The organism is Mycobacterium sp. D16R24, assembly GCF_002013385.1.
Lineage (GTDB): Bacteria > Actinomycetota > Actinomycetes > Mycobacteriales > Mycobacteriaceae > Mycobacterium.
In genome coordinates this window covers 55831-113501 of sequence record NZ_MAEV01000020.1, presented here as the reverse complement: position 1 = coordinate 113501, position 57671 = coordinate 55831, and the positions used below count along the sequence as shown (strand labels likewise).

58 protein-coding genes and 1 riboswitch (2 of these 59 only partly in view) are annotated in these 57671 nt (G+C 64.3%); of the genes, 36 read left to right on the top strand and 22 right to left on the bottom strand.

Going from position 1 to position 57671, the window contains the following annotated elements; genetic code table 11:
• Positions 1–279, bottom strand: partial view of an ammonium transporter gene (locus tag B4383_RS18195; protein WP_176138408.1) — the 5' end (the start) only. 1137 nt of this gene lie to the left of the window's left edge; the window shows 279 of its 1416 coding nt (coding positions 1–279); the start codon lies at positions 277–279; its stop codon lies beyond the left edge, outside the window.
• Positions 280–556: 277 nt separating this feature from the next.
• On the opposite strand from B4383_RS18195, the gene B4383_RS18190 reads away from it, so the two are divergent.
• Positions 557–2731, top strand: coding sequence for a glutamine synthetase III (locus B4383_RS18190; RefSeq protein WP_078292480.1), 2175 nt, complete (start codon positions 557–559; stop codon positions 2729–2731).
• Here B4383_RS18190 and B4383_RS18185 read toward each other — a convergent pair.
• On the bottom strand, positions 2719–2901 hold the full coding sequence (locus B4383_RS18185) for a hypothetical protein (RefSeq protein WP_078292479.1): 183 nt from the start codon (positions 2899–2901) through the stop codon (positions 2719–2721). The two genes, B4383_RS18190 and B4383_RS18185, sit on opposite strands and share 13 nt — an antisense overlap.
• Positions 2902–3223: 322 nt before the next feature.
• Here B4383_RS18185 and B4383_RS18180 point away from each other — a divergent pair, with 322 nt between their 5' ends.
• The 9 genes from B4383_RS18180 to B4383_RS18140 all read left to right on the top strand — a co-directional run bounded on the left by B4383_RS18180 (position 3224) and on the right by B4383_RS18140 (position 10327).
• The gene (locus B4383_RS18180; RefSeq protein WP_078292477.1) at positions 3224–3799 is read left to right on the top strand and encodes a hypothetical protein; all 576 of its coding nucleotides are present in this window, start codon (positions 3224–3226) and stop codon (positions 3797–3799) included.
• On the top strand, positions 3784–4560 hold the full coding sequence (locus B4383_RS18175; RefSeq protein ID WP_078292476.1) for an APH(3'') family aminoglycoside O-phosphotransferase: 777 nt from the start codon (positions 3784–3786) through the stop codon (positions 4558–4560). Before B4383_RS18180 ends, B4383_RS18175 begins: the two co-directional genes overlap by 16 nt.
• Before the next feature lie 46 nt (positions 4561–4606).
• Positions 4607–4963: a metalloregulator ArsR/SmtB family transcription factor gene (locus B4383_RS18170; protein ID WP_078292475.1), complete on the top strand. Its 357-nt coding sequence runs from the start codon at positions 4607–4609 to the stop codon at positions 4961–4963.
• Positions 4960–5598 (top strand): SRPBCC family protein, encoded by a 639-nt coding sequence (locus B4383_RS18165; RefSeq protein WP_078292474.1) that lies wholly within the window; start codon positions 4960–4962, stop codon positions 5596–5598. Before B4383_RS18170 ends, B4383_RS18165 begins: the two co-directional genes overlap by 4 nt.
• Before the next feature lie 36 nt (positions 5599–5634).
• Entirely contained in the window at positions 5635–6150 is a 516-nt protein-coding gene (locus B4383_RS18160; RefSeq protein WP_078292473.1) for a VOC family protein, read from the top strand.
• On the top strand, positions 6147–7610 hold the full coding sequence (locus tag B4383_RS18155) for an FAD-binding protein (protein ID WP_078292472.1): 1464 nt from the start codon (positions 6147–6149) through the stop codon (positions 7608–7610). Before B4383_RS18160 ends, B4383_RS18155 begins: the two co-directional genes overlap by 4 nt.
• Before the next feature lie 123 nt (positions 7611–7733).
• The gene (locus tag B4383_RS18150) at positions 7734–8132 is read left to right on the top strand and encodes a hypothetical protein (protein ID WP_078292471.1); all 399 of its coding nucleotides are present in this window, start codon (positions 7734–7736) and stop codon (positions 8130–8132) included.
• A gap of 114 nt (positions 8133–8246) precedes the next feature.
• The gene (locus tag B4383_RS18145; protein ID WP_078292510.1) at positions 8247–9614 is read left to right on the top strand and encodes an AarF/UbiB family protein; all 1368 of its coding nucleotides are present in this window, start codon (positions 8247–8249) and stop codon (positions 9612–9614) included.
• An 83-nt stretch (positions 9615–9697) separates the two neighbouring features.
• A complete protein-coding gene (locus tag B4383_RS18140; protein ID WP_078292470.1) occupies positions 9698–10327 on the top strand; it encodes a TetR/AcrR family transcriptional regulator in 630 nt (209 codons plus the stop codon).
• Between the two features lies 1 nt (position 10328).
• On the opposite strand, the gene B4383_RS18135 is transcribed toward B4383_RS18140, so the two are convergent.
• Positions 10329–11840, bottom strand: a complete 1512-nt coding sequence (locus B4383_RS18135; protein ID WP_078292469.1) for an AarF/UbiB family protein — start codon at positions 11838–11840, stop codon at positions 10329–10331.
• 247 nt (positions 11841–12087) lie between these two features.
• Between B4383_RS18135 and B4383_RS18130 the strand changes: the two genes are divergently transcribed.
• Both B4383_RS18130 and B4383_RS18125 read left to right on the top strand, forming a co-directional pair.
• A complete protein-coding gene (locus B4383_RS18130; protein WP_078292468.1) occupies positions 12088–12564 on the top strand; it encodes an SRPBCC family protein in 477 nt (158 codons plus the stop codon).
• Positions 12565–12622: 58 nt separating this feature from the next.
• Positions 12623–13897: an acyl-CoA dehydrogenase family protein gene (locus B4383_RS18125; protein WP_078292467.1), complete on the top strand. Its 1275-nt coding sequence runs from the start codon at positions 12623–12625 to the stop codon at positions 13895–13897.
• 84 nt (positions 13898–13981) lie between these two features.
• Here the strand turns inward: B4383_RS18125 and B4383_RS18120 are convergent, their stop codons facing one another.
• Positions 13982–14185: a hypothetical protein gene (locus B4383_RS18120; RefSeq protein ID WP_078292466.1), complete on the bottom strand. Its 204-nt coding sequence runs from the start codon at positions 14183–14185 to the stop codon at positions 13982–13984.
• Here B4383_RS18120 and secA2 point away from each other — a divergent pair.
• The 11 genes from secA2 (at position 14180) to gcvP (ending at position 25778) form a co-directional block, all read left to right on the top strand.
• Entirely contained in the window at positions 14180–16504 is a 2325-nt protein-coding gene (gene secA2, locus B4383_RS18115; protein ID WP_176126665.1) for an accessory Sec system translocase SecA2, read from the top strand. The genes B4383_RS18120 and secA2 overlap by 6 nt on opposite strands.
• Positions 16505–16560: 56 nt before the next feature.
• Entirely contained in the window at positions 16561–17190 is a 630-nt protein-coding gene (locus B4383_RS18110) for a CDP-alcohol phosphatidyltransferase family protein (protein ID WP_078292464.1), read from the top strand.
• 1 nt (position 17191) lies between these two features.
• Entirely contained in the window at positions 17192–18136 is a 945-nt protein-coding gene (locus tag B4383_RS18105; RefSeq protein WP_078292463.1) for a DUF881 domain-containing protein, read from the top strand.
• A 36-nt stretch (positions 18137–18172) separates the two neighbouring features.
• Complete coding sequence (locus tag B4383_RS18100) at positions 18173–18505, top strand: DUF1290 domain-containing protein (RefSeq protein ID WP_078292462.1); 333 nt, start codon at positions 18173–18175, stop codon at positions 18503–18505.
• Positions 18506–18509: 4 nt separating this feature from the next.
• Complete coding sequence (locus B4383_RS18095) at positions 18510–19268, top strand: DUF881 domain-containing protein (RefSeq protein WP_078292461.1); 759 nt, start codon at positions 18510–18512, stop codon at positions 19266–19268.
• A gap of 55 nt (positions 19269–19323) precedes the next feature.
• On the top strand, positions 19324–19719 hold the full coding sequence (gcvH, locus tag B4383_RS18090) for a glycine cleavage system protein GcvH (protein WP_078292460.1): 396 nt from the start codon (positions 19324–19326) through the stop codon (positions 19717–19719).
• Between the two features lie 227 nt (positions 19720–19946).
• The gene (gene garA, locus B4383_RS18085; RefSeq protein WP_078292459.1) at positions 19947–20420 is read left to right on the top strand and encodes a glycogen accumulation regulator GarA; all 474 of its coding nucleotides are present in this window, start codon (positions 19947–19949) and stop codon (positions 20418–20420) included.
• The gene (locus B4383_RS18080) at positions 20417–21160 is read left to right on the top strand and encodes a MerR family transcriptional regulator (protein ID WP_078292458.1); all 744 of its coding nucleotides are present in this window, start codon (positions 20417–20419) and stop codon (positions 21158–21160) included. Before garA ends, B4383_RS18080 begins: the two co-directional genes overlap by 4 nt.
• 46 nt (positions 21161–21206) lie before the next feature.
• On the top strand, positions 21207–21710 hold the full coding sequence (locus B4383_RS18075; protein ID WP_030097968.1) for a bifunctional nuclease family protein: 504 nt from the start codon (positions 21207–21209) through the stop codon (positions 21708–21710).
• Between the two features lie 256 nt (positions 21711–21966).
• Complete coding sequence (locus B4383_RS18070; protein ID WP_078292457.1) at positions 21967–22593, top strand: MerR family transcriptional regulator; 627 nt, start codon at positions 21967–21969, stop codon at positions 22591–22593.
• Between the two features lie 62 nt (positions 22594–22655).
• Positions 22656–22753: riboswitch (glycine riboswitch) on the top strand.
• A 187-nt stretch (positions 22754–22940) separates the two neighbouring features.
• Complete coding sequence (gene gcvP, locus B4383_RS18065; protein WP_078292456.1) at positions 22941–25778, top strand: aminomethyl-transferring glycine dehydrogenase; 2838 nt, start codon at positions 22941–22943, stop codon at positions 25776–25778.
• A gap of 45 nt (positions 25779–25823) precedes the next feature.
• Here the strand turns inward: gcvP and B4383_RS18060 are convergent, their stop codons facing one another.
• From B4383_RS18060 to B4383_RS18025, 8 genes are all read right to left on the bottom strand, one after another.
• Positions 25824–27662 carry a substrate-binding domain-containing protein gene (locus B4383_RS18060; RefSeq protein WP_078292455.1) on the bottom strand — a complete coding sequence of 613 codons (1839 nt, stop codon included), beginning with the start codon at positions 27660–27662 and terminating at the stop codon, positions 25824–25826.
• A gap of 189 nt (positions 27663–27851) precedes the next feature.
• Complete coding sequence (locus B4383_RS18055; protein ID WP_078292454.1) at positions 27852–30059, bottom strand: malate synthase G; 2208 nt, start codon at positions 30057–30059, stop codon at positions 27852–27854.
• Between the two features lie 100 nt (positions 30060–30159).
• Complete coding sequence (locus B4383_RS18050) at positions 30160–31227, bottom strand: hemolysin family protein (protein ID WP_078292509.1); 1068 nt, start codon at positions 31225–31227, stop codon at positions 30160–30162.
• The gene (locus tag B4383_RS18045; protein WP_078292453.1) at positions 31220–32581 is read right to left on the bottom strand and encodes a hemolysin family protein; all 1362 of its coding nucleotides are present in this window, start codon (positions 32579–32581) and stop codon (positions 31220–31222) included. The genes B4383_RS18050 and B4383_RS18045 overlap by 8 nt, the downstream gene beginning before the upstream one ends.
• A 105-nt stretch (positions 32582–32686) precedes the next feature.
• On the bottom strand, positions 32687–34123 hold the full coding sequence (locus B4383_RS18040; RefSeq protein WP_078292452.1) for a GuaB1 family IMP dehydrogenase-related protein: 1437 nt from the start codon (positions 34121–34123) through the stop codon (positions 32687–32689).
• Positions 34124–34159: 36 nt separating this feature from the next.
• A complete protein-coding gene (gene gndA, locus B4383_RS18035) occupies positions 34160–35614 on the bottom strand; it encodes an NADP-dependent phosphogluconate dehydrogenase (RefSeq protein WP_078292508.1) in 1455 nt (484 codons plus the stop codon).
• A 153-nt stretch (positions 35615–35767) separates the two neighbouring features.
• Positions 35768–36733 (bottom strand): M56 family metallopeptidase, encoded by a 966-nt coding sequence (locus B4383_RS18030; RefSeq protein WP_078292451.1) that lies wholly within the window; start codon positions 36731–36733, stop codon positions 35768–35770.
• Between the two features lie 14 nt (positions 36734–36747).
• Positions 36748–37155, bottom strand: a complete 408-nt coding sequence (locus B4383_RS18025; RefSeq protein ID WP_078292450.1) for a BlaI/MecI/CopY family transcriptional regulator — start codon at positions 37153–37155, stop codon at positions 36748–36750.
• A gap of 243 nt (positions 37156–37398) precedes the next feature.
• Between B4383_RS18025 and B4383_RS18020 the strand changes: the two genes are divergently transcribed.
• Together B4383_RS18020 and B4383_RS18015 are read left to right on the top strand one after the other, a co-directional pair.
• Positions 37399–38157, top strand: a complete 759-nt coding sequence (locus B4383_RS18020; RefSeq protein ID WP_078292449.1) for an iron reductase — start codon at positions 37399–37401, stop codon at positions 38155–38157.
• Between the two features lie 177 nt (positions 38158–38334).
• On the top strand, positions 38335–38745 hold the full coding sequence (locus tag B4383_RS18015) for a PaaI family thioesterase (protein WP_078292448.1): 411 nt from the start codon (positions 38335–38337) through the stop codon (positions 38743–38745).
• Positions 38746–38878: 133 nt separating this feature from the next.
• Here B4383_RS18015 and B4383_RS18010 read toward each other — a convergent pair whose 3' ends face one another.
• The 4 genes from B4383_RS18010 to B4383_RS17995 form a co-directional block, all read right to left on the bottom strand.
• Positions 38879–39658: a sensor domain-containing protein gene (locus B4383_RS18010; protein ID WP_286143948.1), complete on the bottom strand. Its 780-nt coding sequence runs from the start codon at positions 39656–39658 to the stop codon at positions 38879–38881.
• Positions 39659–39687: 29 nt separating this feature from the next.
• A complete protein-coding gene (locus B4383_RS18005) occupies positions 39688–40455 on the bottom strand; it encodes a sensor domain-containing protein (RefSeq protein WP_078292447.1) in 768 nt (255 codons plus the stop codon).
• A gap of 99 nt (positions 40456–40554) precedes the next feature.
• Positions 40555–41283, bottom strand: a complete 729-nt coding sequence (locus B4383_RS18000; protein ID WP_176126663.1) for a sensor domain-containing protein — start codon at positions 41281–41283, stop codon at positions 40555–40557.
• An 11-nt stretch (positions 41284–41294) separates the two neighbouring features.
• Positions 41295–42050 carry a sensor domain-containing protein gene (locus B4383_RS17995; RefSeq protein ID WP_078292445.1) on the bottom strand — a complete coding sequence of 252 codons (756 nt, stop codon included), beginning with the start codon at positions 42048–42050 and terminating at the stop codon, positions 41295–41297.
• Positions 42051–42196: 146 nt separating this feature from the next.
• Between B4383_RS17995 and B4383_RS17990 the strand changes: the two genes are divergently transcribed.
• From B4383_RS17990 to B4383_RS17965, 6 genes are read left to right on the top strand one after another with little or no spacing between them, the layout of a single operon-like run.
• Positions 42197–42499, top strand: a complete 303-nt coding sequence (locus tag B4383_RS17990) for an urease subunit gamma (RefSeq protein WP_030097951.1) — start codon at positions 42197–42199, stop codon at positions 42497–42499.
• A 5-nt stretch (positions 42500–42504) separates the two neighbouring features.
• Positions 42505–42828, top strand: a complete 324-nt coding sequence (locus tag B4383_RS17985) for an urease subunit beta (RefSeq protein WP_078292444.1) — start codon at positions 42505–42507, stop codon at positions 42826–42828.
• Positions 42825–44558, top strand: a complete 1734-nt coding sequence (locus tag B4383_RS17980) for an urease subunit alpha (protein ID WP_078292443.1) — start codon at positions 42825–42827, stop codon at positions 44556–44558. The genes B4383_RS17985 and B4383_RS17980 overlap by 4 nt, the downstream gene beginning before the upstream one ends.
• The gene (locus B4383_RS17975) at positions 44558–45223 is read left to right on the top strand and encodes an urease accessory UreF family protein (RefSeq protein WP_078292442.1); all 666 of its coding nucleotides are present in this window, start codon (positions 44558–44560) and stop codon (positions 45221–45223) included. The genes B4383_RS17980 and B4383_RS17975 overlap by 1 nt, the downstream gene beginning before the upstream one ends.
• 36 nt (positions 45224–45259) lie before the next feature.
• The gene (ureG, locus tag B4383_RS17970; RefSeq protein ID WP_078292441.1) at positions 45260–45934 is read left to right on the top strand and encodes an urease accessory protein UreG; all 675 of its coding nucleotides are present in this window, start codon (positions 45260–45262) and stop codon (positions 45932–45934) included.
• A complete protein-coding gene (locus tag B4383_RS17965; RefSeq protein ID WP_078292440.1) occupies positions 45924–46571 on the top strand; it encodes an urease accessory protein UreD in 648 nt (215 codons plus the stop codon). The genes ureG and B4383_RS17965 overlap by 11 nt, the downstream gene beginning before the upstream one ends.
• A gap of 6 nt (positions 46572–46577) precedes the next feature.
• Here B4383_RS17965 and B4383_RS17960 read toward each other — a convergent pair whose 3' ends face one another.
• The 4 genes from B4383_RS17960 to B4383_RS17945 all read right to left on the bottom strand — a co-directional run bounded on the left by B4383_RS17960 (position 46578) and on the right by B4383_RS17945 (position 50565).
• On the bottom strand, positions 46578–48032 hold the full coding sequence (locus B4383_RS17960; protein WP_139360861.1) for an NAD(P)/FAD-dependent oxidoreductase: 1455 nt from the start codon (positions 48030–48032) through the stop codon (positions 46578–46580).
• A gap of 123 nt (positions 48033–48155) precedes the next feature.
• A complete protein-coding gene (locus tag B4383_RS17955; RefSeq protein WP_078292439.1) occupies positions 48156–48752 on the bottom strand; it encodes a TIGR03086 family metal-binding protein in 597 nt (198 codons plus the stop codon).
• 49 nt (positions 48753–48801) lie between these two features.
• Positions 48802–49785 carry an LLM class F420-dependent oxidoreductase gene (locus B4383_RS17950; RefSeq protein ID WP_078292438.1) on the bottom strand — a complete coding sequence of 328 codons (984 nt, stop codon included), beginning with the start codon at positions 49783–49785 and terminating at the stop codon, positions 48802–48804.
• A 96-nt stretch (positions 49786–49881) separates the two neighbouring features.
• Positions 49882–50565, bottom strand: coding sequence for an SDR family oxidoreductase (locus tag B4383_RS17945; protein ID WP_078292437.1), 684 nt, complete (start codon positions 50563–50565; stop codon positions 49882–49884).
• A gap of 258 nt (positions 50566–50823) precedes the next feature.
• Here B4383_RS17945 and modA point away from each other — a divergent pair, with 258 nt between their 5' ends.
• The 4 genes from modA to B4383_RS17925 all read left to right on the top strand — a co-directional run bounded on the left by modA (position 50824) and on the right by B4383_RS17925 (position 54622).
• Positions 50824–51567 (top strand): molybdate ABC transporter substrate-binding protein, encoded by a 744-nt coding sequence (gene modA / locus B4383_RS17940; protein WP_217697276.1) that lies wholly within the window; start codon positions 50824–50826, stop codon positions 51565–51567.
• The gene (locus tag B4383_RS17935; protein ID WP_078292435.1) at positions 51564–52361 is read left to right on the top strand and encodes an ABC transporter permease; all 798 of its coding nucleotides are present in this window, start codon (positions 51564–51566) and stop codon (positions 52359–52361) included. The genes modA and B4383_RS17935 overlap by 4 nt, the downstream gene beginning before the upstream one ends.
• The gene (locus B4383_RS17930) at positions 52358–53425 is read left to right on the top strand and encodes an ABC transporter ATP-binding protein (protein ID WP_078292505.1); all 1068 of its coding nucleotides are present in this window, start codon (positions 52358–52360) and stop codon (positions 53423–53425) included. The genes B4383_RS17935 and B4383_RS17930 overlap by 4 nt, the downstream gene beginning before the upstream one ends.
• A 180-nt stretch (positions 53426–53605) precedes the next feature.
• Positions 53606–54622: an APA family fibronectin-binding glycoprotein gene (locus B4383_RS17925; RefSeq protein ID WP_078292504.1), complete on the top strand. Its 1017-nt coding sequence runs from the start codon at positions 53606–53608 to the stop codon at positions 54620–54622.
• Here B4383_RS17925 and B4383_RS27190 read toward each other — a convergent pair.
• Both B4383_RS27190 and B4383_RS17920 read right to left on the bottom strand, forming a co-directional pair.
• Positions 54619–54747 carry a hypothetical protein gene (locus B4383_RS27190; protein WP_286150661.1) on the bottom strand — a complete coding sequence of 43 codons (129 nt, stop codon included), beginning with the start codon at positions 54745–54747 and terminating at the stop codon, positions 54619–54621. The genes B4383_RS17925 and B4383_RS27190 overlap by 4 nt on opposite strands.
• A 76-nt stretch (positions 54748–54823) precedes the next feature.
• Positions 54824–55099 carry a GlsB/YeaQ/YmgE family stress response membrane protein gene (locus B4383_RS17920; RefSeq protein WP_030097937.1) on the bottom strand — a complete coding sequence of 92 codons (276 nt, stop codon included), beginning with the start codon at positions 55097–55099 and terminating at the stop codon, positions 54824–54826.
• A 283-nt stretch (positions 55100–55382) separates the two neighbouring features.
• Here B4383_RS17920 and B4383_RS17915 point away from each other — a divergent pair, with 283 nt between their 5' ends.
• On the top strand, positions 55383–57671 hold the 5' portion of the coding sequence (locus tag B4383_RS17915; RefSeq protein WP_286150667.1) for a bifunctional nitrate reductase/sulfite reductase flavoprotein subunit alpha. It continues 1485 nt past the right edge of the window; only the first 2289 of its 3774 coding nucleotides appear in the window; its start codon is at positions 55383–55385; its stop codon lies off the right edge, out of view.

The following is a 57671-nucleotide window of genomic DNA, read 5'->3' as shown; positions in this document are numbered from 1 at the left end:
GATCAAACCCTTGAGCCCAAAGAACTGCGCCGGATCACCGAACAAGCCCGACACGTCATTGCCGAACGCCAGCGAGTACCCGTAAAGCACCCACAGCACCGTCACCAAACCCATCGCACTGATGCTCATCATGATCATGTTGAGCACGTTCTTCGCGCGGACCATGCCGCCATAGAAAAAAGCCAGACCGGGCGTCATCAATAACACCAACGCGGCACTGGCCAGCATCCACGCAGTATCCCCAGTATTCGGGACACCCATTGTTGGGAAACCATCCACTAGCGGCATTCCTCCTTGGCGGCTCTGAAAGGTGCACGGCCTAAGAGCCGCGGCCAGAAGAATGCGCAGCAGATATGTCAAATGCAGCTCCCACATGTTGCGTCTGCGTGAAGTACTCGGCACGAGCCGAAAACGGCACGGCATGCGCGGAGGAAACCCACAGCCCGGCATTCTGCTGTTGATGTACGGGAAACATGCCGGTTATCGATTGTCCCTAACGTAGCCACGTTGGTCGCCCGCGAATCGGATGCGGGCACGTCACAGCGATAGGAAGTCAATGAGCGGAAATGCTGTCCGGCTGCAGGCGATCAATAATGTCGAGGCCTACGTGCCCCCGGCAATCAGCTTCGTGGTCGGTGAAGAGCCGGGTGAGGTGTTCGGCGCGAACGTCTTTAGCAAGGCCGTGATGCAACAGAGGCTTCCCAAGTCGGTCTACAAGTCCGTGACCGCCACGATCGAGCAGGGAGCCAAGCTGGACCCGGCCGTCGCCGATGCCGTCGCTTCGGCGATGAAGGACTGGGCACTTGAGAAGGGTGCGACGCACTATGCGCACGTCTTCTACCCGTTGACCGGTCTGACCGCGGAGAAGCACGACAGCTTCCTCGAACCCGTCAGCGACGGTGCGACCCTGGCCGAGTTCGCGGGCAAGACCCTGATCCAGGGCGAGCCGGATGCCTCCAGTTTTCCCAGCGGCGGCCTGCGCAACACCTTCGAGGCGCGGGGATACACCGGCTGGGATGTCACCAGCCCCGCGTACATCCTCGAAAACCCCAACGGCAACACCTTGTGCATCCCGACCGTGTTCGTGTCGATGACCGGTGAGGCTCTCGACCACAAGACCCCGCTGCTGCGCAGTCAGCAGGCGATGGGTGAGCACGCCGAGCGCATCCTGAAACTTTTCGGCCACAGCAGCTTTGATCACGTCGTGTCGTTCTGCGGTCCGGAGCAGGAGTACTTCCTGGTGGACCGTCACTTCTTCCTGGCTCGCCCCGACCTGATCAACGCCGGTCGCACGTTGTTCGGCGCCAAGCCGCCGAAGGGTCAGGAGTTCGACGACCACTACTTCGGCGCGGTGCCCGAGCGTGTCCTCGGTTTCATGATGGATACAGAGCGTGAACTGTTCAAACTTGGCATCCCGGCCAAGACCCGGCACAACGAGGTCGCGCCCGGCCAGTTCGAGATCGCCCCGATGTTCGAGCGCGCCAATATCGCCTCGGACCACCAGCAGCTGCTCATGACGACGTTCAAGACGATCGCCAAGAAGCACGGCATGGAGTGCTTGTTCCACGAGAAGCCCTTTGCCGGCGTCAACGGTTCGGGCAAACATGTCAACTTCTCGCTGGGGAACTCGCAGTTCGGCAGCCTGCTAGTGCCGGGCGACACACCGCACGAGAACGCACAGTTCCTGGTCTTCTGCGCTGCGGTGATCCGGGCCGTGCACAAATTTGGTGGGCTGCTACGGGTTTCAGTGGCTTCAGCCACCAACGATCACCGCCTCGGCGCGAACGAGGCCCCGCCGGCCATCATCTCGATCTTCCTCGGCGATCAGCTGGCCGATGTCTTCGAGCAGATCGCCAAGGGTGCGGCAACCTCGTCAAAAGGCAAGGGCAGCATGATTATCGGTGTCGACACGCTCCCGGTCCTGCCTACCGATCCGGGCGACCGCAACCGCACCAGCCCGTTCGCCTTCACCGGTAACCGCTTCGAGTTCCGCGCACCGGGATCGATGCAGACCGTGGCAGCGCCGATGGTCACGATCAACACGATCATGGCCGAATCGCTGGACTACATCGCCACCGTCCTGGAGAAGGAGGTCGCCGATGGCACAGACTTCGACGAGGCCGTTCAGCAGCTCCTCACCGACATCATCACCGAACACGGTGCGGTGGTATTCAACGGCGACGGCTACTCCGAAGAGTGGCAGACCGAGGCGGCCGTTCGCGGCCTGCCGAACCTGAAGACCACCTTGGACGCGCTGCCCGAGCTGATCAAGCCGGACGCCCTCGCGCTGTTCGACAAGTACAAGGTCTTCAACGACCGGGAGATGCACAGCCGTTACGAGATCGGTCTCGAGCAGTACGCACTGACCATTCACGTCGAGGCGAAGCTGTCGTTGGAGCTGGGTTTGACGGTGGTGCTCCCCGCGGCGGTGCGCTACCAGACCGAGATCGCCCAGAACGTCGCCGCACTGAAGGCCGCCGGAGTTGAACCCAGCACCACCTTGCTGGAGGACGTGTCTGCTCCCATCTCCGATCTGGTCAACGCGCTCGCCGACCTCAGAAAGGGGGTCGAGAGTGATTTCGCGACCACCGCGCTGGAGGAGGCAGAGCACGCCCAGAGCCTGCTGCCCGCGATGGATGCGGTGCGCGCCGCTGCCGACGTGCTCGAGGGGATAGTGGCCGACGACCTCTGGCCGCTGCCGACCTACCAGGAGATGCTCTACATCCTCTGAGACAAGGCGGCCACCGAAGACGGCCCCAGGATATCGGTGGACACCCTCGACGAGGGCTCCTTTTCGGGAAGAGCACGCTGACGCGCCAGCCAGTAATCGGTGGCGCGTACGCGGTCGGCGAGGTCGCCGTCGTGCGGATTGAGCGGGAGCAGGTCGAGACACTGGTACACCGCAACCCCTTGCGTATGCAGGAGTTTGGCCGCACGATCGAAGAAGAAGGGCCTACGTCCGCCGGGCCATCACCACTGGCGAGCTCGCTCAGAGCCACCACAACTCAGTCCAGCCGGGTCCCGGCCAACACGTGCGGTGCCCGCGCCAGCCACATATAGCCGTACATGCGATATCTAGCTACTTACGTGCAACGTAACATCCGTCACATGTTTGCTACTGATGCGACGATCGTTTCGATCGTCGGGCGTTCGGGGTTTCTGACACACGGACACCCCGACAGTTCACACTTCCGGCCCCGTCCATGAGACGGTATCTCTCACTATGGATAGCGAGGCAAGTGTCCACCAGTACCTCTCCTACGAGGAGTTCGGCAGGGCGTTCTTCGAGATAGCCGTCAGCGAAGCCCGGGTAAGGGCCGCGGTCGCGTCGATCGCCGGCGAGCCGTTCGAGGTTGGCCCCATGGCCCAAGGGCCTGGCAAAATCGCGAAGGTTACCGCGAAGGTTCAGATCTTGGACCCGATCGTCACCCGGAACGCCGGGGAAATCATCACCTTCGACATCCAGGTGCCGCTGGCCATCGATCTCTTGATCGACCTGAAACTCGACAAGAGCCGGTTCAACGTCGCGGGCAACATCAACCTCAAGGCGACCGCCCGCGCCGCCGCGCCGCTGCAGCTGATCATCGATGTTGCACCGCCCGGCCCCTCGGACATCACAGTCGATGTGTCCTCCACCACCATCCGCGGGGAGCTGCTACGCATCTTGGCGGGGGTTGACCAGCTCATCAGCCGGTTCATCGCCAAATACGTCGCCAACGAGGTCGACAACCCCAAGGCCATGGCGGCCCGCACGATCGATGTCGCACACCGGCTCGATTCGGCCTGGACGGGCGTTTAATCGATCTCTCGGCCTGGGTACCCGTCACTACGGGGGAGTCCGGAGCCTTGGTCTACCGGTCGCCCGATCGCTCGCGCTACGCGAAAGTGGGCGGCGACGACCTCGAGGGCGAGCGCGATCGCATCGAATGGCTTAGCACTCAAGATGTCCCGTGCCCGACCGTTCTTGAATGGACAACAGGGCCCGGCGGTCCGCTGTTGGTCACCTCGGCGGTCGAGGGTGTACCCGCCGATCAGCTCCACCCGGAGGAACTGCACGGGGCGTGGTCTGCCATCGCCGACGTGGTGCGGCGGCTGCACGCAATACCGACAGCAGACTGTCCCTTCACGCGGGATCTCGCCGCCACCATGGCGCTGGCGCGCGACGTGGTGGCCCGCGACGCCGTCAACGCGGACTTCCTGCCCGACCGGGACCGCGAGATTCCCGCGGCCGAGCTCCTGGCCCGCGTCACCGCCGAGCTTCCTGAACGCCTCACCCAGGAACCCGGCGCCCTAGTCGTGTGCCACGGCGACCTGTGCCTGCCGAACATCCTCATCGTTCCGGGCGATTTCACGGTGGCCGGATTCATCGATCTCGGCAGGCTTGGGCTGGCTGACCGACATGCCGATCTCGCACTGCTCTTCGCCAATTCCCGCGAGACCTGGTCCGAAGACACTCGCGCGGGCACGGTGCACGCACGGTTCCTGGACAGCTACGGAACACCTACGGACCCCGGTCGATTGGAATTCTACCTACAGCTCGACCCACTCACCTGGGGCTAGTATTTCATCCTTGACTTATATAAGTGTGTTCTTCTAATATCGCGGTGTGCACGCCTTCGACATACTCGGAGACGCGGTGCGCCGCCGCATTCTGGAGCTGATTCACGCGGGGGAGATGACCTCCGGTGCCGTCGCCGAGGTAATCCGCTCAGAATTCGCGATCAGCCAGCCGGCCGTCTCACAACACCTGAAGGTACTGCGCGACAACGGATTCGCAACAGTTCGTATCGAGGGAACCCGCCGTCTCTACAGCGTGGACACCGCACCGCTGCGCGAGGTGGATCGCTGGCTGGACACCTTTCGCCGCAACTGGACTCCACATCTGGATGCGCTCGGCACCGAAATCGCTCGCGGCAAGCGTCGACGCCGCACAACCAACACGCACAAGGAGAATGCCTCGTGATAGATGTCGAACACCAGCTCAACGCCGTCCGCCGTACCGTCGGCACCACGACATTCGAGGCGCGCGCGGCACGCATCGTGACTGTCAGTCAGACCTACGGCACCGATGCCGAGGACCTGTGGGATGCCTGTACCAATATCGAACGCATCCCGCGCTGGTTCCTGCCGATCACCGGGGACCTGCGCCTGGGGGGTCATTACTCCTTGGAGGGCAACGCATCTGGAACAGTGCTAGCGTGCGACGCACCTCATTCGTTCAGCGCATCCTGGGAAGCCATGGGAGTCACCAGCTGGATAGAGGTGATGATCACGCCCGAGTCCGGCGATCGGGCCACCTTCACGCTGGAACACGTCTCCGACATCAACGACGATGATGAGCACTGGCTGCAGTTCGGCCCCGGAGCTGTCGGAGTCGGTTGGGATTCCGGGCTTCTCGGCCTGGCCGGATACATCGCGTCGCCCAACGATCGGATAACTCCCGAGGAGGGAGCGGCGTGGGCGGCCGGCGATGAGGGGCGTGCGTTCATGACCGGATCCAGCGAGCGGTGGTACGCCGCGGCCGTCGCCTCCGGCATGGACGCAGCGCAGGCCCGAAGCATGGCCGATCGCACCACACAGGCCTATACGGCGGGCTGAGGTAGCCCACGTCACAGCGGACGCTACTATCGGCCCATGACCACATCGGCAATGCCGCCGGATGTATCGGGATTTGGACATGTCACCCAAATTGCTTGGGTTACTGATGATCTCGATGCGACGGAGAGCATGCTCAGCACCGTATTCGGGGTCAAAAAATGGACACGGATTCCAGATGTGCGTTTCGGTCCGGACACGTGCACCTATCGCGGCGCACCGGCCGATTTCACCGCGACCATCGCGCTGAGCTATCTGGATGACATGCAGCTCGAGCTGGTCCTCCCGGTCAGCGGGACGAGTATCTACACCGAGTTTCTGGAACGCCATCCCGCGGGACTGCACCACGTCTGCCTGGAGCCAGCCGACCTCGACGCGGCGCTCGCTCACGCCGCGACACGCGGCATGGAAGTGGTACAGGACGGCGTGATGCCCGGTGGCATGCGATTTGCCTACCTATCGGCACCCGCGGCCGCCTTGCCATACATGGAACTGGCCTTCGTCCCGCCCGAAATCCGGGCGTTCTACGACTACATCAAGAGTGAGCAGGCATGACTGTAGCGATACCGGAAACCGTAGCGGTCCAGAACATCACGGAGTGGTCTGACGAGGTAGAAGTGCTCGTCATCGGCTTTGGCATGGGCGGTGGATGCGCGGCCGTCGCGGCCGCCGAGGCCGGTGCGCGGGTGCTCGCGCTCGAACGTGCCGCCTCCGCGGGCGGAACCACCGCGATGGCTGGCGGGCACTTTTACCTGGGCGGCGGCACGGCCGTTCAAGAGGCCACCGGACACGCCGACAGCGCCGACGAGATGTACAAGTACCTGATGGCGGTATCGCCGGATCCTGATCCGGAGAAGATCCGACTGTACTGCGACGGGAGCGTCGAGCATTTCAATTGGCTTGAGGCACTGGGTTTTCAGTTCGAACGCAGCTTCTACCCGGAAAAGGCTGTTATCCAGCCCAATACCGAGGGGCTGATGTTCACGGGAAACGAGCTGGTGTGGCCCTACCGCGACGAAGCGGTGCCCGCGCCGCGCGGGCATAAGGTCCCCAAACCGGGCGACACCGGTGGTGCGGGCATGGTCGTGGACCTGCTCGCCCAGCGTGCCGGCGAACTCGGCGTGCCCATTCGTTACGAGACCGGCGCCACGGGGCTCATCCTCGATGAGGCGGGCGCGGTCGTGGGCGCCACCTGGAAGCATTTCGCCGAAACCGGTGCGATACGGGCCAAGTCGGTGATCATCGCGGCGGGAGGATTCGTGATGAACCCCGCTATGGTGGCCGAGTACACGCCCAAGCTCGCCGAGAAACCGTTCGTACTCGGTAGCACTTACGACGACGGGCTGGGCATCAGACTCGGGGTCTCCGCGGGCGCCGATACCCGCAACATGAACCAGATCTTCGTAACGGCTCCGGTCTACCCTCCCTCAGGCCTACTCACTGGAATCATCGTCAACAAGAACGGTGAACGGTTTGTCGCCGAGGACTCCTACCATTCCCGGACCTCCGGATTCGTGATGGACCAGCCCGACAGTGCGGCATACCTGATCATCGATTCCGAACACATGGATCGACCGACGCTGCCGTTGACGCCATTCATCGACGGATGGGAGACCATCGCGGAAATGGAAGCGGCGCTGGGCATCCCGGCGGGAAATCTGGAGAAGACCTTGCAGCGGTACAACGAGCATGCCGACAGGGGAGAGGACCCGGACTTCCACAAACACCCGAAATACCTTGCCGCGCAGGGAACCGGCCCCTGGGGCGCGTTCGACCTGACCCTTGGCAAGGCGATTTATGCCGGGTTCACACTCGGCGGTCTTCGTACAGACGCGGACGGCCGTGTACTCACCGCGGCCGGTGAGCCGATCGCGGGTCTCTACGCTGCGGGCGCCAGCGCGTCGAACATTGCTCAGGACGGCAAGGGTTACAGCAGCGGAACCAGGCTCGGCGAAGCCTCATTCTTCGGACGACGAGCGGGTTCGCACGCGTCAGCGCGGGTATCTGCCCATTGAGCAGATGCGGCATGGCTATGTGAGCCCGGTCACAAAAGTGCATCAAACGGCCGCTCAGCGGGGTAGCCGGTGGGCGACCGCGAACCCGTCACTTAGGCTGAGCGCAACGGAAAGGTGACTCCAATGGCGGAGGTCTATACCGGTAACGGGAATCGGCCCGCGCCGGCCCGCAAGATCCGCAAGCTGGCCAACGTCGCGCTCAACATCGACGGCACCGTCGGACACATCGAATCGATGGCCGTCGAGGTGCACGACCTCACCGACCGAGTGGGTTCAATGCTCGACCACCTTGACTCCAGCCTGGAGCGGCTGGACGACTCCCTGGACTCGCTTAACCTCACCTTGAACGATCTCGCCAAGACCACCTCGACCCTGGCTAACACGATGACGAGTCTTGAGACCCTCATCGACGTCGTCAACCCGCTCATTCGCGTACTCAAGGTCGCGCTTTACCCCACGAAGATCGTGCTGGACTTCGCCGACGGCCGGATCGCCCAGGTCGAACGCGCCCTGAACCGCTAGGCCCTTCCTCGTTCGTCATCGCTCGACACTCCTGGCATTTGATTAACATACATACCGGTTTGTCGGTAATGTCTCACCGATAGCGACGATGAGGTGAGAATGAAGGGAGTCGCGGTGAGCGATACATCCGATCAGCCACGGCGGCCCCGGAAGCTTGATCCGGTTTCCGCCGAGATTCAGTTCGATCGACTGGCTGCGACGGCGGGACAGCTCCTCAAAGCCGGATCACGCATCCTGAGCCAACGCCCCACGGAGCGCGACCTGCGTCAGGTCGTCGCCAAGGAAATGCGCCGGTCCTTTGCCGAACTCGGCCCCGCCTACGTCAAGTTCGGACAGCTCATCGCGTCATCTCCGGGGATGTTTCCCGAAGACCTCTCCGCGGAGTTTCGGTCGCTGCTCGATCAGGTGCCGCCGGCGAATCCACAGACCATCCGTTCCATGCTTACCGCCGAGCTCGGCGCACAACCCGAGGATGTATTCGCCTCATTCGATGAGGTTCCGTTCGCTTCAGCGTCGATCGCTCAGGTACACAAGGCAACGCTGAGGGACGGCACCGCGGTCGTCGTCAAGATCCAGCGCCCCGCGATCCGCACCCGACTCGCCGCCGATCTGCAGATCCTCAAACAAATCGCTCGTGGTCTGGAACTCACCGAGATGGGCCGGATGTCGAACATCTACGAGGTGATGCAAGATTTCGAGGCCAACCTCGCGGAGGAACTCGATTTCACCCTGGAAGCACAGGCCATGCGTGACTGGACCGCTGGCCTTGCCGGCTCCAAGTACGCTCCGAAAGTGCGTGTACCTCAGCTCTATTCGGAGCTATGCACCGAAAAAGTACTCACCATGGAGTATGTCGAGGGCATCCGGATCGACAACGCGGATGAGATCCGCGCGGCCGGATTCGATGGCCCGGAAGTGGTCAAGACCCTCATGCTTACTCTTTTCGACTCGGCGTTCGCCGCGGGCACCTTCCATGGCGATCTGCACGCCGGCAATCTGATGGTGGACCCAGAGGGTCGAATCGTATTCCTGGACTTTGGAATTGTCGGCCGTCTCGATCAGCGGACCCGCAAAACGTTGCGCGAGCTGATCGGCGCACTCATCATCGAACCCGATGATGAGGCGGCCGCGCGAACACTGATCAAACTGGGCGCCATCGACCCCGGTGCCGACCCCGCCAAGGTAGCCGCATCGCTACGAAAAGTGACCCGCCCCATGGGCACCTCATTGGGCAAGATCTCCTACGGCACGATCGGTCGACAGCTCACCGCATTGGGTCGCGAGCACGACGCCATCCTTCCCAAGGAATTCATCCTGGTGGGCAAGCAACTACTCTACGTTGAGCGATACACCAAACTGCTTGCGCCTGAATGGCAGCCGGTGGGCGACCCGGAAATCCTCACTTACTTCGGCGCCTTGATATCGGAGTACCAGCAGGCCAGGGAAGGGATCAAGGACAGCAAGGGCGGGCCCGAAGAATGACACGCACCGCTGGCAGTCCAGCTCGGTCGACCGCCCGCAATCATCGCTCCGGGCGAAGGACCCAGGAGGAACGCAGCGCCGCCATGCGCAGCAGGCTCCTTGATGCCACCGTGGACTGCCTCGTCAATTACGGATACGCGGGCACGACGACCACCCGTGTGGCACAACGCGCCGGCGTCACCCGCGGCGCACTAGTGCACCATTTCCAGTCAAAATCCGAACTTCTTGGAGAATCGGTGCGGCACTTGGCGTTCAAACAGGGCCAGGAAATTCTCTCCGAGCTCATAGCACTGGACCGCGAGAGCGACACCGATTTCATCAGCCGCTGCCTGGATGCGCTCTGGAGGATGCATCAGGGGTCGATGTTCGTCGCAACCATGGAGCTGTGGATCGCCGCACGCACCGATCCCGAACTGTCCGCGCAGATGGACCAGTTTGAATTCATTGTTATGCAACAATTCTCGACGCTGGGCCAGTCGGTGAGCCAGACCGCCGAGGAGTTGCGTGTCATTCGCAACATCACGCTCACCGCGATGGACGCTGTTCGCGGAATCTTGGTCAACAGCATGACGGCACCGCAGGAAGTTCGCGATCAACGTTGGGGACGCGCCAAGGCGATGCTGCTGAACATCGTCGAGTCACCGACGGTCGGTGCGCCAATCGACTCGGCGCTGCGCACAATAGACCCCGGAAAGCTCAGTCTTTCCGACTGATCTACTTCGACTCTCGCGCTGCCGCTTCCTCCATGCGTGCCTGCTCGGCCTGGATGACCATGTTCCCGAAGTATCCGATGAACGACGGATCCGAAAGCAGGGCCCAGTCCGGCGCCAGCAGCTTCATATAGCGCTCCACGTACAGAAGTTGCTTGGAGATCAGCACCAGCTCGCGCGGAAGCCGCACATCGTATTCCTTGGCCATCACCGCCAGCTGCTTGCCGAGCTGGCCGTACGAGATTGCCGAAAGCTTCGCCTGCTGTAGGGGATTGGTGAAATCGGAGATCGTCTTGGCGGCAGTCGTGGAGTCGACGGCCTTACCCCGATCTCCGATCGCGCCGAGCTTGTAGATACCGCGACTAACCGCAGCGTGATCATTCTTGACAAACAGGTCGACCATGATCTCGGTGAAGATCTTGCGGCTGCGTTCATCGATACGCCCGACGATCCCGAAGTCCAGGAACACGATTCGTCCGTTCGAGTCCACCAGCAGGTTGCCCGCGTGCAGATCACCGTGGAAGAGTCCCTTGTGAAATCCGGTCTCGAACAGTGAATAGACGATGGCCTTGACTAATCCGACCCCGTCGAATCCGGCCGCGGAAAGCTCGCCGACGTTGTCGATCCGGATGCCTTCGACATATTCCATCGTCAGTACACGTTCGGTGGTGTACTCCCAGAACACCTTGGGAACGCGCACCTTATCGCCGTACTCGGTGTCCGCAAGGCTCGCAATCCACTGCTCCATCGCGTGCCCCTCGGCCGCGAAATCAAGTTCCTCGTTGAGGTTCTGCTCAAAGTCCTCAACAATCTCGGGCGCATTGCTCGCGCGTCCCAGATCGGTCTTGACGATCAAACGGGCGAGACGCCCGATGATCCGAACGTCGGCGGCCAACCTGGTGCGGATCTTCGGCCGCTGAATCTTCACCACCACCCGCTCACCCGACTTGAGCGTCGCGTGGTGGACCTGAGCGATAGACGCAGAGGCAAACGGATGGTCATCGAATGTCGCGAATATTGTTGCGGGATCAGCACCCAACTGATTACGCAGCGATTGGCGAATCAACTCCGGGGGCGCGGGCGGAACTCTGTCGAGAAGCGTGCGGAACTCATTGGACAACGTTTCCGGGAACACACCGGGGGATGACGCGATGAGCTGGCCGAGCTTCACATAGGTGGGGCCCATGAGTGCGAAGGTGCGGCGCAGCTCATGTGCGGCGCGTACTTCAAGTGTTCTTCCGCGCCGGGGTTTCGTCAGCAGGCGCGCTCCCGATCCAGCGAGCCGGGCGACAACGACGCCAAACCTCCCGGCCTCCACGCGAAATGGCGGAGGATTCAGTCTGACCCGCGGGCGGGTGATCTCGATATCGATCGCCCCGCTCTTCGGCGGCGAATTCACCGCCGCGGCCGGTGGTTCCGAGGTAGATTCCGGGACGACGGGCTGTTGTCTCCCGTTCTCGGACATTCCGGCAGCGAGGGGCGCCGCGTCGTTGCCCGCGCCCTCGGGGGTGGTCATGAGCGCCACTGTAATACATACGGGCACAGTTGTATGTAACGTGCGCTGGGCTACCGATCGGTAGCCCACGAATCAGATTCAGGTGCCCACAGGCCTGTCGGTATTTGACCGTCGTACACGTGCATTTAGTCAGCCCGCCGTGTGAGATCTGCGGTAATTGCATCTTACATACAAGAGGGTATGTATGTTACGTTCGGAACTGTTGGCATCATCCGTGCCAGACCACTGACAAAGGAGTCTTTCGCCCATGTCCGAGCTGCACTCCAGCATTGATCTCCCGTACAGCATCGACAAGCTCTGGTCCGTGTTGCCGGACCTCAACAAATACGACGAGTGGATGACCATCCACACCGGATTCAAGGGCGATGTCCCCGCAATCGAGGACATCAAGGTCGGCACCAAGTTCTCCGAAATCGTCACCCTGATGGGCATGGCCAACACGGTCGAATGGACCGTGCAGGAGTTCACCCCTGCCGACGAGGTGCTGTCTGCCAAGAAGGGTGCCTTCAAGCTGGGCGGCACGGGCATGGCCGGCGTCGAGGCCATCATCAAGTCAAGCGTCGAGGAAATCGACGCGGACAACACCAGAGTGAACGTGGACTCGTCCTTCACCGGGCAGATGCTCACCGGAGCGATCGGCACGGCCATCGACAAGGCAGTGCAGGAGGAGCTCGAAAACTCCGTCTCCCGACTCAAGGAATTGCTGGCCAAGGAGCTCGGCTAACAAGCCGCTGTGCCGGGCCCACTGATGTCGATCACTTTCACTGAAGAAAGCAGGACACATGCTCGACTGGTCACCGATTGACCTTGCGGTGCGTGACGCCGTGCGCCAGTTCATCGACAAGGAGGTCAGACCTCACGTCGACGCACTGGAGTCCGGCGAGATGGAGCCGTACCCCATCATCCGGAAGATGTTCGCCACCTTTGGTATCGACGCTCTCGCCAAAGAGGCGCTGCAGAAGCAGATCGAGAAGAAGAAGACCCGGGAGGCCGCACTAGCGGCCGGGGAAGCGCTGGAGGACTCCAAGAAGTCCGATGGCGGGGGAGTCATGGGGCTCGCCGGCGGGTCGGCCGGCATGGGATTCGTTCTCACCAGTGAAATCTCACGCGTCTGTATGGGTTTGGTGACGGGCATGGGCGTGAGCATGGGTCTAACCGTGCCGACGATCGCCTCCCGCGGCACCGCCGCACAGATGGAGCGGTGGCTGCCCGAGCTGGTCACCTACGAGAAGGTGGGCGCGTGGGCCATCACCGAGCCCGATTCGGGCTCTGATGCGTTCGGCGGAATGAAGACATATGTCACGCGCGACGGCGAGGACTACATCCTCAACGGGCAGAAGACTTTCATCACCAACGGGCCCGATGCCGACGTCGTCGTCGTCTACGCCAAGCTGGACGAAAAGGACCCGTCGGTCGACAAGCGCGACCGCACGGTGCTGACCTTCGTCCTCGACAAGGGCATGGAGGGCTTTGTGCAGTCAAAGCCGTTCCGCAAGATGGGTATCCACAGCTCACGCACCGGGCAACTGTTCTTCGAGAACGTCCGTCTCGGCAGGGACCGGCTCCTGGGCGAGTCGGAGACCAACGACCAGGGCGATGGGCGCGATAGTGCCCGGGCCAACTTCTCGATGGAACGCATCGGGGTGGCGGCGCTCGCTCTCGGCGTCATCGAGGAGTGCCTGCGGCTCTCGCTGGACTACGCCAGGACACGCACCCTGTGGGGCAAGGAAATCGCCCAGTTCCAGCTGATCCAGCTCAAGCTGGCGAAGATGGAAGTGGCCCGGCTCAACGTGCGGAACATGTTGTTCCACGCCATCGAGAGCCTGTCGGAGAACAAGACGCCCTCGCTGGCGGAGGCCTCGGCCATCAAGCTCTACTGTTCGGAGGCCGCCACAGACGTCGCGATGGACGCCGTGCAGCTCTTCGGCGGCAACGGCTACATGACGGAGTACCGGGTCGAACAGCTCGCGCGCGACGCCAAGTCGCTCATGATCTACGCCGGCAGCAACGAAGTTCAGGTCACCCATATCGCCAAGGGCCTGCTGGCAGGCAACTAGCCTGGTAGCCCGCTTGACACCCGAGCGCCCACATCGGCGGGCAGGCGATGCGGGCGCGCCTATTCACGAGGATCTGGCGGAGTGCTAGGCCCTGGCCGGGCGGCTGTACTCCGCCAGACCCGTGCTGCGCACCTCGAGGTGCACGTCGGGGCGCCACGATGCGGCCACGGCAGCGCCATCTCTGGCCGGCCCGACCTCCAGCTCGATATTTCGGGCGGCAGCCGATTCGGTGACCGTCGAGTTCGCGGCACCGACGGCACTCCTAGCTCCCTGACGTACCGTGTGCATGTGCGCAAGTCGAACACCGCCTCACGGTTCACCGGGAAGTTCTGGAAGCTCCTCGGTGCCGCCACCGACAAGAACCAGAGCCAGTCGCTGGACCTCGTGGACGCCTCGAAGAAGTACGACGAGAAAGCCAAGGACCTCACCGACGAGCAGCTCACCAAGGCGGCCAAGAAGCTCGACCTCGCCGAGGGCATCGAATCCAAGGACATCGGCCAGTTCCTCGCGATCGTCCGTGAGGCCGCCGAACGCACTATCGAAGAGCGACCGTTCGACGTTCAGCTGCTGGGCGCATTGCGCATGCTCGACGGCGACGTCATCGAAATGGCGACCGGCGAGGGCAAGACCCTCACCGGTGCGATCACCGCCGCCGCCTACGCGCTCGGCGGGCGCAGTGTGCACGTCATCTCGGTCAATGACTACCTGGCCCGACGCGACGCCGAATGGATGGGGCCGTTCCTGGAGCGCCTCGGGCTCACGGTCGGATGGATCACCGAGGAATCCACCGCCGACGAACGTCGGAAGGCCTACGCCTGTGACGTCACCTACGGCTCAGTCAACGAAATCGGCTTCGACGTGCTTCGCGACCAGTTGGCGATCGACGTCGACGACCTGGTGTCACCGAGCCCCGACGTCGCGGTTGTCGACGAGGCCGACTCGGTACTGGTCGACGAGGCCCTGGTGCCGCTGGTACTGGCCGGCACCAGCCACCGCGAAGCCCCGAGCTCCGAGGTCATCGAAGCGGTACGCGAGCTGACCGCCGGAGAGGACTACGAGGCCGATAACGATCGCCGCAACATCTTCCTGACCGATACCGGCGCCCGGAGGCTGGAGAAGCGCCTGGGGAACATCGACCTCTACTCCGAGCAGAATGTCGGGACAACCCTCACCGAGGTCAACGTCGCCCTGCACGCCCACGTTCTTCTGGAGCGCGACGTGCACTACATCGTGCGCGATGGCGCCGTGCACCTCATCAACTCCTCACGCGGTCGCATCGCGGCCCTGCAGCGCTGGCCCGATGGCTTACAGGCCGCGGTCGAAGCTAAGGAAGGCATCGAAACCACTGACACCGGTGAGGTTCTCGACACCATTACCGTGCAGGCCCTCATCAACAGGTACCCGCGCGTATGCGGCATGACCGGTACGGCGCTCGCAGCAGGCGAACAGCTTCGGCAGTTCTACAAGCTGGGCGTCTCACCGATCCCGTCCAACACCCCAAACATTCGCGAGGACCAGCCCGACCGCGTGTACATCACCGAGGCGAGCAAGAACGACGCCATCGTCGCGCATATCGCCGAGATTCACGCCACCGGCCAGCCGGTGCTCGTCGGCACGCACGATGTCGCCGAATCTGAGGCGCTGCACCACCGCTTGGTGCGTTCGGGTGTTCCCGCCGTCGTGCTGAACGCTAAGAACGACGCCGAGGAGGCCCGCGTCATCGCCGAGGCCGGAGCGCTCAAGACCGTCACGGTATCCACTCAGATGGCCGGCCGCGGTACCGATATCCGGCTGGGCGGTTCCGAGGAGACCGACTACGACGCCGTCGTGGAAGTTGGTGGGTTGCATGTCGTCGGTACCGGACGACACCGCACCGAACGGCTCGACAACCAGCTGCGCGGACGCGCGGGGCGCCAGGGTGACCCGGGTTCGTCGGTCTTCTTTTCCAGCTGGGAGGACGAGGTTGTTGTGGCATACCTTGATTCGGCCAAGCTCCCTACCGAGACCGATGACGACGGACAGATCGTCAGCACCAAGGCCGGCGGTCTGCTCGACCACGCCCAGCGGGTCGCCGAGGGCGCGATGCTCGATCTGCATGCCAACACCTGGCGTTACAACCAGCTGATCGCCCAGCAGCGTGCCATCATCTCGGACCGTCGCGACACCCTGCTGCGCACCGATACCGCCCGCAAAGAGCTCAAGGAGCGTTCCGCTGAGCGCTATGACGAACTGGCGGAGGAACTTTCCGAAGAGCGGCTGGAGCGCATCTCGCGGCAGATCATGCTCTATCACCTTGACCGTGGTTGGGCGGACCACCTGGCCTACCTCTCGGACGTACGAGAGAGCATCCACCTGCGTGCGCTCGGGCGGCAGAATCCGATCGACGAGTTCCACCGGCTCGCCGTGGACGCCTTCGCCTCACTGGCGGCCGACGCCGTGGAGGCCGCACAGCAGACCTTCGAAACCGCGAATCTGGTTGACGAGGAACAGGGATTGGATCTATCGAAGCTTGCCCGGCCGACCTCGACGTGGACGTACATGATCCACGACGACCCGCGCAAGAACGACAGCCTCTCGATTCTGAACCTGCCGGGCGTCTTCAGCTGACGACAAGCCGCCTGGTTACGTGGGGTATCGCTCCGCGAATATGAGAGGCTGGCCGGATGGGAACCGATGAGCCGCTTGCGCGAAGAGCTTCAGCTCCCAATGAGCCGCCTCCCGGAGATGACCGGATACTGACGGTCCCCAACGTGCTGAGCGTTATTCGGCTCGCGTTCATCCCGTTGTTCCTGTACCTGCTGCTGGTGAAGCACGCCGACGGCTGGGCTGTCGCCATTCTGATGCTGAGCGGCTTCACCGACTGGGCCGACGGCAAGATTGCCCGGCTGATGAATCAGTCGTCACACCTGGGCACGCTCCTGGACCCGGCCGCCGACCGGCTGTACATGGTGACCACCCCGATCGCGTTCGCCATCCGGGACATCGTGCCGTGGTGGATCGTCCTCACTCTGCTGGCCCGCGACCTGATTCTCACCCTTGGACTGCCCATCGTGCGCCGCCGTGGAATCGAGGCGTTGCCGGTCATCTACATCGGCAAGGCCGCGACCTTCGCATTGATGTCGGCGTTCCCCCTGATCCTCATCGGCGAATGGGACTCGCTGTGGGGCAGGATAATCGGCCCCTGCGGCTGGGCGTTCCTGATCTGGGGGCTGGGCATGTACCTGTGGACGTTCGTGCTCTACATCGCACAAATAGTGATGGTGGTCCGGCAGCTGCCGAAGGTCAGCACCTGACATGAGTACCGACGATCCGATACATGGCAATGGGCCACATCTCATGGGTGGTTTTGAACCCGAGGAAGGCCTGGGCCATCACAGTGCGAACCGGCCCAAGCGTAATCCGGTGCCGTCGCTCTTGCGCACCCTGCTCTCCGATCACCTCGACGCCGGATACACCGAGGCGGCCGCCGCACACCGCGACGGGGCCGCGCCGCGCTCACGCCTGGCTGAATGGGGTTGGCAGGCAGTCGCTGCCATCGCGATCGCCGCCGTCTTCGCGGCGGCCGTCGCGCAGACCACCCGCATAGCGCCCGGCGTCATACAGGAGAAGCAGGGACTGCTGGCAAGTATCCGCAGTGAACAGCGCGATTCGGGAGCACTGGAGTCAACCCGCGATCAGTTGTCAGCAGAGGTGGCCGGCGCCCGGCGCAGCCAACTGGAAGGCAACGAGCAGGGCAAGGAGCTGCTGAATCGGTTGGACCAGTTGGGTCTTGCGGCGGCAAGCACCCCGGTGCGTGGACCCGCGCTGATCGTCATGTTGGCCGACCCGGGCAGCACCGGCGATCTTTCGGACGTCTCGAAGGAACGTATCCCGCGCAGCCAACAAGTTATTCTCGACCGCGACATGCAACTCGTCGTGAACTCGCTGTGGACCAGTGGTGCAGAGGCGATTTCGGTCTCGGACGTTCGCATCGGCCCCAACGTGACGATGCGTCAGGCCGGGGGAGCGATCCTGGTCGACAACCAGCCCATCAGCTCGCCGTACCGCATCGTCGCCATCGGCCCCGCTAACACGATGAAGTCCTCGTTCGAGCGCAGTCCGGGCATGGCCAGGATGCGGCTTCTCCAGAAGTCCTATGGCATCCGGCTCACCCTGGGCACCCAGGAGAACGTCCAGCTAGCCCCGGCGGTTAATCGGGACGTGAAGTACGCCAAGGAAATTCCAGTAGGAGCCCGATGAAATGACCCGGACCGTGACGAGGAGAGGAAGTAGACGATGATCGGCATTGTCGCGCTGGTGATCGGCGTGGTTTTGGGGCTGGTGTTTCATCCGAACGTGCCCGACGCCGTCGCCCCGTACTTGCCGATCGCGGTGGTGGCGGCGCTCGATGCGCTTTTCGGCGGCGCTCGGGCCTACTTGGACCAGATATTCGATTCGAAGGTGTTCGTGGTCTCCTTCGTGTTCAACGTGCTGGTAGCGGCGCTGATCGTGTTCGTGGGCGACCAGCTTGGGGTCGGTACACAGCTGTCCACCGCCATCATCGTCGTTCTTGGCATTCGCATATTCGGCAACGCTGCCGCTCTGCGGCGCAGGTTGTTTGGGGCGTAAGCCGATGACCGATTCCCAGCATGAGCCGTACCCCGGCAAGCACGAGATGCCCAAGACGCGCCGCCCGCCGACCCGCATGCAGGTCACCTTCGGAGTGCTGGGTGTCGCGCTGTGCGCACTGCTGGGGCTGGCGATCACCACTCAGGTTCGCCAAACCGAATCCGGCGATGGCCTGGACACCGCGCGGCCCGCTGACCTGCTGGTGCTGCTCGATTCGCTGCAGCAGCGCGACGCCAGCCTGAACAAGGAGATCGCAGACCTGCAGCAGAGCCTTATCACCATGCGCGCCAGCGGAACCGGCAATCAGGCGGTGATCAACGACGCCAAGGCCCGTCTGTCGGCGCTGTCCATCATGGTGGGGACAGTCGGCGCCACCGGACCGGGTGTCGTCCTCACCATCAACGATCCCGGGCAGGGCCTCGGACCAGAAGCGCTCCTCGACATCATCAACGAGCTGCGGGCGGCCGGTGCCGAGGCGATCGAGATCAAGTCGGGCGGCCAGTCGGTGCGCATTGGGGCTGATTCGTGGGTAACCGGGACCCCAGGACAGCTCACCGTCGACGGCACGCTCCTGGCACCTCCGTATTCGGTTCTGGCGATAGGCGATCCGCCGACACTCGCGGCGGCGATGAACATTCCCGGTGGCGCCGTCGACACCGTGTCGCGTGTGGGCGGTGGCGTTACCATCGACCAGCCGACACGCGTAGACATCACCACCTTGCGGGAACCGAAACCGCGCCAATACGCTCAGCCCGGCAAGTAGCCCTCCGGGCCCAGCGACTACGCAGACCACTGACCGAGAGCAAGGATGATTCACCGTGACCGAAATTCCTGCCGACCTGCACTACACCGAGGAACACGAATGGGTGCGGCGCACGGGTGAGTGCACCGTGCGCATCGGGATCACCGACTACGCACAGTCACAGCTCGGCGACGTGGTGTTCGTCCAGCTGCCGGACGTCGGCTCGGACCTGACTGCCGGCGCCACGTTCGGCGAGGTGGAGTCCACCAAGTCGGTATCTGACCTGTTTGCGCCGATCACCGCGAAAGTTGTTGGCGCGAATGGCGATTTGGATTCCAACCCGCAGCTGGTCAACTCCGACCCATACGGCGAGGGATGGTTGGTCGATCTTGAAGCCACCAGCGCGGCAGACCTCGACGCCGCTCTTAATGACCTCTTAGACGCATCGGGATATGGTGACGCCACCGATTAGGAGGGCACCAGTTCTCCAACCGGTCCGATGACCACTATTTCGGGTGGACCACTGGCCGATAAGGCAGAGGTGGCCCGTTGCGGGCAGTCAGACGGTACGGTCGGAAATGAGCGGCGATGAGCGCTCGCCGCGAAGAGCATGAGGGCAGATAAGGGTCGCGAAGAGCATCAAGCTCAGCGAGATCCGCACTGACAATCGAATCCTCCAGGGGCGAGGAAGAAGGAGCGATGGTGACCGATAACGACAAGGACGACACGTCAGGCGAGGTCACCGCGGAGACGACCTCGGTGTTCCGCGCCGATTTTGCGACGGAGCTGGAAGCGCCCGCGCAGGCCGCTACCGACGTGTCGGGTGTCGAGGGATTGCCTGCCGGTTCGGCACTGTTGGTGGTCAAGCGCGGACCCAACGCGGGATCGCGATTTCTGCTCGATCAGGCGACCACATCGGCCGGACGGCACCCGGACAGCGACATCTTCCTCGATGACGTCACCGTAAGCCGTCGTCACGCCGAATTCCGGCTTGACAGTGGCGAATTCCAGGTCGTCGACGTGGGCAGCCTCAACGGGACCTATGTCAACCGCGAGCCCGTGGATTCGGCGGTTCTCGCCAACGGCGACGAGGTGCAGATCGGAAAGTTCCGTCTGGTCTTCCTGACCGGGCCGAAGTCGGCCGGCGATGACACCGCCCCGGGTGGCCAGTGACAGCTCCCGACCGGCCGGCTCTCACCGGAATGTCGATTGGGTCGGTACTCGACCTGTTGCGTCCGGAGTTTCCGGACGTCACGATCTCGAAGATTCGATTCCTCGAATCGGAGGGCCTGGTTACCCCGTCGCGTAGCGCGTCGGGGTATCGCCGGTTTTCGGCCTATGACGCCGAGCGGCTCCGGTTCATCCTGACTGCCCAACGCGATCACTACCTGCCGTTAAAGGTGATCAAGGAGCAGCTTGACGCCCAGCCCGACGGCGCGCTGCCCGATGTGGCGGGTTTCAGCGGCGGCCCTCGCCTGTTCGCCATCACCGATGGTGATGGAACCAACAGTGTTGCCCGTCAAGGATTTCCATCGGTACGTCCCACCCGGCTCAGCCGCGAGGATCTGCTGTCGCGTTCCGGCGCTGACGAGGTGCTGCTGACCTCGCTCATCAGGGCGGGAATCGTCACCTCCGGCCCAGGCGGTTTTTTCGACGAATACACGGTCCTGATCGTTCAGTGCGCCGCCGAGCTGGCCGACTACGGTGTCGAGCCGCGGCACCTGCGCACCTTCCGATCGGCAGTCGATCGCGAGACCGATTTGATTGCCCAGATCGTGGGCCCGACCGTCAAGGCCAACAAGGCAGGAGCCCGCGACCGCGCCGATGACCTGATCCGGGAGGTGGCGGCGCTATCGATCGCGCTCCACGGCGCGATGATCAAGTCCGCGGTGCGCGGCGTCCTCGATCGCTGAGGACTAGACTCGCGGTACGACAGAAGTACTGGTGTTGGAGGGCACGATGAGCGAAGTTCGAGTCGTGGGAATCCGCGTGGAGCAGCCCCAGAACCAGCCGGTGTTGTTGCTGCGGGAATCCGCCGGCGATCGATACCTGCCGATTTGGATCGGTCAGTCCGAGGCTGCGGCCATTGCCCTGGAACAGCAGGGGGTGGAGCCGGCGCGGCCGCTCACCCATGACCTGATCCGCGATCTCATTGCTGCCCTTGGGCATTCACTCAAGGAAGTGCGGATCGTGGATTTGCAAGAAGGCACGTTCTACGCGGACCTTGTTTTCGACAGTGATATCCGGGTATCGGCACGGCCGTCCGATTCGGTGGCAATCGCGCTGCGCGTAGGGGTTCCGATCTACGTCGAGGAAGCCGTACTGGCCGAGGCGGGCCTGATCATTCCCGACGAGGACGACGAGGACTCCGGCGGAGCGCTGCGAGAAGACGAGGTCGAGAAGTTCAAGGAGTTCCTCGACAGCGTGTCGCCCGACGACTTCAAGGCCACAGAAGGCCCGTAAACAGGGCCTTAAGTAACGAGTAAGTCTCAACCTGACCTTTACAGTCTCGACCCGGGCGCGTCGCGTTGACCGTGATTTCCCGGAGGCCATAATTTGACTCAGCGGCCGGCACGGGGCAGCGCAAGGAGCGTATGCTCGGAGAATTCGTGCTTGGACGAACGCACTACCGGCGGACTCGGTTCCTTGGAATTTCTCAGGGGATTTCTCAGAACCGCGCCACGAGAGCCGGCGAAGCGATCGGCGAGAGGGAGCAGAAGTGGTCGAACAGCCGCAGCAGGGGCAGCTGGACATGACGCTGGATGGGAGTGCGGCGGGTTCCGCCGAGTCATCCGCGTCTGACGGACCTGTCCAGCCGGGTCTCTTCCCGGATGATTCCGTTCCCGACCAGCTCGTTGGCTACCGCGGACCCAGTGCCTGCCAGGTTGCCGGCATCACGTACCGCCAGCTGGACTACTGGGCGCGCACCTCATTGGTGGTTCCCTCGATTCGTGGCGCGGCCGGCTCCGGCAGCCAGCGGCTGTACTCCTTCAAAGACATCCTGGTCCTCAAGATCGTCAAGCGACTGCTGGACACCGGAATCTCGCTGCAGAACATCCGGGTAGCCGTCGAACACCTGCGTCAGCGGGGGGTCGAGGATCTCGCGAACATCACGCTGTTCTCGGATGGCACCACGGTCTATGAATGCACCTCCGCCGAAGAGGTCGTCGACCTCCTGCAGGGCGGACAGGGCGTATTCGGCATCGCGGTCAGCGGTGCCATGCGCGAGCTGACCGGCGCCATTGCCGAGTTCCCGGGAGAGCGCGCCGACGGCGGCGAGGCCATTGAGGCACCCGAGGACGAGCTGGCCTCCCGTCGCAAGGATCGCGCCCGCAAAATCGGCTGATCCGGCTTCACTCACTCGGCGGTCTGGACCAGAGGGTTACCTCGCGTAAACTGGTCAAGCATCGCCCGTGGGCGGGAGAGTGTCATGACCGCCAGTCATGGCCGCCGAAGGAGCAACACCTCTCCGCCAATCTCTCAGGCCCCCGAACCGCCCTCGGCCCCGATGCCTCTGAAAAGCGGTGATCTGATCTTTCGATCAGATCACCCGCCGACGGGGAAAGGCTTCTCACCCCGCGAATCCGCCCGGTGAGACGACCGAATCTCTCAGGCGCCCGCACCGGGTTGATGACAGAGGGAGGGGAGACGCCGTCGCGTGCCTGTCGCGTGACTCGGCCCTCCGGGAGTGTCATGTCTTTCGCCGATCGCCATATCGGTCCCACCGCCGCTGATATCGACACCATGCTTGCCACCATCGGCGTGGCTAGCCTCGATGAGCTCGCCGCGAAGGCCGTCCCGGCCAGCATCCTGGATGAGCAACACGGCGGCCTCGCCGCCGGCCTCGACGCGCTCCCGGCAGCAGCATCCGAGCACGAGGCTCTGGACGCACTGCGGAAACTCGCCAGCCAGAACACGATTGCCGTGTCGATGATCGGACAGGGCTACTTCGACACGCTGACACCACCGGTACTTCGCCGGCACATCCTGGAAAACCCGGCCTGGTACACCGCGTACACGCCGTACCAGCCGGAGATCAGTCAGGGACGCCTTGAGGCGCTGCTGAACTTCCAAACCATGGTCGCAGAGCTCACCGGCCTCGACATCGCGAATGCCTCCATGCTCGACGAGGGTACGGCCGCGGCCGAGGCGATGACGCTCATGCATCGCGCCGTGAAGTCCGGGTCCAGCCGTCTGATTGTCGACGCCGACGTGTACGGGCAGACAGCGGCCGTCATCGCCACCCGCGCCGAACCGCTCGGCATTGAGGTGGTGACCGCCGATCTCACCCAGGGACTGCCCGACGGCGAGTTCTTCGGCGTGATCGTGCAGTTGCCCGGCGCCTCCGGGTTGGTGCACGACTGGACTTCGGTCATCTCCGAGGCCCATCGGCGCGGCGCACTGGTGGCTGTGGGCGCCGACCTGCTGGCCCTCACCCTCATCGCGCCACCCGGTGACATCGGTGCCGACGTCGCCTTCGGCACCACCCAACGCTTTGGTGTGCCCATGGGATTCGGTGGCCCCCATGCCGGGTACCTCGCGGTACACACTGCGCACGCCCGGCAGCTACCCGGGCGCCTCGTTGGTGTGTCGGTGGACGCCGACGGCGCACCCGCATACCGGCTCTCGCTGCAGACCCGCGAACAGCACATCCGCCGCGACAAGGCGACTAGCAACATCTGTACCGCACAGGTACTGCTGGCGGTGATGGCCGCCATGTACGCGAGCTATCACGGCCCGGAAGGGTTGCGCAGCATCGCCACCCGGGTGCACCGCAACGCGCAGCTGCTGGCCTCGGGGCTGACGCGCGGTGGCTACACCGTGGTGTACGACCACTTCTTCGACACGGTGCTGGTGCACGTTCCCGGCAAGGCCGCGGAGATCCAAGCGGCCGCCAAGGCCGAAGGTGTCAACGTCTGGAGTCCCGACGGCGACCACGTCTCGATCGCCTGTGATGAGGCGACCACCCTGCCGCACCTCGTGTCCGTGCTGCGGGCATTTGGGACCGACATGTTCGAGGGCACCCTGGAGGCCCCGTGCCCCCCGGATATCGCGACCCGAGACTCCGATTACCTGACCCATCCGGCGTTCAATCGCTATCACAGCGAGACCGACATGATGCGCTACCTGCGCGCGCTGTCGGACAAGGATATTGCGTTGGACCGCAGCATGATTCCGCTCGGATCCTGCACCATGAAGCTCAACGCCGCCGCCGAGATGGAGCCCATCACCTGGCCGCAGTTCGCCACTCAGCATCCGTTTGCCCCGGCGAGCGATTCTTGCGGCCTGCGCACGCTGATCGCCGATCTCGAAGGCTGGCTATCCGATATCACCGGGTATGACAACGTGAGCCTGCAGCCCAACGCGGGATCGCAGGGCGAGTACGCGGGGCTGCTGGCCATCCGCCAGTACCACATCGACCGCGGCGAAAGTGCGCGTGAGGTGTGTCTGATCCCGTCGAGCGCTCATGGCACCAACGCCGCCTCGGCCGCCCTGGCGGGTATGCGCGTCGTGGTGGTGGCCTGCCGAGAGAACGGCGACGTCGACCTGGACGACCTGCGGGCCAAGATCGCGGCTAATGCCAGCACGCTGGCGGCAATCATGATCACGTACCCATCCACCCACGGTGTCTACGAGCACGACATTGCCGATATCTGTGCGGCCGTGCACGACGCCGGGGGACAGGTGTACGTCGACGGCGCGAACCTGAACGCCCTTGTGGGACTTGCCCGTCCCGGGCGCTTCGGCGGCGATGTCAGCCACCTGAACCTGCACAAGACGTTCTGCATCCCTCATGGCGGCGGTGGGCCCGGCGTCGGGCCCGTCGCGGTGCGCAGCCACCTCGCGCAGTACCTGCCGGGGCATCCGTACGCCGACGAACTGCCGTCCGGACCCCCGGTGTCCTCGGCGCCCTATGGTTCGGCATCGATCCTGCCGATCACCTGGGCCTATATCCGGATGATGGGACCCGACGGCCTGCGGGCGGCGTCGCTGACCGCGATCGCCTCGGCCAACTACCTGGCACGCCGTCTCGACGAGTACTACCCGGTGCTCTACACCGGCGATAGCGGCATGGTGGCCCACGAGTGCATCTTGGACCTGCGGGATATCACTAAGAACACCGGCGTGACCGTCGACGATGTGGCTAAGCGCCTGGCCGACTACGGCTTCCACGCACCGACGATGAGCTTCCCGGTGGCCGGCACGCTCATGGTGGAGCCCACCGAGAGCGAGAGCCTGGCCGAGGTGGATGCCTTCTGTGAGGCGATGATCGCGATCAAGGCCGAGATCGACAAGGTCGGCTCGGGAGTGTGGCCGGTGGAGGACAACCCGCTGCGCGGGGCGCCGCACACCGCCGAATCTCTCACCGCCGACGAGTGGAATCACCCGTACGGCCGGACTGAGGCGGCGTACCCGCTCGGAAAGGGTTTCCGCCCCAAGGTGTGGCCGCCAGTGCGTCGCATCGACGGTGCCTACGGCGACCGCAACCTGGTGTGCTCCTGCCCACCAATCGAGGCCTTCGCCGAGTAGTGATGTCGCCCGAGCAGTCCTCCGTGCGCGGGGGACTGCTCGCGGCTAGGACACGAAGCGCGTGATGGCTGCGGCCAGCTCCGGGCTGTTCGAGGCCGTCAGGTTCTGGTAGGCACCACCGGTCTGCTGAGCGAGCGCCTGCCAGGTCTGCTGATCGGAGTCGTTGCCGAAGTCGATCACGTTGATGCGCACCGGCCGCGCCGGATCCTTCTGGCGGTTGATCGTGTCGATGAGGCCGGCACTGTCCAGGCTCTGATCGGTGTGCGAGTGGCCCGCCACGATGAGTACCGAGTTGACTTGATTCGGACGGAAGCTGTTGACCGCTTCCTGGTATACGTTGCGCAATGTGGTGAATGCCACCGCACCGTTGGCGGTCGGCTGCAGCGCCGTCAACGCATCGGCCACACTCTGTGACCTGGGCACGCCCTCGACATCGTCGGAGGCTGCACCCAACCGCACGACGGTGTTGCCTTCCTTGCCGTCATATGTCCAGAGCCCGACACCAGAGCCCGGGGCAACGGTGCGTATGCGGTTGGCAAGCGCCCCAGTCACATCGGACAACTTCACGCCCTCGGAGGACAACGAGGAATCCAACATAATGGTGGTCGCCCCGGCGCCAGTTGACGTGCCATCGGCCAGCGCGACACGAACCTTGTCCTCGATGGTCAGCGGCTTCTCGATCTTCGCGAAGCTCACCACGTCGCTACTGGGCAGATCTGCTCCCTCGGCGCGGAAACCAGCGGCCGCGAGATCCTTGAGCTGATCCTTATCGCCCAGGAAACGCGCGAATTGGCTTGCCGCGGTGTGCTGCTCCTCAGACAGCCACGCACCGTCCAGCTGCACGGTGGGGTAGTCGGCAATCGGAGTAGCCCCGGCGGGCAACCATGCGGCGATGACCTTCTTGGCGTCGCCATTGCTGCGGGTACGGGCATAGAGCTGCTGCTCGGTGGTGACCACCGAGTGCACCGCGGCACCGGGCTGCTCGCCACCGTCAAGCAGCGCACCCAGGGCATCGGAGAGATTGTTGGCGGGCAGCTTGGGAGCCGTCGCGGCCAACGACGCGGCCGCGCCGGCACCGAGCTCAGGCGAATCGCCGGGACGAACACTGGCGGCCGCCACCGCTTCCGCGGCCAGCTGCGCCGCATCTGCGTTACCGCTCGAGGGCAGCGCCAATCGCAACGAGCCCCAACCGGGAAGACCGAAACCGTCCAGTGAGTTCGGAACATTTTGCAGCGCAGGCAGATCCGCCCAGCTCTTATCGGCAGGAATGGCCTGGCGCAGCCGTGGGGTGGTCGCAATCACGACCGGCGTACTAACCAACGACCGGCTGTCGCTCACGATGTTGGTCTTCGAAGCCGCCTTCAGCCGCGCCGAGGAGATCGAGCTCCCCGGAATCCACAGCGCCGGTTGCGCTCCGAGCTCGGCGGGCCATTGACCCGTCAGCCCCTTGATCACGTTGGTCGTATCTGCCGGGCGCACCGTGACGGTGAAGCAGTAGTCGCCGATCACCTCGTGCTTCTGGTTGAACCGTTCGGATAACTCGCCAATCCGGTCCGCGATGGACGGATCGGCAACCACGGCGATGGCGTTGTTTCCGTGCACGCAGGTCGCGGAGGCCTCCGCTTGGTTGTCGGTCGTCCGCCTGTCGAAGTACCACCACAGTCCGATGGACACGGCCACCACAAGCACGGCCGCGACGACGCCGACCAGCCCCTTGCTGACGCCCCAGTTGCTACCGCCGCTGCGGTGCGACCGCTGCCAGCTGCCTGTGTCGAACTCTGAACCGGAGCTCGACTCGTACACCGGCTCGGAGTCCGCGTCCCAATGGTCGTTGTCGTCCCGATCGTTTGGGCTACCCGACCCAGATGCGCTGTGCCTGCCCATGTGTTGTCGCGACCCTTCTGATCGTGTCTAAATACTTGTTCAGCGGTTGAGTACGCGCCCCGCTGCGCGTCGGCCCGAGTCTACTGTCCCTGACCGCCGATACCACGGTGCGCGCAACCAAACCGCGTCCAAATAGACACGGAGACGTACCCTGCACCACGAGGTAAAGGCACGCCCGACGGCCATCCGCTACTTGGCCGCCGCGGCCTTGTACTCGCGACGGCGCCGGTGCAGGATCGGCTCGGTGTACCCGTTCGGCTGATCCTTACCCTCCAGAATGAGCTCCTTGGCGGCCTCGAAGGCAATGTTGCTGTCGAAGTCCGGAGCCATCGGACGGTAGTCCTTGTCGCCGGCGTTCTGCCGATCGACAACCGGTGCCATCCGCTTGAGACCCTCGACCACCTCGTCCTCGGTGATGACATCGTGCCGCAGCCAGTTGGCCAGCAGCTGGCTGGAGATACGCAAGGTAGCGCGGTCCTCCATGAGCGCCACGTCGTGGATGTCCGGAACCTTGGAACAGCCGACTCCGTGGTCGATCCAGCGCACCACGTAGCCCAGGATCGACTGGCAGTTGTTGTCGATCTCCTCGCGGATGTCCTCCGCGGTCCAGTCGTGACGCGATTCAGCCAACGGGATGGTGAGCAATGACTCCAATTCAGCGCGGTGTTTACCGGCGAGCTCCTGGTCCACCGCCTTGACGTCAACCTGGTGATAGTGCAGCGCGTGCAGGGTCGCCGCGGTGGGGGACGGCACCCACGCTGTGGTGGCTCCCGCGCGCGGCTGCGCGATCTTCTGCGCGACCATGTCCGCCATCAGGTCGGGCATGGCCCACATGCCCTTACCGATCTGCGCCTTGCCGGCCAGGCCGGCACCCAGCCCGGTGTCGACGTTGTGATCCTCGTACGCCAGGATCCACGGCTGCGACTTCATGACGGCCTTGCGGCACATCGGACCGGCTTCCATCGAGGTGTGGATCTCGTCGCCGGTGCGGTCCAGGAAGCCGGTGTTGATGAACACCACGCGATCCGAGGCGGCCTTGATGGCGGCCTTCAGATTGACGGTGGTGCGGCGCTCCTCGTCCATGATGCCGACCTTGAGGGTGGCGTGCGGAAGTCCGAGCACCTCTTCGACGCGGCCGAACAGCTCGGCGGTGAAGGCCACTTCCTCGGGCCCGTGCATCTTGGGCTTCACGATGTAGACGGACCCGGTACGGCTGTTCTTCAGCGGACCGTTCTTCTTGCCGGAACGCAGGCCATGAATGGCGATGAGGCTGGTGAACAGCGCGTCCTGGATGCCCTCGGGCATCTCGTTGCCCGCGGCGTCCACGATGGCGTCATTGGTCATCAGGTGGCCGACGTTGCGGACGAACAGCAGGCTGCGGCCCGGCAGGGTCAGCTCACCCTTGCCGTCCGGGGTGTTGAACACGCGGTCCTCGTTGAGCACCCGGGTGAATGTCTTGCCGCCCTTGGAAACATCCTCGGACAGGTCTCCTTTGTTGAGTCCCAGCCAGTTTCGGTACCCGAGCACCTTGTCCTCGGCGTCCACGGCGGCCACCGAGTCCTCGAAGTCCATGATCGTGGTGATCGCCGATTCCAGCACGACATCCTTGATGCCAGCCTTGTCGGTGGATCCGACCGGGGAGTCGGGGTCGATCAGAACCTCGATGTGCAGGCCATGATTGATGAGCAGCACCGACCACTGTGGCTTGCCGAGCTTGCCGGTGTAGCCCACGAACTGGTCGGGATTCCGCAGCCCCGTGGAGAGTTCGTCGCCCAAATCGATGAGCAGTTGTCCGTCGTCGATCTTCAGGCCGATGGCGTCTTTCCACGAGCCGGCCGCCAGCGGCGCCGCACCATCGAGCACCTCGCGCGCATACGCGATGACCTTGTCGCCGCGGATCCTGTTGTACCCACCTGTGCCGGGGGCCTCTTTCTCGGCCCCATCGGTTTCCGGAATGACATCGGTGCCGTACAGCGCGTCGTAGAGGGAGCCCCAGCGTGCATTGGCGGCGTTGAGCGCGAAGCGCGCGTTCAAGATCGGAACAACCAGCTGCGGCCCTGCCGTCGTGGTGATCTCGTCGTCCACGTTGGCGGTGGTGATGGTGAAATCCTCAGGCTCCGGAACCAGGTATCCGATCTCGGTGAGGAACTCCCGATACTCCGACTGATCCAGCGGCTCGATGGCGCGCTGCCGATGCCAGCGATCAATCTGAGTTTGCAGGTCGTCGCGCCGGTCGAGGAGCTCGCGGTTCCGCGGAGCCAAATCGGTGACTACTTTGTCGACCCCAGCCCAGAAAGCGTCGGCATCCACACCGGTGCCCGGGAGGGCCTCATTGGTGATGAAGTCGTATAGCACCCGCGCCACGCGCAGGTTGCCCACATCGACGCGATCACTCATCGCAACTCCTCTGTGTTGTTTGTGGGTCTGGGACCGGACGCTCTTGCGAATCGGTGAACAATGATCCTACTCATTGGTAGCCATCAACCCCGAAACCGCGCTATATGCGGTGAGTTCCGTCACGCACGGTGCCGACGAGATCCTCCACCAGATCCTCCAGTGTGACCAGGCCCACTACGCTGCCGTCGGTGGTTGACATGAGCGCCAGATGACTGTTGCTACGACGCAATGTCGACAGCGCCTCCGGTAGCGGAACCGAACCGTGCAACCGCGGCAGGGGCCGAATGAACGCGGGGTCGATGATCGCCTCTGGATCGTCCCCCATGCTCAAGACGTCCTTTATGTGCAGATAGCCGAGGTAATCCCCGTGGGGTCCAATGACTGGGAATCGTGAGTAACCAGTTTCGGCCACGACACGTTCCACAGCGGTCACCGAAGGCGCCTGCGCCGAGCCCGATACGACGATCGATCGAATCTGGTTAGCGGGCACCACCACGTCCGCGACCACCCGGTGCTGGATCTGCAGCGCGCGCCGTAACCGGGTGTGTTCTTCCTCGTCAAGCAGCCCCTCAGACAGCGACTCCGCGATCATTTCCGAAAGCTCCACGGTGGACACCGTGACCTCAAGCTCGTCCTTCACCGGGACCTTGACGATCCGCAACGCGGTGTTGGCACACCAGTTGTAGAAGGCGATCAGGGGCCGTGCCAGCCGGATGTAGACCAGGTAGGGCGGAATCAGAAGCATGGCCGCGGATTCCGGACCGGCGATGGCGATGTTCTTGGGCACCATCTCACCGAGCAACACGTGCAACAGCACCACGATCGACAGCGAGATGACGAACGCGACGGTGTGCGTCACCGCCGAGGGGGCGCCCAACAGCTCGAAAGGACGTTCCAGAAGGTGCGCTACGGCGGGCTCCCCGATGCGGCCCAACAAGATTGAACAGATCGTGATGCCGAGCTGGGCACCGGCGAGCATCAGAGACAGCTTCTGGCCAGCCATCATCACCGTCACCGCGCGCTTCTTGCCGGCCTCCGCCAGTGCCTCGAGCCGATCCCTGCGGGCGGAGATGAGGGCGAATTCGGCGCCGACGAAAAACGCGTTCGCCAAAAGCAATGCGGCGGTGAGCAGTACGCTCAGTATCTCTGTTTGTATGCTGCTACCCATCGTGGTCATTCCCCCGAGCGTCGGTGTCAGTCAGCTCGGTGAGCTCGATCTGGTCGATCCGTCGACCGTCCATGCCCGCGACCCGGGCCCTCCAGCGGGGCAGCTCAGCGAACGGATGGTCCGGCACCACCGCCGACAATTCGACGGTCTCGCCGACGGTCGGGATGTGACCGAGCTCCTGGAGCACCAGACCGCCGATCGTCTCGTACTCACCCTCGGGGGCCCGGTAACCGGTCGCTGCCGAGACCTCGTCGATGCGCAACAGACCCGACACCACCCAACCGCCCCCGGAGGACACCACGTCGGGCGTTGCGTCATCGTGCTCGTCCCGCACATCACCCACGATCTCCTCGATCATGTCCTCGACCGTCACCAGTCCGGCGGTGCCGCCGTACTCGTCGACCACCAACGCGGTCTGCATGCCGTTGGCCCGCACCTGCTCCATGACCGCGTCGCCGTCGAGAGTCGAGGGCACCACCGCGACCGGCCGGGCCAGACTCGCCAGCGTGGTCGTGGCACGGCGATCCCGTGGCACCTCGAAGATTTGCTTGACGTGAACGATGCCGATCGTCGCGTCAAGATCACCCTCGGTGATCGGAAACCGCGAGAAGCCCGTGTCTACAGCGATGGCGATCAGGTCGGCGACAGTGTCCGTCGCCTCCAGCGATTCGATCTCGGTGCGCGGTGTCATGAGTTCCTCGGCGGTGCGGCTTCCGAACCGCAGCGAACGGTCCACCAGCACCGCGGTGGTTTCGTCCAGCGCGCCGCTGCGGGCCGAGGTGCGCACCAGCGACCCCAGCTCCTGGGGTGAACGCGCCGATCGCAGCTCCTCGGCGGGCTCAATTCCCATGCGCCTCAGCACCCAGTTGGCGATGCCGTTCAACGCGCGGATCGCGAAGGCGAATACCGCAGAGAACAGCACCATGGGCCCCGCGGTGGCGCGTGACGTCGAGATAGGGCGCGCCAAGGCGAAGTTCTTGGGCACCAGCTCACCGAAGATCATCGATATCGAGGTGGCGATGACGAGCGCCAGCGCCAGCGATATCGCGCTGCTGACCGTCGCTCCGGTGTATCCGATCGCCTGCGTGAGCAGGCGCGCAATCACCGGCTCGGCCAGATAACCGGTCACGAGTGTCGTGATGGTGATGCCGAGCTGGGCCCCCGACAGCTGGAACGACAACGTGCTGTGCGCCCGTTTGACCATCCTGTCCCGGCTATCACCGGTCTTGGCGCGCGCCTCGATGGAGCTGCGCTCCAATGCGGTCAGGGAGAACTCGGCAGCCACGAAGAGCGCCGTCCCCGCGGTCAGCGCGATGAACGCAAGCAAGCTCAGCCCGGTGAATAAGAGCGTCACCGCTGGCTGGCCCCTTAGGTTGAGTGATCACACGGTGTGACCGTCGTGAGGCTCATGGTAACGGTGCATGTGGCCAGCAGGTACTTAACCATCGAGGGAGGACGGTTACCAACCTTCGGGAAGCGGGCGCCCCTCGGCGAATCCGGCGGCCGACTGGACGCCCAGAACCACCCGTTCGTGCAGCTCGGCCAGCGTGCGCGCGCCGACATACGTGCAGGTGCTGCGCACGCCCGAGATGATGTGGTCGATGAGGTCCTCAACACCGGGACGTTGCGGGTCCAATTCGATCTTCGAGGTGGAAATGCCCTCCTCGAACAGGCTCTTGCGAGCCTGGTCGAAGGCGCTGTCACCGGCGGTGCGGGCGGCCACCGCACGCTTGGACGCCATCCCGAAGCTGTCCTTGTAGCGGCGGCCGCTGGGAGAAAGCTGCAGATCTCCGGGAGATTCGTGCGTGCCGGCGAACCAGGAACCGATCATCACGTTGGCAGCACCCGCCGCGAGCGCCAGGGCGACATCCCGTGGATGCCGGACTCCACCGTCGGCCCACACATGGGCGCCGAGTTCCCGTGCGGCCGCTGCACATTCGATGACGGCAGACAGCTGCGGGCGACCCACGCCGGTCATCATCCGGGTGGTGCACATGGCGCCCGGGCCCACACCCACCTTCACGATGTCCGCACCGGCCCCGATCAGATCCCGGGTGCCCTGCGCCGACACCACATTGCCCGCGGCGATGGGCACGCCCAGCGATAGCTCCGCGACCGATCCCAGCACCTCGATCATCTTCTGCTGGTGTCCGTGCGCGGTGTCGATGACTAGGAGATCCACGCCGGCCTGCGCCAAAGCCGTCGCCTTGGCGCGGACATCGCCGTTGATACCGACCGCGCCGGCGATACGCAGGCGTCCGCTCGCATCCACGGCCGGTGTGTACAAACCAGCCCTGATCGCCCCGGTACGGGTGAGGATCCCCGCCATGGTTCCGTCCGGGCGCGTCACAACCGCCACCGGCACATGGGCCTCGGCCAGGCGATCGAAGATCGCCCGCGGATCGGTCCCCGTAGGCACCGCGACAAAGTCGGTGGTCGCGATGTCGTGCACGCGGGTGAACCGGTCGATGCCGGTACAGGCAGCCTCGGTGACCAGCCCCCGTGGCTTACCGTCCTCCAGCACCACCGCGGCCCCGTGCGAGCGCTTGTGGATCAGCGCCACCGCCTCGCCCGCCGAGTCATCAGGCGCCAGGGTCACCGGCGTGTCGTAGATCAGATCGCGACTCTTGACGAACTCGACCGTCTGCGCGACCGCCTGCACCGGAAGATCCTGGGGCAGCACGGTGATTCCGCCACGGCGCGCGACGGTCTCGGCCATCCGTCGCCCCGCCACCGCCGTCATGTTGGCGACCACGATCGGGATCGTGGTGCCGGTGCCGTCTGCGGTGGTCAGGTCGACATCGAACCGCGAGATGACATCCGAGTGGTTCGGTACCACGAAGACATCGTCGTAGGTGAGGTCGTACGGTGGCCGCTGCCCGTCTAGAAACTGCACAGTATCGCTTTCCTTATGCCTACCGAGGCGTCCGGTTTACGCCTCTACCTCGCTACGGTCGCCGCTCCAGAGGGTGTGGAACTTGCCGGGGGAGTCCACGCGCTCATAGGTGTGCGCACCGAAGAAGTCTCGCTGCGCCTGGGTGAGGGCGGCGGGCAGGCGATCGGTGCGCAAACCGTCGTAGTACGACAGCGACGAGGCGAAGCCCGGGACCGGAATGCCCAGCTGCGTCGCCGTCACCACGACGCGACGCCAGCTGTCGATGCCGTTTTCAACGGCGGTGCGGAAGTACGGGGCGGCGATCAGCGTGGCCAGGCCGGGCTCGTCGGCAAAAGCCTCCTTGACGCGGTTGAGGAACTGGGCGCGGATGATGCAGCCACCCCGCCAAATGGTGGCCAGGTCACCCGGCTTGACGTTCCAGCCGTACTCGGCGCTACCCGCGGCGATCTGGTTGAAGCCCTGCGCGTACGCCACAATCTTCGATGCGTACAGTGCCTGTCGCACATCTTCGACAAATTGCTTTGCATCGCTTGGCTTCTCGCCCAGCGATCCGGAGGTGAAACCGGCCGCGGCGGCACGCTGGGGGCGTGATCCGGACAGTGCACGGGCGAAGACCGCCTCGGCGATGCCGGTAACGGGCACACCGAGGTCCAGGGCGGACTTTACGGTCCAGCGACCGGTGCCCTTCTGCTCGGCGGCATCGACGATGACATCGACCAAGGGCCGTCCAGTCTTGGCGTCGGTGTGGGCCAGCACATCGGCGGTGATCTCGATGAGATAGCTCTCCAGCTCACCGCTGTTCCACTCGGTGAAGACCTCGGCGATATCGGGTGCCGACATACCCAGCGCATCGCGTAGCAGTTGGTAGGCCTCGCCGATCAGCTGCATATCGGAGTACTCGATGCCGTTGTGCACCATTTTCACGAAGTGCCCCGACCCGTCCGGGCCGATATGCGTGCAGCAGGGCGTGCCATCGACGTGTGCCGCAATGGATTCCAGCAGCGGACCCAGCGCCTTGTAGGACTCGACGGGGCCGCCGGGCATGATCGAGGGGCCATTCAGCGCGCCCTCCTCGCCACCGGAGATTCCCGCGCCGACAAAGTGCAGTCCCCGTGCGGCCAGCGCGGCCTCACGGCGAATAGTGTCGGTGTACAGGGCGTTACCGCCGTCGATGATGATGTCGCCGGGCTCCATCGCCGATGCGAGCTCTTCGATCACGGCATCGGTGGGATCACCGGCCTTCACCATGATCAAAACGCGGCGCGGGCGCTCGAGGGCCGCGACGAACTCCTCGACCGTCTCGCTGCGAATGAAGTTTCCCTCGGACCCGTGATCGGCCAACAGCGCGTCGGTCTTCGCGACCGATCGGTTATGCAGGGCGACGGTGTATCCGTGCCGTGCGAAGTTCCGCGCGATATTCGATCCCATGACGGCCAGCCCCGTCACGCCGATCTGAGCTTTTCCCTGCGCCGAGCCGTCTGCAGCCGTCACCAGCACATCCTTTCGTTGACGTGTTGCGCACCAAAGCCGTTCACTCTTCGCGCAAGCGGCTCGTCTGAACCGGATGCTCTGCGCGCAAGCGGCTCATCGCCGATTCTCGCGCAGTCACTTCCGACCCGCGAGCGCGGGTCACCTACTCACGGGTTAACTGCTGAACAAGCGCTGAAGTTCGGTGAACCATGGGATGACCACAGCCAGCGTCGGCACCACCAGTATGGCCGCAGCGGCCGCATAGGCGCCGCACGACAGGACCAGGCTGTTCCCGCTCCCGCCCAAGCGCCGGACCCGGATCAGGGTGGTGGGGCCACCGGCCGCCATCGCACCGACCGGAGTCGGGCCACCCGCGCACGCGACGAGTGCGCGGGCCAGGGGAGTAGGGCCGGCCGTCCTGACCGCGGCATCATCGGCGAGCAGCTCGACGAGCAGCTTGACCGCGTCCAGCGCGTTCTTGCTGCGCACGATGACCGGGAACGCGTCGTGGACGGCGGTGAAAGCCTCGAGTACCAGGTCATGGCGCGCGCGCAGATGGGCGCGCTCGTGCGCGACGATGGCGGTCACCTCATTGTGTCCCAGTGTGCTCAGCGTTCCCTCGCTGACGACCACACGGCTCCGCACACCCGGCAAGCAGTAGGCCAAGGGTTCGTCGACTTCCAGCACCCGAAGATCGTGGTCACGCCGGCGATGGATGTCGTAGCCCCCGCGCCAGTTCTCGCAGTACCGCTTGTGATCCAGCAGGTCGACGACGGCCCGGTGATGGGCGCGCCGGCGGCGGGTACGTACACCCACCCGGATCACCGACACCATGAGCCGGATGCCGATGAGGATCGTGATCGCGAACACCGTGACGTAGAGCAGCCACAAACCCCAACCGAGGCGGTCGATTTCACCGGTGATCGTGGCGGTGGGGTGGCCATCCGGCCCCGGTACGAGAAGTCTGCTCGCGATCGCAAGCCCGGAACTGAACGCGGAAAGAACGGCGGCCGCGGCAATGGCCTGCCACAGAACCATCGCGGCACGTGGAGCGCGGTATGGCCAGCGCGCACGCGCGAGCAACGCCGGTACGGGACCGGTCAGCAGCAGCGCGAGAATCGCGAACGCCAGGGCGGACACATAACTAGTGTCCCTTACTCGGTGGGGCGACCGCCAGCAGATGGATCTTTGGCTTCGAGCTCGGCCAGTGCACGGCGCAGTGCATCGGCCTCATCGGGGCCAACACGCTCCACGAAGTGCACCAAGGCCGCCTCGCGGGCACCCGAGTTGTTGGCCTGCGCCAACGCGTCCACCATCAGGCCCGCGACAAGCTCGTCGCGGCCATGCACGGGTGCGTAGCGGTGCGCGCGATCATCGCGGTGCTGAACCACCAGATCTTTCTTCGCGAGACGTTGCAACACGGTCATAACGGTCGTATAGGCGAGGTCACGCCGCGACGACAGTGCCTCGTGGACCTGGCGGACAGTCTGGGGCTCGGGAGAGGACCACAGATGGTCCATCACCGCGCGTTCAAGTTCGCCCAGGCGTGCCATTCCGAACATTCTACGTTTACCTCCGACGCAGTGCCGTACTACATCCAGTCGTACTTCTTCTGACAGCCAACGATCCATAGCTCGGTCTTTGTTCCAGCGCTCGATTCCGTCTCACCATGTGGGCCAAATCCGTCAACACGGCCCGAGATCAGGAGCTTCGGTGAGGGCAGTCACAACACCCGCACCTGGCGATGTCATCCTACATGTGGTTAGGCTTACCTATCTTGCCTACGTGAAGGGAGGCTGCCAACTGTGACACTGGCCATCGACCGATGCTCTTCGACCAGGAGTCTCATCGCCGACGATCCGCTGATCGCCGGGATGTCCATCCGCCAATCACTGCCGCTGCACGAATCGAGCAGTCGGCTTCGCGAGCTGTATCCGGAATGCCCGCGGGCCTACGGCGTCGCCGTCATGTCCGATGTCGGCCGGCGCCGATGGTGGCCGCTCGCACGCGCCTTGAACACCGACCGGCTTGAGCGGATGTACGCCCGCGCCATCGAGGAGACCGGCAGCGATGCCGTCGCTGTCCATCAGCTCGCGGACGCTCTCGTCCACACCGTAGTCGGCCGATTAGTCGCCCTGGTCGTGCTGGAGGGCCGCGCCTGGGATCCGGGCCTAGGGAACCTGTGGGTCTATTTCGATTCCGAGGGCTGCATCGATTGGGCGGGGGTCGTGGACCCGACGCTACGCGTGTTGCCCGATGACCCGGACCGCGACCGCGAACAGGTCGTGGTCTTCCCCGGCGAGGAAGCACTCGCTGCGTGGACAGCACACCGATGCCACCGCGCACTCGCACCCCTGTTCACGCGACTGTCACAGATCAGTTCCGGGGCTATGGAAATCGGACAGATGTGGCAGCTGGTCGGCTCGACCGTGGTGGGGGCGGCGACTCACGTTCCGCTGCTCGCGCGGTCCAGTGAGACCGATGGAATGCGGCGCGGACAGGCGATCCTCGACCGCTTCATGACACTCGGATTGCCGGTTCGCCACAAAGCCCTTGCAATTTAGGGAAGCCTTGCCTATCCTTGGAAACGTCGAACGCGCTACAGCGCGACCAGACACCCGGACCGCGCCGGAGTCCTGAGGGCTGCAGAGACCCCCGGTCCACTCGAAGGAAGTGCCCCACCTGCTTCGGCAGGTGGGGCACTTCTTCGTTATCGGATGCCGCACTGATATGAACATCGAATGCCTGACACGCCGGAGCGCCTCAGCCAGATGCCCACCGCGCCCTTCGACCAGCTCGTGGGGCTCGAATACACCTCGGTGACACCCGAGGGAGTGTCCGCCAGCCTGACGATCACCGAAAACCTGTTGCAACCCAACGGGATCGTGCACGGGGGCGTGTATTGCTCGGTGGTAGAGAGCGTGGCGAGCGTCTCCGGGTACATCTGGCGCGCCAACGTGTTGGGGGAGGAGAGCGCGGTGGTCGGCGTCAACAACAACACCGACTTCCTGCGCGCCATCTCATCGGGCACGCTCACCGCCACATCCACGCCGATACACCGAGGCCGTCGTCAGCAGCTGTGGCTTGTCACCATCACCGACGACGAGGGCCGGACAATCGCACGCGGGCAGGTTCGCCTACAGAACTTGTGAGACTCGGGTGGTCGCGACCCCCGCGCGCCCACCCGAGCTCATTTCGAGAGACGTCGGCCTGCCCCCCGATGGTCGGGCCGCCATCCTCGTCCCCCTGCCCGGGTCCAGTCCCCACTGGGATCCAGGTGGCTCGTCAGCTCAGCTGCAGCTTGTCGACAATCCTGTCGGCCATCTTCTGCACGAGTTGCTTTGAATTGCTTCGTGCGCAAACCTGCGTCTGCACAATCACGTTGGCTACGCCGTTGTACGACACGAAACAGCGGTACTTACTCGGGCCGTAGGTGAGCGCCCAGTTCGCCTTCTTGGCGTTCGCGGACGAAACCGACACCGTGACGGGCACCTTCTCGCCGTCCGGATCGGTGAAGTTGTACGTCGTTCCGTCGCATTCGTTGATCGCGTCGACGGCCGTCGTGAACTGCGTCTGTGCGGCGTTCTTGTCCTTATATGCCGCGATCGCCTGGTACACCTGGGCGTCCGGATTCTTGGCGTCCCCGAGCAGCATCTCTGTTCCGCGGAACGTCTCGTAGTCCTTACCCACGGACTCGACCGTCAACCCTTGCGTCACATTGCAACTCGCGTCGTCGGACTCCGTGGCCGTGAAGGGCTTCTCCCGTTTGTTGGTCTTGGCGACCTCGGTATCGAGAGCCTTCGCGATCTCCTCGTCGGTGAATAGCGCCGCCACCATGGCATCCTCACTGATCTTGTCCTGTCCGGGCCACCCGGTCAGAGCCGCGGGCCCGCTGCGCGTGGGGCCCGGCGCAGGGGCGTTGACCGACCGTGACGTGGTTGTGGTGGCAGCCGTCGAGGTGCCGGTGGCCTCCTTCTGGGTGGAGCACCCGGATAACGCCAGCGCCGCGATTGCCGTAGCGCACAGCGCCGTCCGCACCGTCGTGCCACCAAACGTGCTTGCCATAAACCCCCCTGTCATTTTCTTCGCCGCGATCATTCCGGGATCCATTCGGCCATGCGGTCGACGATCGCGGTCACCGCCGGCGCTCCATTGCCCGCTTGGCACAGCCGGGTACCAAACACCACATTGTTCTTCGCCCGGTACTCGAAAAAGCATCTCCAAGCCGATGGTTTGCCATCGTTGAGCTGCTGTTCGACCCATTTCGCCGTCTTCCCCTCGGCAGAGAAACTCTCCACCCGCCAGTCGAGGTCGCCGGTCGGCTGCTCGGTGTCGACACAGCTCTTCAACGAGTCCGGGAATGCCTTTTTCATCTGGTCTGCAGCGGTCTTCGCATCGGCGAACAGCACCACCGCCTGCCACACAATGTGGTCGTACCGCTCCTTTGACTCCTTTTGTACGACGTGCCGGTACGTCGTCCATTCGTCACCCAGAACGTCAGTGAACGGTCCGGCCAGCGCCTCACATTTGCCGCTTCTCGGCGAATCCTCCGGAGTCGAGCTCTTCACCTCGAAGGTCAGCGGCGAGCCCACGATCTTGCCGACGTCATCGGCAGAGATCAGCGTGGCTTCGGCCTTCTCCGGGGTCACAATCACCGGCGGAGGCGGTTCCAGCGACGTCGTGACGGACGGTGCGGTGGTCTTGGGGCTTGTCGGGGACACCGCGTCCTGCGAATCGACCTGCGCGCCCGATGTCGCGGTCGCACCGACCGGGATCGGTTTGATACCTTCCGAGTCGGTGCCACAACTCACCGCGAGCATCGCAGCCAGACCAAGCCATCCGGCCGTCAATACGTAACGCATCCAAATCCCTCCCTGTCGATTTCAGACCCGCATCGACCCAAATCATGGCTACATCGGGTTACTCGCGCCCAGTGTTACACGCCCCTCGCGAAGGCTGGCTTACTTGGGCTTGGTGGCCGCCGCCATCCTGTCCATGATCGCCTTCATCGCGGGTACGCCATTACCGCGCTGGCAGACGGTCGCCGAGAACAGCACGTTGTCGATGATGCGTGCCGCCTTGTTGCAGCGCCATCCGTTGGGCTGACCATCTTCGATCTGCTCAAGCACCCATTGCACCCGGTCTTGCGACACCTCACGCACGGTTACGCGCCAGGTCGCCGTGTCGGTCTTGATGTCCTCACCTGAACACTCGCGGACCGTGACCGGGAACTCCTTCGAATAGGTTTCCGCCGCAGCATCTTTGGCTGGGTATAACAAGACGCGCTGCCCGATCGAGTGATCGTAGGTGTCCTTGGATTCCTGGTACCACACGTTTCGATAGGTGGTCCACGTGCTGCCGATATCGGTCGTCAACGGCACCAGGAGAGCCCGGCACGACTCCTTGCCCTCGATTGTCGACGATTGTGGATCCGAAGACTTCCCTTCGTAGTCCAGCGTGGATCCGATGAGTTCGCCGACGTCGTCCTTGGGGACAGTCAGCGAGTTGGCGGTATCCGGACTGATCGCGTTCTCCGAGACGGTGGTCGACGTCTTCGGGGTACCCGACGGCGCGGCCGACCCAGAAGTCGCCGGATCCTTCTGACCACCCCCGAAGATCGAACACCCGGTCAGGACGATTGCCGCACACACCGCGACCACGGCCTTCCGATACACCGATGTGCCAGTCACCTTCATCCCCTTCATTCCGGAATCCACGCCGCGATCCGGTCGGCAATGGTCGTAACCCCGGGCACACCATCGCCGAACTGGCACAGGTACGCCCCGAAGAGCACGTTGTTCTTGTTACGGAAGTCGAAGAAGCAGTGCCAGGGCGTGCCCTCTGCGATCTGAAGCTGAGCCCATGTGGCCGCGGTGTCGGTGACCTTGGTGATGCTGCTGATCTTCCACTTGTCGTTCAACATGGAAATCCCCGCGTCAACGCATGTTTTGGAGATGGTCAGCGGATATGACCGAGTGAAGGCCGCGGAAGCCTCCTCGCGCGTGGGATACAGGACGGCCACCTGACCCACGATGTACGAGCTGCTGTCCTTGGTCTCGCGGTAATAGTTCCAGCGGTATGTGGTCCACTCCGATCCCAGTTGACCGGCTCGCGGATTGTCCAGGTTCACACAGTCCGGTGGACCGCTCACCGTGTCCGTTGGCGGTGCCGATCGATTGTTCTCGTACTCCAGCGTCGTTCCCAGAATCTTCCCGACCTCGGCGCGCGAGCTCAGGATCGTCTCGACCTTGTCCGGTGTGACCACCAGCGGCGGCGGTGCAGGCGCCTTGGTGGTGGCCGGGACGGATGCTGGGGCCGACGTGCCTGCGGTCATCGGCATGTCGGCAGCGGTGGTGGACGGTGCCGCCACCGGTTTTATCCCCTCGCTGGGTTGACTGCACCCCGTCAGCAGCACCGCCGCCGACACCACACACCCCAACGTCATCGCATACCGCATCGTGCACCCTCCTGATCGCTCCTGCACACAGCCAGTTCCGGTGGATTCTCGCATTCAAGATCAAGGCCGCACGGCAAAACCCGCCACAGACCGCCGGCGGGCCGTGAAAGTGCCAGGCAGCCCGGATCATGGCAGGATCGCCCCTTATGCGATTGACCCCGCACGAGCAGGAACGGCTGCTCATCTCCTATGCGGCGGAATTGGCGCGACGACGCCAATCCCGAGGCCTGCGCCTCAACCATCCCGAAGCAATCGCCATCATCACCGATCATCTCCTCGAAGGTGCGCGTGATGGTCGCACCGTCTCGGAGTTGATGGCCAGCGGCCGCGAGGTGCTGGGGCGCGACGATGTGATGGACGGCGTGCCCGAGATGATCCCGGACGTCCAGGTGGAGGCAACCTTTCCCGATGGCACCAAGCTCGTTACCGTGCACCACCCGATCGGATGAGTCACATGATTCCTGGCGAATACCTGTTCGCACCGGACGATATTGAACTCAACGCGGGAGCGCCCGTCATCGAGCTCGACGTCGTCAATACCGGTGACCGCCCCGTGCAGGTGGGCAGTCACGTACATTTCCCGCAATCGAACCCGGCGCTTGACTTCGATCGAGAGGCCGCGCACGGACACCGCCTGCACATTCCGGCGGGTACCGCGGTTCGCTTTGAACCCGGTGTCGCCCAGAAGGTTCGGCTGGTGCCCTTACGTGGTCGCCGCGAAGTACACGGACTGACGCTCGACGCCCCGGGACGGCTGGATGGCGGTGACCCCGCATGACCCGGCTATCGCGGGAGCACTACGCCAAGCTGTACGGACCGACGACCGGTGACCGCATCCGGTTGGCCGATACCGACCTGCTCATCGAGATCACCGAGGATCGATGTGGCGGCCCCGGTTTAGCGGGTGAAGAGGCAGTCTTCGGCGGTGGCAAGGTGCTGCGCGAGTCGATGGGGCAGAGCCGCCTTACCCGTGCCGAAGGAGCGCCCGATACCGTCATCACCGGCGCCGTCATCATCGACCACTGGGGAATCATCAAGGCCGACATCGGCATTCGTGATGGCCGAATCGTCGGCATCGGCAAGGCGGGCAACCCGGACATCATGGACGGGGTTCATCCCCAGCTGATCGTCGGCCCGTCCACCGAGATCATCGCCGGCAACGACCGGATCGTCACGGCGGGCGGCATCGACTGTCACGTCCATTTCATCTGTCCGCAACTGGTCGACGAGGCCATCGGCGGTGGCATCACCACCATGATCGGTGGTGGCACCGGCCCCGCGGAGGGCAGCAAGGCCACCACTGTGACACCCGGCGCCTGGCATCTGGGCCGCATGCTGCAAGCACTCGACAGATGGCCCGTGAACGTGCTGCTGCTGGGCAAGGGCAACACCGTCAACCCCGAATCCATGTGGGAGCAATTGCGCGGCGGGGCGGCAGGTTTCAAGCTGCATGAGGACTGGGGCACCACGCCCGCGGTGATCGATGCCTGCCTGCGCGTCGCGGATGAGGCGGATGTTCAGGTCGCCCTGCATTCGGACACCCTCAACGAAACAGGTTTTGTCGAAGGCACTCTGGAGGCGATCGCGGGACGCGCGATCCACGCCTACCACACCGAGGGCGCGGGCGGCGGGCACGCTCCCGACATCATTACCGTGGCCAGTCACCCGAACGTGATGCCCAGCTCCACCAACCCCACCCGCCCGCACACCGTCAACACCCTGGACGAGCATCTCGACATGCTCATGGTCTGCCACCATCTCAACGCGGCCGTACCGGAGGATCTTGCCTTCGCCGAGAGCCGGATTCGCCCATCCACGATCGCGGCCGAGGATCTACTGCACGATATCGGCGCCATCTCGATGATCGGCAGTGACAGTCAGGCCATGGGCCGCATTGGCGAAGTGGTGATGCGCACCTGGCAGACCGCGCACGTCATGAAGAAGCGCCGCGGCGCGCTGGAAGGCGACCCAGCCGGAGCCAAGGGCAACGACAACAACCGCGTCCGCCGGTATGTCGCGAAATACACCATCTGCCCGGCGATTACCCACGGCATCGATCATGAGCTGGGTTCCATCGAGGTCGGCAAGCTGGCCGATTTGGTGCTGTGGGAACCGGCGTTCTTCGGGGTCCGGCCGCATCTCGTCATCAAGGGAGGTGCCATCGCGTGGGCGGCCATGGGTGACGCCAATGCCTCCATTCCCACCCCGCAACCTGTCCTGCCGCGGCCCATGTTCGGCGCCATGCCCAATGTGGCACCGGGCTTGGCCGTGCATTTCGTCTCACCGACGGCCATCGAGGACGACCTCGCCGCGCGGCTTGCGCTGCGGCGCAGACTGGTTCCCACCCGCAATGTCCGCCATCGCGGCAAGGCCGACCTGCCCTTGAACAACGCGATGCCGGATATCCGAGTCGATCCAGATACCTTCACCGTACGTATCGACGGCGAGGTGTGGCAGGAACAGCCGGCCACCGAACTGCCTATGGCGCAACGGTATTTCCTGTTCTGATGGGAGCGACGGAGGCTTCTGCGACCCCTCTTTCGACAACGGCTCTGCTGCTGTCGCTGGCCGATTCCCGATTGCCGACCGGTTCGCATGTGCATTCCGGCGGGGTGGAGGAAGCCGTCGCCCAGGGCCTCGTGCGGGACGGTGCGACGCTCAATGCCTATCTGCGGCGGCGTATCCGGACTCATGGCCTTGTCGCGGCGTCCATCGCTGCGGCCGTCGCATCGGGGCAGCTGGATCCGGTGCGAGCAGATGCCGAAACGGACGCACGTACCCCGTCGCAGGCCGCGCGAGACGCCTCGCGCGCTCAGGGCCGGGGACTCAAGCGCCTGGCCGGGAGCGTCTGGCCGCACATCGATTGGCGTGCGCACGGCCGGCAGCCGCATCTGGCCGTGGTGTACGGCATCATTGGGCTGGCAGCGGGTTTGTCGGGCCGCGATATCGCCCTCGTCGTCGTGTACACGACCTTGACCGGATCCGCCACGGCAGGACAGCGACTGCTGGCTCTGGACCCGGCGGAGGTGGCGGTCGGCACCCTGTCCCTGACGCGCCTGTGCGAGGAGACCGCGACACTGGCAAGCTCCGGGCTGGCTTGCCTGTCGGACCCGCTTCTGGATGTGCTCGCCGAGCAGCATCTCACACGTGAACGCCCGCTGTTTGTTTCGTAGTTTTAGGTTTGCACGTACAACCACGATTGGATCAACATGCCACCGCACCTCCTCGACGGCCAGCCCCATCAGCACATCGATAGGCCGCGTCGGGTCCGTCAACCGGGGGAGCCGCTGCGCGTTGGGATCGGCGGGCCGGTGGGATCCGGTAAGACCGCGCTGGTTGCCGCGCTGTGCCGTACGCTGCGTGACGAGATCTCGGTGGCGGTACTGACCAACGACATCTACACCACTGAGGACGCCGACTTCCTGCGCCGCCATGCGGTGCTTCCCGACAAGCGCATCACTGCGGTGCAGACCGGTGGCTGCCCACACACCGCGATCCGCGACGACATCACCGCGAACCTGGATGCCATCGAGGATCTCATCGCCACCAATGATCCGCTCGACCTCATCCTCGTCGAATCGGGCGGCGATAACCTGACAGCCACCTTCTCCTCGGGCCTGATCGACGTGCAGATCTTCGTGGTCGACGTCGCCGGCGGCGACAAGGTGCCACGCAAAGGCGGTCCCGGCGTTACCTTCTCGGACTTGCTGGTCATCAACAAGACAGATCTTGCACCCATGGTGGGGGCCGATCTGGGCGTGATGGCCCGTGATGCGGCGGCGGTGCGCGACGGTCGGCCAACGGCGATGATCTCGCTGACGGAGGACCCGACGGCCGCCGAAGTGTTGGCGTGGGTGCGGCACCATCTGGACCATGCGCACTGACGTCGAGATCATTGCGGAAAAGGGCCGACTCCCACGGTTGCGCTGTTCGGGAAGCCTGCAGGGGCGACTCACCGACGCCGACACCGTGCATCTGGTCGGAGTGGCGGCGAGTCCGCTTGGTGGCGACGAGATCTCGGTACGCATCGAAGTCGGCGAAGGGGTGCTGCTGAAGGTGCGATCCGTGGCGGCCGCGGTGGCCCTGCCCGGCCGCGATACGCTCCAGTCCTGGATGGCCTGGGACTGTTCGGTGGCAGGCAGGCTGGATCTAGACCCCGCGCCCACCATCGTGGCGGCCAACGCCTCCCACCACTCGCACGTCACCGTTCGCGGATCGGTCGACGCGAGCCTGCGACTGCGTGAGCGCGTGCAGATCGGAAGAGCAGGGGAGTCGTCGGGATTTTGGAGTGGCCAGCTCGACGCGGATATCGACGATCGCCCGCTGCTGCGGCACCGCGTGGAGTTCGGCGCCGGATCGGTGACCGATGACGAATTGGGCTGCCCGCTGGCACTGATCAGCGAATTGCGCTACCCCGCAAATGATTCCGCTCAGTCCGGTCCGGTTGACGCCACCGTGCTGCGCCTCGCGGGCGACGCCACCCTGCTCACGTGGCAGGGGCGGCGTCTTCCGTCCGACTAACCGCGACTAACTCGCGGCTTTTTCCTCTTCCGGCTGTGCGATCTCTTCATCGTCGCCGTTCTTCTCCGCGACGAGCTCCTCAAGCTGATCCAGACGTGTTCGCGCCCAGGCCTGCTGTTCGGTGATCGCCATCTGCCCACGCGAGCGCGTCACGAAGGCGATGGACCACAGGATCAGCGTCACCAGCCGGTTCTTGAACCCAACCAGGTAGACGAGGTGCAGCGCCAACCACATGACCCACGCGATGAACCCGCTGAACTCCAACCGGCCGATCTTGCACACCGCGCTGTACCGCGACACGGTGGCCATCGAACCCTTGTCGAAGAACTTGAACGGGGGGCGTTCTGCGGAGCTACTCCCCTTCAGCTCGGCCTTGATCTGCTTGGCCGCATAGCGCCCACCCTGAATGGCGCCCTGAGCGACTCCGGGCACGCCGTCGACCGCCATCATGTCGCCGACCACGAAGACGTTGGGGTGACCCGGAATCGACAGGTCGGCACCAACCTTCACGCGTCCGGCGCGGTCCAGCTCGACACCCGACTGCTCGGCCAAGTTCTTGCCCAGGGGGCTCGCGGACACACCTGCCGACCACACCTTGCACCAGGACTCGATGCGTTCAACGGTGCCGTCGGAGTGCTTGACGGTCAGGCCGTTGCGGTCCACGTCGGTGACCATGGCACCCAACTGGATCTCAACACCGAGCTTCTCCAAACGCTTGCGCGCCTTGTCTCCCAGCTTCGGGCCGAAGGGCGGCAGCACCGCCGTCGCGGCATCGAGCAGGATGACCCGCGCATCGGTCGGGTCGATGTGCCGGAAGGTGCCCTTGAGGGTCTCGTTGGCCAGTTCGGCGATCTGCCCGGCCATTTCGACGCCGGTCGGACCGGCACCCACCACGGTGAAGGTCATGAGCTTGCGGCGCCGGACGGGATCGCTGGAGCGCTCGGCCTGTTCGAAGGCGCCCAGGATGCGACCGCGCAGCTCGAGAGCGTCGTCAATGGACTTCATGCCCGGGGCCCACTCGGCGAAGTGGTCATTTCCGAAGTACGACTGGCCCGCGCCCGCGGCGACGATCAGGCTGTCGTAGGGCGTGGAGTAGTCGTGACCCAGTAGCGAGGAGTGGACCACCTGATTCTCCAGGTCGATGCTCGTCACATCGCCGAGAACGACCTGGGCGTTGTCCTGGTCCTTCAAGATCTGCCGCGTCGGGGGAGCGATCTCGCCTTCGGAGATGATCCCGGTGGCCACTTGGTACAGCAGCGGCTGGAACAGGTGATGAGTGGTGCGCGCGATCAGCGTGACATCGACGTTGGCGCGCTTGAGCGTCTTCGCGGCGGTCAGGCCGCCGAACCCCGACCCGATGATGACGACCCGGTGTTTCGGTGTCAGCGCGTCCTTGATCTTGGGCTTCGGATTGGCCTCGACAGGCGCCGCAGAGCTGGCGGCGTCTGGTGTCGTGCTCATCGATCACTCCTCATCGAATGGTGTCTCAACTGGGGTTATTCACCTTGTCTGACACTTGGTGCAACACCCCAACCGTAGTCGGGATTTCCCCTCACGTCGCGTCAGTTAGTTTAGCGAAATATCTCACACGTCCTGTGGTCGCCAGGCTGGATCACGTCCCGACATGGCGAGCATGTGATCGAACTGTGGGGCACCCGGGGAAATGGGCCGCTGCGGACCGAACAAACCGGGAATTCCGGTGTCGGAAGCGAGCGCACTGATGAACCCGTACAGGGCCGGATCGGTGCCCAGGGGCAGGTCGAACGGCTGCCCGGTCGCCGCCGCCAAATCCCAGCCGTGCAGTACCAGTTCATCGAGGGCCACCATTGCCACCTGGTCATTGGGCATGACGGTTCCCGCGATGGTCGACTCTCCGTCCCAGGACCGGGGCTGCGCCCAGGTCTCGACGAGGTCGGCGAGACGTTGCGGTAACAAGGTCCGCCACTGCGGATCAAGGTCCTCGGAGAACGACGGGCCGGAGAGGTCCATCCCGAGCGCCGCGGCTTCCTCGGGCTGGACGACGTATCGGAAGGCCATCGACAGACCCAGCAGGTGATTCAGCAGCGCACGGACCGTGAGCTCGGTACAGGGAGTCGAGTTGTCCAGCGCGTCGTCCGATACCCCGGGAAGGAGGGCCGTCACCGCGCAAGCAGCGGGTTTCAAGCTGAACGGCGCGTCCATATCCCACATCCTGCCGAAGGATCGCGCGATAGAGACCGAATCCGTCCGACTAGTCCTTGAACAACGGGCGAAGAGTGTTGCCGATCAGCTCCACCACACCAGGGACGTGCCCGTTGGCGGTGGCGTTGAGGGTGACGGAGTCGATTCCCTGATCGAGCACCCGGGTTTGCACCTGCTCGGCGATTTCCTCCGGGCTACCCACCAAAGTGCGTCCGAGCACCTGTGCCCGGACATCCTCGGGCAGGGTCTCCAGGTCAAGGCCGTTCTTGCGCAACTGTTCGGCAGCCAGTTTCCAGGCGGTAGCCGAATCGTCGTCGATGAAGACCGAGAAGAAGGCCGAGGTCTCCAGCGTGGCCGGGTCGCGACCCGCCTCCTCGCAGCGCTGCCTCAGTACCGACAACTTGTGTGGGATCTCGTCCAGCGCGCTGAGCAGATTCAGGTGATCGGCGTACTTAACCGCCAGACCGAACGTTTTCTTCTCGCCGCTGCCGCCGATCATGATCGGTATGTGCGGACGGATCCGCGGTTCGTTCAGCGCTGTCTCGGCGCGGTAGTACTTGCCTTCGAAGGTGGGGCGTTCACCGCGGAGCATGGGCGGAATGATCTCGAGCGCTTCGCTTAACCGCTCGAAGCGGTCGGTGAACGTACCGAAATCGAACCCGAGCTGCTGGTGTTCCAGCTCGAACCATCCCGCGCCGATACCCAGGATCGCGCGTCCACCGCTGACCACATCGAGCGTGGTGACGGCCTTGGCGAGCAGGGTCGGGTTTCGGTAGGTATTGCCGGTGACCAGCGTGGACAGCTGAATGGTGCTAGTGGCACTCGCCAGTGCCCCCAGGGCCGTATAGGCCTCCAGCATGGGCTGATCAGGGGTGCCGATCATGGGCAGCTGATAGAAGTGATCCATCAGGAAGACGGTGTCGAAACCTGACGCCTCCGCTTCGCGCGCCTGGTTGACGACGGTGGGGAAGAGTTCGGCCACGCCGGTGCCGTAGGAGAAATTGGGGATCTGATATCCGAGCCGAATGGTCACTCGGCCAGCCTACGCGCGATCCGCCGATGCGGTATTACTGTCTTGCCCCGCAAGGCAATTCGAAGATTTGGAGCTGGAGTGCACTCTAGCTACAAATTAGCTGACGCCGGCCGGAACGCCGCGGCTGACGTGCAGGGTCTGACCGGTGATGTGACGTGCCTGGGGGCTGGTGAGGAACAAGGCCAGCCGGGCGATCTCGGCACCGACCAGATCCTGTGCATCCTCGGCCCTGTCGAGGCCGTCGTAGTTGGCCTCGGCAGACTGCCCGGGCGCGATGGTGTTGATGGTGATCCCGCGGGTGCCCATTCGCTCGGCCTGCTCGGCGGTCCACGCCGATAGTGCGGCCTTGGCGGCAGTGGTTGCGCCCGATCGGTCGCGAGTGCCCAATGTGCACAGGTTGACGATGGCCGCACCGGAACGCAGGTGGTCTCCGATGGCCTGTACCGTCAGCACGGCGGTCAGGACGCTGGACTCGTACCGCGACAGCCAGGCCTCTCCGGTGTCGGTGAGGGTGCCCAGATGCGGGCCGGGCTCGCTCCAGACCGGGTTGGGGATGTTGACAATGGCGTCGAGGTGCTGGGGGAACAGCTCGAGGTTCTCCTCGAGGCTGTCGGGGTCGGAGTTGTCGCACACGATGGCGTCGACCTCGAGTTCCTTGGCGGCGATCTCCAGCTCGTCCGCGTTGGGGCCGGTGATGACGACCCGATGGCCGGCGTTGCGGAACTCCGCAGCCACCACCCGGCCGACCTCGTTAACCGCTCCGGTTACCAGTACGTCCATGGCGGTACCTTCCCTACCTTCCTGAAAGCCTTACCAATCCGCACCTGAAGCCAGGCCTGATCAGCTTGATCGTGACACAACCCGGACCTCATACCCCGGATTTGGCGGCCGGGTCGCACGGGTTTGACGCCCAATATTACTGGACGGTAGCAATACCCTCGACCACCGCATATCGGCCCAGCGACCGCTAGGGTCGTGGTGGTGACCAGCAGAGCATGGAAACTTCTCGTCGCGGTTCTTTTCACGGGTTCGCTGACCATGTCCGGTTGCGGATCGCGATCGGCACCCACTGACAACGCAACGGGCTCGTCAAAAGGCCCGGAGGCCGCCTCTGTCCGGTTGCACGTGCTGGCCGCCGCATCGCTGCGCAAGGCGTTCACCGAGATCGGGAAGTCGTTCGAGTCCACCCACGCCGGAACCACGGTCGAGTTCACCTTCGCCGGCTCCTCCGACCTGGTCACGCAGCTCACCCAGGGCGCCCAGGCCGATGTGCTCGCCACCGCGGACTCGGCCAACATGGATAAGGCGTGGAAAGCGCACACGGTCATCAATCCCGTCGACTTCGCCGCCAACACGCTCACGATCGTCGCCGCCCCGGGCAATCCGAAGGGCATCGCCACCTTCGCCGACCTGGCCCGTCCGGGTCTCGACGTGGTGGTGTGCGCACCGCAGGTACCGTGCGGCGCGGCCGCCGCTACTGCCTCCAAGGAGACTGGAGTACACGTGAATCCGGTCAGCGAAGAGTCCTCAGTGACCGACGTGCTCAACAAGGTGATCGCGGGACAAGCCGACGCCGGTCTGGTGTATGTCACCGACGCCAAGGCCGCCGGCGACAAGGTCACCGCCGTCGGGTTTCCCGAAGCACGGTCCATCGTCAACACCTATCCCATTGCGGTGACGGCGAATTCGCGCAATCCGGAGCGCGCGAACCAGTTCATCGAAACCGTCACCGGGGACGTTGGACACAAGACTCTGGCGGCGGCGGGGTTCTCCGCGCCGTGACGTCGGCGCCCGGTCTGCCGCGGTGGGTCTATCTGCCGGCGGCCATCGGAGCGGTGCTCATCGTGCTGCCGTTGCTGGCACTCGTGGTGAAGGCCGACTGGGCGCAGTTCCCGGCGCTGGTTACGAGCCCCGCCTCGCGGGCGGCGCTGGCGCTGAGCCTCCGGACATGCCTCGCAACCACAGCGCTATGCCTGCTGCTGGGGGTGCCGCTGGCCATTGTGTTGGCCCGCGGGCCGGGTTGGCTGACCCGGCTGCTGCGCCCGTTGATTCTGCTGCCCCTGGTGCTGCCACCGGTCGTCGGCGGTATCGCGCTGCTGTATGCCTTCGGCAAGCTGGGGCTGCTCGGGCACTACCTGGACACCGCCGGAATCCGGATAGCTTTTTCGACCTCCGCCGTGGTGCTGGCGCAGACCTTCGTATCGTTGCCGTTTCTCGTCATCAGCCTCGAGGGTGCGCTGGTCACGACGGGGGAGCGCTATGACCACGTGGCGGCCAGCTTGGGGGCACCGCCGACCACTGTGCTGTGTCGCGTATCGCTGCCACTGGTGATGCCGGCGCTGATGTCGGGCACGGTGTTGGCCTTCGCGCGCTCGCTGGGTGAATTCGGTGCCACCTTGACGTTCGCGGGTTCACGGCAGGGCGTCACGCGCACTCTGCCGCTGGAGATCTATCTGCAACGCGAATCCGATGCGCAATCGGCTGTGGCGCTTTCACTGCTGTTGGTGGCGGTGGCAGCGGTTGTCCTGGCCGTCGTCGGCGCACGGACCTGGCGCCCGGACTGGTGGCGGCGATGAGTGAACTCCGATTCGACGCAGGTCATTCCGGACGTGGAGTCCGGGCCACATTCACCGTTGCGCCCGGAGAGACGGTGGCGATCGTCGGCCCCAATGGGGCGGGCAAGTCCACGTTGCTCGGGCTCATCGCCGGACTGCTGCGACCCGACTCCGGTGAGATACGGCTCGGCGACCACGTGCTGACGAACTGTGCCACTGCGACTTTCGTCCCTACGCACCGCCGCCGGACCGCGCTTCTGCTGCAGGAAGCGTTGTTGTTCCCGCACCTGACAGTCGCACGCAACGTCGAGTTCGGGATGCGCGGACGTCACCGTGACGCGGTGCCCGGCACGCGTGATCACTGGCTGGATTCGGTCGGCGCGCGCGATCTCGCAGAACGCCGACCCGGTGAACTGTCCGGGGGGCAGGCACAGCGGGTGGCCATCGCACGCGCACTGGCCACCGAACCCGAGCTGGTGCTGCTCGACGAGCCTCTGTCCGGTCTTGACGCCGAGAGTGCCCCGGCCATCCGGGCACTGCTCGGGCGGGTGCTGGGCCGCGACGGCCAGAGCGCGCTGATCGTGACCCACGACATCATGGATGCGGTCGCCATCGCCGACCGTGTGATGGTGCTGGACTCCGGACGAATCGCCGAGCTGGGGGAAACCACCACCGTCTTGGCCCGGCCGACCAGCCAGTTTGGCGCCCGATTCGCGGGAGTGAACCTCCTCGACGGCACCGTGGGCGAGGACGGCGCGCTGTGCGTCGGCGACCTTGTCCTCCATGGTGTGTGGTCCGGCACCGGGAGTCCCGCGCGGGGCCAGCGCGCCATCGCAGTGTTTGGGCCGCGTGCCGTCGGTGTGCATTTGTCCCCACCAGGGGGTAGCCCGCGCAACGTCATCGCAGTGTCAGTGATGACCCTGAGTGCCCATGCGGACACCGTGGCTGTAACAGCATCTGCCGGAGCCGCGATATTCACGGCACATATCACCGCGGCCGCCGCGGCAGAACTCAAGCTGGCACCTGAGGCGTCGGCATACTTTGCCGTGAAGGCCCATGAGGTCGTCATTCAGGCGGCGCAATAGCTGGGGACGTGGATTTCGGTAGCCTTTGAAAGGAAACCTATGTTTGCCTCTGGTCAGCCAAACCCCTTGCCGCCGCATCGAATGATCGCGAAGTGGCGCCACTGGCAGCGGTCGGCAAATCGGGCGCGCCGATTGCCGGTTACGCTTGCACGTCCAGGACAAAACGGTACGTTCATGGACATGCAGCAACCACGGGCAACATCGGCGGGCAAGCGGGCGCAACAGGCACGAGTGATGGCGGCCGCCATCGCGGTCGCTTCGCTGTCAGGGGCAGGAGCCATCACGCTCGTCGCCGGACCGGCCAGTCAGGCGCCGACGTCAGTACGTACGGCGGATATCCACCTGGTGACAACTGACGCACCTCCGCCGCCAGCAACACCGGCTCCCGGTCAACCGGCACCCAATCCGGAGACTCCGACGACGGTAACGACACCCCCGGCATCACCTCCACCCGGTACGCCGGCGCCTGCGACGCCGCCCGCACCAGGTGCGCCGGCAGATGGGGGACGCGTCAACAATGACCAAGGTGGCTTCACTTACGTTGTGCCCCAAGGCTGGACACAGTCGGATGCACGCAGGCTCACCTACGGATCGGCGCTGCTGACCAATCCGGCGGCACCGAACGGAAGCATCCTGCTAGGTCGCCTCGACCTCAAGCTCTTCGCGGGCGCCGAGCCCGATAACCAGAAGGCCGCCCGCCGGCTGGCGTCGGATATGGGCGAGTTTTTCATGCCGTACCCGGGCAACCGCGTCAACCAGGAGGATCAGAGCTTCGAGGTCGCGGGCATGCCCGCGGCGTCCTCGTACTACGAGGTCAAATTCGATGATGCCGCCAAGGAGCCCGGCCAGATCTGGGCCGCGGCCGTGGGCAAGGGCAAGGATCGTTGGTTCATCGTCTGGCTCGGCACGGCGGCCTCCCCGGTGGACAAGGGCGTGGCCAAGGCGCTGACCGACTCGGTTCGCCCATGGACTCCGCCCACTCCTGCCACGCCTCCGGCCGGGCAGCCCGCCGATCCGAACCAGCCGGCACCTCCGCCCGCGGATCCCAACCAGCCGCCACCGCCGGCCGATCCCAACCAGCCGCCGCCACCGGCTCCCGCGGCACCTGGCGCACCGGCTCCGGAGCCTGCCGCTCCGGGGCAGCCCGCGCCCCCAGCACCTCCTGCGGCGCCGCCGGCGCCTGGGGTCCCGGTCTAGCTCTCGACCAGTTCTGCCCGCCAAGATTCGAGCACATCGCAGAACTCCGCTGGTGCCTCGGACCGTACGAAGTGGCCGACGCCGTGGAGCCATTTATCGGTGAGGATCGGATCCGCATTGCCCACGCGTTCAGCGTGGGCAATGCGGCCAATGCGCTGTCGGCATTTCCATGCCCGGTCGGCGGAGTCCCGGCCGCGCTGACTAGCTCTTAGTTTTTCCCGCGATGAACTTGTAAACGACCAGCAGGATCACCGCGCCCACTAAGGCACCCAGGAAAGCGTGATTGATCGGCGGGGTCACCGTGAACTTGTGTGGGGCGAACACCAGACTGCCCAGCGTGCCGCCGACGTACCCGCCGACGATGCCCAGCAACGCTGTCACGATCCAGCCGAAGTTCTCCTTGCCGGGCACGATCAATCGGGCGATCCAGCCAACGATCAGGCCAAGAATGATCATCCAAATGATGTTCAACACCATGTCTAGCTCCTTCGAGTGTTGGTACTGAGGAAACGAGCGTCGACCCGCTGCCGATGCTAGTGGAACACCCGGTTCGTCGGTGCTCTATCGACACGCCGCAGATGAGCCCGCCACCTCACGCACGATAGGTCTTTGCGGTGAGGACGCCGTGACAGCCGCATAACCTCGGCGGAAGAATTCGGGAATCTGCGTGCCTCACCATGACAGGGTGATCGAACTGAGCGCGCAGCCCACCGCGCGCCGCGCCGCCTGCTCGTATTGCGGTGTCGGCTGCGGTGTCGTCGTGCGCGCCGACACGAGTTCGGCAGGTCCGGTCACCATCGCCACCGTGGAGGGCGATGCCCTGCACCCGAGCAACCACGGCCGCCTGTGCACCAAAGGCGCCACCCACGCCCAGCTGATGGCCGCCGACGGACGCATGACAACGGCATATGTCCGCCCCGGCCAAGGACAGCAGCCTGTTCCCGCGCCGCTGGCGGCGACAACCGCCGAGGTGGGCCGGCGGTTACGCCACATCCTCGACACCCACGGACCCGATGCGATCGCGCTGTACGTATCCGGTCAGATGAGCCTGGAGGCGCAGTACCTCGCCAACAAGCTCGCGAAGGGCTACATCCGCACCACACAGATCGAATCGAACTCTCGTCTCTGCATGGCAAGTGCCGGCACCGGATACACACAATCATTGGGAGCTGATGGGCCCCCCGGGTCGTACTCCGACATAGAGCAGAGCGACCTGTTCCTCGTCATCGGCGCGAACATGGCCGACTGCCATCCGATTCTGTTCCTGCGCATGGCCGACCGACTCGGCAGCGGAGCACGGTTGATCGTGGTCGACCCGCGTCGCACCGCCACTGCCGAACGCGCCGATCTGTTCCTGCAGATCAGTCCGGGAACCGACCTGGCCCTGCTCAATGGGCTGTTGCATCTGCTTGTCGAAAACGGTGACATCGACTCCGAATTCATCGCCCAACACACCGAGGGCTGGGCCGGAATGCCGGAGTTCCTCGCCGGCTACGCGCCGCCGGTGGTGGCGGCGATCACCGGGCTGGCCGAGGACGACATCCGCACCGCCGCCCGGTGGATCGGGGAGGCGCGTGAATGGATGACCTTGTGGACCATGGGCCTCAACCAGAGCACCCATGGCACCTGGAACACCAATGCCATCTGCAATCTGCACCTGGCTACCGGGGCAATCTGTCGCCCCGGTAGCGGACCGTTTTCGTTGACCGGACAGCCCAATGCGATGGGCGGCAGGGAAATGGGCTACATGGGCCCGGGTCTGCCGGGCCAGCGATCGGTGAAATCCGCCGCCGATCGAGACTTCGTCGAAAGGCAATGGGACCTGGCGCCCGGATCCCTACGCACCGACTTCGGCGCCGGCACGGTCGATATGTTCGCGCAGATGGCCGCGGGAAACGTCAAGGCGTGTTGGATCATCTGCACGAATCCGGTTGCCTCGGTGGCTAATCGGCAGAACGTCATCGAAGGTCTGCAACGGGCCGAGCTGGTGATCACACAGGACGCTTTCCTGGCCACAGCCACCAACGAGTACGCGGACGTACTGTTGCCCGCCGCTCTGTGGGCCGAATCCGATGGCGTATCGGTCAACTCGGAGCGCACTGCGACGCTGACCAACCGGCTCGCCGACGCTCCCGGTGATGCCCAACCCGACTGGCGTTTGATCTGCGACGTCGCCACCGCGATGGGGTTCGGCGATGCGTTCGACTACTCCTCGAGCGAGGAGATCTTCGAGGAGATCCGCGCGTTCTGGAATCCACGCACCGGATATGACATGCGCGGTGTGAGCTATGCCCGGCTACGACAGGGGCCGGTGCAATGGCCGTGCCCACCCGAGAACGCGGGCGACCGTAATCCGATTCGCTACCTGAATGACGGAATCAGCCAGGACCTGTACGTCGACGAGAACGGCACCATGCCGCGGCTGGCGTTTCCCACCCCGTCTCGCCGGGCGGTGTTCCACGCCCGTGCGCACCGCGATCCCGCGGAACTAGCAGGCGATGGATACCCCATGATCCTGAATACCGGTCGTTTACAACATCATTGGCACACCCTCACCAAGACTGGCCGCATCAAGTCCCTCGATCGGCTGCATCCGTCACCCTTTGTGGAGATTCACCCGCACGACGCCGCGACCCTGGGGATCGTCGAGGGTGATGTCGTCGAAATCGTCTCGCGTCGCGGCAGTGCCGAGCTGCCCGCGATCATCAGCGACAGAACCAAGCGTGGCAGCTGCTTCGTCCCTTTCCACTGGAATGACGCGCAGGGGCCAGGTCTGGCGATCAACGCGGTGACCAACGACGCCGTCGACCCGGATTCGCTGCAACCTGAGTTCAAGGTCAGCGCCGTCGCGCTGCGCCCGACCGGGCGGACAATTGTCGATACCGCGCCCGACTCGCACGCACAAGCGCTGGGGAACATAGCAATTCTGTGGACGTCGCAGACCGGCAACGCCGAGACCGCAGCCACCTCGGTGCACAAGCTGTTGGCGACGGCGGGGATCTCCGCGACGATCACCGCGATGGACGAGTGCGATCCCGCCGATCTCGGC

What these genes read in the sequence shown, in the direction of transcription:
- B4383_RS17960 (WP_139360861.1), bottom strand. Translation starts at nt 48,032, where the DNA reads ATGAGCACGACACCAGACGCCGCCAGCTCTGCGGCGCCTGTCGAGGCC.
- B4383_RS18110 (WP_078292464.1), top strand. Translation starts at nt 16,561, where the DNA reads ATGGGAACCGATGAGCCGCTTGCGCGAAGAGCTTCAGCTCCCAATGAG.
- B4383_RS18140 (WP_078292470.1), top strand. Translation starts at nt 9,698, where the DNA reads ATGCGCAGCAGGCTCCTTGATGCCACCGTGGACTGCCTCGTCAATTAC.
- B4383_RS17955 (WP_078292439.1), bottom strand. Translation starts at nt 48,752, where the DNA reads ATGGACGCGCCGTTCAGCTTGAAACCCGCTGCTTGCGCGGTGACGGCC.
- ureG (WP_078292441.1), top strand. Translation starts at nt 45,260, where the DNA reads ATGCCACCGCACCTCCTCGACGGCCAGCCCCATCAGCACATCGATAGG.
- B4383_RS17990 (WP_030097951.1), top strand. Translation starts at nt 42,197, where the DNA reads ATGCGATTGACCCCGCACGAGCAGGAACGGCTGCTCATCTCCTATGCG.
- B4383_RS18180 (WP_078292477.1), top strand. Translation starts at nt 3,224, where the DNA reads ATGGATAGCGAGGCAAGTGTCCACCAGTACCTCTCCTACGAGGAGTTC.
- B4383_RS18095 (WP_078292461.1), top strand. Translation starts at nt 18,510, where the DNA reads ATGACCGATTCCCAGCATGAGCCGTACCCCGGCAAGCACGAGATGCCC.
- B4383_RS17985 (WP_078292444.1), top strand. Translation starts at nt 42,505, where the DNA reads ATGATTCCTGGCGAATACCTGTTCGCACCGGACGATATTGAACTCAAC.
- gcvP (WP_078292456.1), top strand. Translation starts at nt 22,941, where the DNA reads ATGTCTTTCGCCGATCGCCATATCGGTCCCACCGCCGCTGATATCGAC.
- B4383_RS17920 (WP_030097937.1), bottom strand. Translation starts at nt 55,099, where the DNA reads ATGGTGTTGAACATCATTTGGATGATCATTCTTGGCCTGATCGTTGGC.
- B4383_RS17995 (WP_078292445.1), bottom strand. Translation starts at nt 42,050, where the DNA reads ATGCGGTATGCGATGACGTTGGGGTGTGTGGTGTCGGCGGCGGTGCTG.
- B4383_RS18050 (WP_078292509.1), bottom strand. Translation starts at nt 31,227, where the DNA reads ATGGGTAGCAGCATACAAACAGAGATACTGAGCGTACTGCTCACCGCC.
- B4383_RS18025 (WP_078292450.1), bottom strand. Translation starts at nt 37,155, where the DNA reads ATGTTCGGAATGGCACGCCTGGGCGAACTTGAACGCGCGGTGATGGAC.
- B4383_RS17930 (WP_078292505.1), top strand. Translation starts at nt 52,358, where the DNA reads ATGAGTGAACTCCGATTCGACGCAGGTCATTCCGGACGTGGAGTCCGG.
- B4383_RS18100 (WP_078292462.1), top strand. Translation starts at nt 18,173, where the DNA reads ATGATCGGCATTGTCGCGCTGGTGATCGGCGTGGTTTTGGGGCTGGTG.
- B4383_RS18135 (WP_078292469.1), bottom strand. Translation starts at nt 11,840, where the DNA reads ATGACCACCCCCGAGGGCGCGGGCAACGACGCGGCGCCCCTCGCTGCC.
- B4383_RS18160 (WP_078292473.1), top strand. Translation starts at nt 5,635, where the DNA reads ATGACCACATCGGCAATGCCGCCGGATGTATCGGGATTTGGACATGTC.
- B4383_RS17965 (WP_078292440.1), top strand. Translation starts at nt 45,924, where the DNA reads ATGCGCACTGACGTCGAGATCATTGCGGAAAAGGGCCGACTCCCACGG.
- B4383_RS17945 (WP_078292437.1), bottom strand. Translation starts at nt 50,565, where the DNA reads ATGGACGTACTGGTAACCGGAGCGGTTAACGAGGTCGGCCGGGTGGTG.
- B4383_RS18120 (WP_078292466.1), bottom strand. Translation starts at nt 14,185, where the DNA reads ATGCACACGGTACGTCAGGGAGCTAGGAGTGCCGTCGGTGCCGCGAAC.
- B4383_RS18150 (WP_078292471.1), top strand. Translation starts at nt 7,734, where the DNA reads ATGGCGGAGGTCTATACCGGTAACGGGAATCGGCCCGCGCCGGCCCGC.
- B4383_RS17925 (WP_078292504.1), top strand. Translation starts at nt 53,606, where the DNA reads ATGCAGCAACCACGGGCAACATCGGCGGGCAAGCGGGCGCAACAGGCA.
- B4383_RS18190 (WP_078292480.1), top strand. Translation starts at nt 557, where the DNA reads ATGAGCGGAAATGCTGTCCGGCTGCAGGCGATCAATAATGTCGAGGCC.
- B4383_RS18130 (WP_078292468.1), top strand. Translation starts at nt 12,088, where the DNA reads ATGTCCGAGCTGCACTCCAGCATTGATCTCCCGTACAGCATCGACAAG.
- B4383_RS18155 (WP_078292472.1), top strand. Translation starts at nt 6,147, where the DNA reads ATGACTGTAGCGATACCGGAAACCGTAGCGGTCCAGAACATCACGGAG.
- B4383_RS18005 (WP_078292447.1), bottom strand. Translation starts at nt 40,455, where the DNA reads ATGCGTTACGTATTGACGGCCGGATGGCTTGGTCTGGCTGCGATGCTC.
- garA (WP_078292459.1), top strand. Translation starts at nt 19,947, where the DNA reads ATGGTGACCGATAACGACAAGGACGACACGTCAGGCGAGGTCACCGCG.
- B4383_RS18075 (WP_030097968.1), top strand. Translation starts at nt 21,207, where the DNA reads ATGAGCGAAGTTCGAGTCGTGGGAATCCGCGTGGAGCAGCCCCAGAAC.
- B4383_RS18010 (WP_286143948.1), bottom strand. Translation starts at nt 39,658, where the DNA reads ATGGCAAGCACGTTTGGTGGCACGACGGTGCGGACGGCGCTGTGCGCT.
- B4383_RS17980 (WP_078292443.1), top strand. Translation starts at nt 42,825, where the DNA reads ATGACCCGGCTATCGCGGGAGCACTACGCCAAGCTGTACGGACCGACG.
- B4383_RS17975 (WP_078292442.1), top strand. Translation starts at nt 44,558, where the DNA reads ATGGGAGCGACGGAGGCTTCTGCGACCCCTCTTTCGACAACGGCTCTG.
- modA (WP_217697276.1), top strand. Translation starts at nt 50,824, where the DNA reads ATGTCCGGTTGCGGATCGCGATCGGCACCCACTGACAACGCAACGGGC.
- B4383_RS18060 (WP_078292455.1), bottom strand. Translation starts at nt 27,662, where the DNA reads ATGGGCAGGCACAGCGCATCTGGGTCGGGTAGCCCAAACGATCGGGAC.
- B4383_RS18125 (WP_078292467.1), top strand. Translation starts at nt 12,623, where the DNA reads ATGCTCGACTGGTCACCGATTGACCTTGCGGTGCGTGACGCCGTGCGC.
- B4383_RS18015 (WP_078292448.1), top strand. Translation starts at nt 38,335, where the DNA reads ATGCCTGACACGCCGGAGCGCCTCAGCCAGATGCCCACCGCGCCCTTC.
- B4383_RS18055 (WP_078292454.1), bottom strand. Translation starts at nt 30,059, where the DNA reads ATGAGTGATCGCGTCGATGTGGGCAACCTGCGCGTGGCGCGGGTGCTA.
- B4383_RS18105 (WP_078292463.1), top strand. Translation starts at nt 17,192, where the DNA reads ATGAGTACCGACGATCCGATACATGGCAATGGGCCACATCTCATGGGT.